The 56815-nt window shown below is 56.1% G+C and carries 55 protein-coding genes (2 of these 55 only partly in view); 38 read left to right on the top strand and 17 right to left on the bottom strand.

All coding sequences use genetic code 11. The annotated features are described in order from the left end of the window. The 3 genes from ACQG03_RS16050 to trxC form a co-directional block, all read right to left on the bottom strand. On the bottom strand, positions 1-2640 hold the 5' portion of the coding sequence (locus ACQG03_RS16050; protein WP_048966850.1) for a bifunctional acetate--CoA ligase family protein/GNAT family N-acetyltransferase. The gene continues 24 nt to the left of window position 1, outside the view; the window shows 2640 of its 2664 coding nt (coding positions 1-2640); its start codon is at positions 2638-2640; its stop codon lies beyond the left edge, outside the window. 35 nt (positions 2641-2675) lie between these two features. Continuing rightward, positions 2676-3374, bottom strand: coding sequence for a tRNA-uridine aminocarboxypropyltransferase (gene tapT / locus ACQG03_RS16045; protein ID WP_023306729.1), 699 nt, complete (start codon positions 3372-3374; stop codon positions 2676-2678). A 70-nt stretch (positions 3375-3444) separates the two neighbouring features. Continuing rightward, positions 3445-3864, bottom strand: coding sequence for a thioredoxin TrxC (trxC, locus tag ACQG03_RS16040; protein ID WP_003860733.1), 420 nt, complete (start codon positions 3862-3864; stop codon positions 3445-3447). A 204-nt stretch (positions 3865-4068) separates the two neighbouring features. Here trxC and ACQG03_RS16035 point away from each other — a divergent pair, with 204 nt between their 5' ends. Then, entirely contained in the window at positions 4069-5154 is a 1086-nt protein-coding gene (locus ACQG03_RS16035; RefSeq protein WP_023300740.1) for a tRNA/rRNA methyltransferase, read from the top strand. Between the two features lie 39 nt (positions 5155-5193). On the opposite strand, the gene ung is transcribed toward ACQG03_RS16035, so the two are convergent. After that, positions 5194-5883, bottom strand: a complete 690-nt coding sequence (ung, locus tag ACQG03_RS16030) for a uracil-DNA glycosylase (RefSeq protein ID WP_063163906.1) — start codon at positions 5881-5883, stop codon at positions 5194-5196. A 314-nt stretch (positions 5884-6197) separates the two neighbouring features. On the opposite strand from ung, the gene grcA reads away from it, so the two are divergent. After that, on the top strand, positions 6198-6581 hold the full coding sequence (gene grcA / locus ACQG03_RS16025; RefSeq protein WP_022649048.1) for an autonomous glycyl radical cofactor GrcA: 384 nt from the start codon (positions 6198-6200) through the stop codon (positions 6579-6581). Between the two features lie 52 nt (positions 6582-6633). Here grcA and srmB read toward each other — a convergent pair whose 3' ends face one another. Continuing rightward, positions 6634-7962, bottom strand: a complete 1329-nt coding sequence (gene srmB / locus ACQG03_RS16020; RefSeq protein ID WP_022649047.1) for an ATP-dependent RNA helicase SrmB — start codon at positions 7960-7962, stop codon at positions 6634-6636. Positions 7963-8094: 132 nt separating this feature from the next. On the opposite strand from srmB, the gene trmN reads away from it, so the two are divergent. Then, a complete protein-coding gene (gene trmN, locus ACQG03_RS16015; RefSeq protein WP_023306727.1) occupies positions 8095-8832 on the top strand; it encodes a tRNA(1)(Val) (adenine(37)-N(6))-methyltransferase TrmN in 738 nt (245 codons plus the stop codon). Here the strand turns inward: trmN and nadB are convergent. Then, entirely contained in the window at positions 8817-10436 is a 1620-nt protein-coding gene (gene nadB, locus ACQG03_RS16010) for an L-aspartate oxidase (protein WP_022649045.1), read from the bottom strand. The two genes, trmN and nadB, sit on opposite strands and share 16 nt — an antisense overlap. A gap of 425 nt (positions 10437-10861) precedes the next feature. On the opposite strand from nadB, the gene rpoE reads away from it, so the two are divergent. The 11 genes from rpoE to acpS all read left to right on the top strand — a co-directional run bounded on the left by rpoE (position 10862) and on the right by acpS (position 20244). Beyond that, positions 10862-11437: an RNA polymerase sigma factor RpoE gene (rpoE, locus tag ACQG03_RS16005; RefSeq protein WP_006176728.1), complete on the top strand. Its 576-nt coding sequence runs from the start codon at positions 10862-10864 to the stop codon at positions 11435-11437. A gap of 31 nt (positions 11438-11468) precedes the next feature. After that, positions 11469-12119 (top strand): anti-sigma-E factor RseA, encoded by a 651-nt coding sequence (gene rseA, locus ACQG03_RS16000; RefSeq protein ID WP_022649044.1) that lies wholly within the window; start codon positions 11469-11471, stop codon positions 12117-12119. After that, complete coding sequence (gene rseB / locus ACQG03_RS15995) at positions 12119-13072, top strand: sigma-E factor regulatory protein RseB (protein WP_022649043.1); 954 nt, start codon at positions 12119-12121, stop codon at positions 13070-13072. Before rseA ends, rseB begins: the two co-directional genes overlap by 1 nt. Further along, positions 13069-13545: a SoxR-reducing system protein RseC gene (gene rseC / locus ACQG03_RS15990; protein WP_022649042.1), complete on the top strand. Its 477-nt coding sequence runs from the start codon at positions 13069-13071 to the stop codon at positions 13543-13545. The genes rseB and rseC overlap by 4 nt, the downstream gene beginning before the upstream one ends. A 185-nt stretch (positions 13546-13730) precedes the next feature. Further along, positions 13731-15536, top strand: a complete 1806-nt coding sequence (gene lepA / locus ACQG03_RS15985) for a translation elongation factor 4 (RefSeq protein ID WP_022649041.1) — start codon at positions 13731-13733, stop codon at positions 15534-15536. Between the two features lie 15 nt (positions 15537-15551). After that, complete coding sequence (gene lepB / locus ACQG03_RS15980) at positions 15552-16526, top strand: signal peptidase I (protein ID WP_022649040.1); 975 nt, start codon at positions 15552-15554, stop codon at positions 16524-16526. Between the two features lie 223 nt (positions 16527-16749). Then, entirely contained in the window at positions 16750-17430 is a 681-nt protein-coding gene (rnc, locus tag ACQG03_RS15975) for a ribonuclease III (protein WP_023300736.1), read from the top strand. Next, on the top strand, positions 17427-18332 hold the full coding sequence (era, locus tag ACQG03_RS15970) for a GTPase Era (protein WP_022649038.1): 906 nt from the start codon (positions 17427-17429) through the stop codon (positions 18330-18332). The genes rnc and era overlap by 4 nt, the downstream gene beginning before the upstream one ends. 17 nt (positions 18333-18349) lie before the next feature. After that, on the top strand, positions 18350-19057 hold the full coding sequence (recO, locus tag ACQG03_RS15965; RefSeq protein ID WP_015572142.1) for a DNA repair protein RecO: 708 nt from the start codon (positions 18350-18352) through the stop codon (positions 19055-19057). 75 nt (positions 19058-19132) lie between these two features. Further along, positions 19133-19864, top strand: a complete 732-nt coding sequence (gene pdxJ, locus ACQG03_RS15960) for a pyridoxine 5'-phosphate synthase (protein ID WP_015572143.1) — start codon at positions 19133-19135, stop codon at positions 19862-19864. Beyond that, positions 19864-20244: a holo-ACP synthase gene (gene acpS, locus ACQG03_RS15955; protein WP_015572144.1), complete on the top strand. Its 381-nt coding sequence runs from the start codon at positions 19864-19866 to the stop codon at positions 20242-20244. The genes pdxJ and acpS overlap by 1 nt, the downstream gene beginning before the upstream one ends. On the opposite strand, the gene ACQG03_RS15950 is transcribed toward acpS, so the two are convergent. Together ACQG03_RS15950 and ACQG03_RS15945 are read right to left on the bottom strand one after the other, a co-directional pair. Beyond that, a complete protein-coding gene (locus ACQG03_RS15950; protein ID WP_023300734.1) occupies positions 20241-20501 on the bottom strand; it encodes a YfhL family 4Fe-4S dicluster ferredoxin in 261 nt (86 codons plus the stop codon). The genes acpS and ACQG03_RS15950 overlap by 4 nt on opposite strands. A gap of 56 nt (positions 20502-20557) precedes the next feature. Continuing rightward, positions 20558-21406: a MurR/RpiR family transcriptional regulator gene (locus tag ACQG03_RS15945; RefSeq protein ID WP_023300733.1), complete on the bottom strand. Its 849-nt coding sequence runs from the start codon at positions 21404-21406 to the stop codon at positions 20558-20560. A gap of 118 nt (positions 21407-21524) precedes the next feature. On the opposite strand from ACQG03_RS15945, the gene murQ reads away from it, so the two are divergent. The 4 genes from murQ to tadA are packed head-to-tail and all read left to right on the top strand — an operon-like array spanning position 21525 to position 24998. Next, a complete protein-coding gene (gene murQ, locus ACQG03_RS15940; protein WP_023306721.1) occupies positions 21525-22421 on the top strand; it encodes an N-acetylmuramic acid 6-phosphate etherase in 897 nt (298 codons plus the stop codon). Positions 22422-22430: 9 nt separating this feature from the next. After that, the gene (locus tag ACQG03_RS15935) at positions 22431-23795 is read left to right on the top strand and encodes a PTS transporter subunit EIIC (protein ID WP_023306720.1); all 1365 of its coding nucleotides are present in this window, start codon (positions 22431-22433) and stop codon (positions 23793-23795) included. Positions 23796-23798: 3 nt separating this feature from the next. After that, positions 23799-24434, top strand: a complete 636-nt coding sequence (yfhb, locus tag ACQG03_RS15930; protein ID WP_022649033.1) for a phosphatidylglycerophosphatase C — start codon at positions 23799-23801, stop codon at positions 24432-24434. Positions 24435-24458: 24 nt separating this feature from the next. Further along, the gene (gene tadA, locus ACQG03_RS15925; RefSeq protein WP_023300729.1) at positions 24459-24998 is read left to right on the top strand and encodes a tRNA adenosine(34) deaminase TadA; all 540 of its coding nucleotides are present in this window, start codon (positions 24459-24461) and stop codon (positions 24996-24998) included. Here the strand turns inward: tadA and mltF are convergent. Beyond that, positions 24886-26436 carry a membrane-bound lytic murein transglycosylase MltF gene (mltF, locus tag ACQG03_RS15920; protein ID WP_032623752.1) on the bottom strand — a complete coding sequence of 517 codons (1551 nt, stop codon included), beginning with the start codon at positions 26434-26436 and terminating at the stop codon, positions 24886-24888. The two genes, tadA and mltF, sit on opposite strands and share 113 nt — an antisense overlap. Before the next feature lie 267 nt (positions 26437-26703). Here mltF and purL point away from each other — a divergent pair, with 267 nt between their 5' ends. From purL to glnB, 5 genes are all read left to right on the top strand, one after another. Further along, complete coding sequence (gene purL, locus ACQG03_RS15915; RefSeq protein WP_426726138.1) at positions 26704-30591, top strand: phosphoribosylformylglycinamidine synthase; 3888 nt, start codon at positions 26704-26706, stop codon at positions 30589-30591. A gap of 532 nt (positions 30592-31123) precedes the next feature. Then, positions 31124-32557: a two component system sensor histidine kinase QseE/GlrK gene (qseE, locus tag ACQG03_RS15910; protein ID WP_113788122.1), complete on the top strand. Its 1434-nt coding sequence runs from the start codon at positions 31124-31126 to the stop codon at positions 32555-32557. After that, positions 32554-33306, top strand: coding sequence for a two-component system QseEF-associated lipoprotein QseG (gene qseG / locus ACQG03_RS15905; RefSeq protein WP_426726137.1), 753 nt, complete (start codon positions 32554-32556; stop codon positions 33304-33306). Before qseE ends, qseG begins: the two co-directional genes overlap by 4 nt. Further along, complete coding sequence (gene glrR, locus ACQG03_RS15900; protein WP_015572150.1) at positions 33303-34640, top strand: two-component system response regulator GlrR; 1338 nt, start codon at positions 33303-33305, stop codon at positions 34638-34640. The genes qseG and glrR overlap by 4 nt, the downstream gene beginning before the upstream one ends. 80 nt (positions 34641-34720) lie before the next feature. Then, positions 34721-35059, top strand: coding sequence for a nitrogen regulatory protein P-II (gene glnB / locus ACQG03_RS15895; protein WP_003860685.1), 339 nt, complete (start codon positions 34721-34723; stop codon positions 35057-35059). 80 nt (positions 35060-35139) lie between these two features. Here glnB and hmpA read toward each other — a convergent pair whose 3' ends face one another. Further along, a complete protein-coding gene (hmpA, locus tag ACQG03_RS15890) occupies positions 35140-36330 on the bottom strand; it encodes an NO-inducible flavohemoprotein (protein ID WP_023300723.1) in 1191 nt (396 codons plus the stop codon). Between the two features lie 304 nt (positions 36331-36634). Here hmpA and glyA point away from each other — a divergent pair, with 304 nt between their 5' ends. Beyond that, positions 36635-37888, top strand: coding sequence for a serine hydroxymethyltransferase (gene glyA, locus ACQG03_RS15885; RefSeq protein ID WP_003860678.1), 1254 nt, complete (start codon positions 36635-36637; stop codon positions 37886-37888). Between the two features lie 53 nt (positions 37889-37941). Here the strand turns inward: glyA and ACQG03_RS15880 are convergent, their stop codons facing one another. After that, a complete protein-coding gene (locus ACQG03_RS15880; protein WP_022649025.1) occupies positions 37942-38364 on the bottom strand; it encodes a DoxX family protein in 423 nt (140 codons plus the stop codon). Positions 38365-38536: 172 nt separating this feature from the next. Here ACQG03_RS15880 and ACQG03_RS15875 point away from each other — a divergent pair, with 172 nt between their 5' ends. Further along, the gene (locus ACQG03_RS15875) at positions 38537-39676 is read left to right on the top strand and encodes a 3-phenylpropionate MFS transporter (protein ID WP_003860673.1); all 1140 of its coding nucleotides are present in this window, start codon (positions 38537-38539) and stop codon (positions 39674-39676) included. On the opposite strand, the gene csiE is transcribed toward ACQG03_RS15875, so the two are convergent. Further along, complete coding sequence (gene csiE / locus ACQG03_RS15870; RefSeq protein ID WP_063163672.1) at positions 39677-40954, bottom strand: stationary phase inducible protein CsiE; 1278 nt, start codon at positions 40952-40954, stop codon at positions 39677-39679. It abuts the gene before it with no gap. 125 nt (positions 40955-41079) lie between these two features. On the opposite strand from csiE, the gene ACQG03_RS15865 reads away from it, so the two are divergent. After that, on the top strand, positions 41080-41718 hold the full coding sequence (locus ACQG03_RS15865; protein ID WP_022649022.1) for a DUF1007 family protein: 639 nt from the start codon (positions 41080-41082) through the stop codon (positions 41716-41718). Continuing rightward, positions 41709-42689, top strand: coding sequence for a nickel/cobalt transporter (locus ACQG03_RS15860; RefSeq protein ID WP_022649021.1), 981 nt, complete (start codon positions 41709-41711; stop codon positions 42687-42689). The genes ACQG03_RS15865 and ACQG03_RS15860 overlap by 10 nt, the downstream gene beginning before the upstream one ends. A gap of 60 nt (positions 42690-42749) precedes the next feature. On the opposite strand, the gene suhB is transcribed toward ACQG03_RS15860, so the two are convergent. Further along, the gene (gene suhB / locus ACQG03_RS15855; protein WP_063163671.1) at positions 42750-43553 is read right to left on the bottom strand and encodes an inositol-1-monophosphatase; all 804 of its coding nucleotides are present in this window, start codon (positions 43551-43553) and stop codon (positions 42750-42752) included. Between the two features lie 132 nt (positions 43554-43685). On the opposite strand from suhB, the gene trmJ reads away from it, so the two are divergent. The 11 genes from trmJ (at position 43686) to sseB (ending at position 52431) form a co-directional block, all read left to right on the top strand. Beyond that, positions 43686-44411: a tRNA (cytosine(32)/uridine(32)-2'-O)-methyltransferase TrmJ gene (gene trmJ / locus ACQG03_RS15850; RefSeq protein ID WP_015572157.1), complete on the top strand. Its 726-nt coding sequence runs from the start codon at positions 43686-43688 to the stop codon at positions 44409-44411. A gap of 236 nt (positions 44412-44647) precedes the next feature. Further along, positions 44648-45139, top strand: coding sequence for a Fe-S cluster assembly transcriptional regulator IscR (iscR, locus tag ACQG03_RS15845; RefSeq protein ID WP_003860665.1), 492 nt, complete (start codon positions 44648-44650; stop codon positions 45137-45139). Between the two features lie 117 nt (positions 45140-45256). Continuing rightward, a complete protein-coding gene (iscS, locus tag ACQG03_RS15840) occupies positions 45257-46471 on the top strand; it encodes a cysteine desulfurase (protein WP_006176692.1) in 1215 nt (404 codons plus the stop codon). Between the two features lie 24 nt (positions 46472-46495). Further along, the gene (gene iscU / locus ACQG03_RS15835) at positions 46496-46882 is read left to right on the top strand and encodes a Fe-S cluster assembly scaffold IscU (RefSeq protein WP_003860661.1); all 387 of its coding nucleotides are present in this window, start codon (positions 46496-46498) and stop codon (positions 46880-46882) included. A gap of 13 nt (positions 46883-46895) precedes the next feature. Beyond that, positions 46896-47219: an iron-sulfur cluster assembly protein IscA gene (iscA, locus tag ACQG03_RS15830; protein WP_003860659.1), complete on the top strand. Its 324-nt coding sequence runs from the start codon at positions 46896-46898 to the stop codon at positions 47217-47219. Between the two features lie 79 nt (positions 47220-47298). Then, positions 47299-47814: a co-chaperone HscB gene (hscB, locus tag ACQG03_RS15825; protein WP_063163670.1), complete on the top strand. Its 516-nt coding sequence runs from the start codon at positions 47299-47301 to the stop codon at positions 47812-47814. A 14-nt stretch (positions 47815-47828) separates the two neighbouring features. Continuing rightward, a complete protein-coding gene (hscA, locus tag ACQG03_RS15820; RefSeq protein WP_063163669.1) occupies positions 47829-49679 on the top strand; it encodes a Fe-S protein assembly chaperone HscA in 1851 nt (616 codons plus the stop codon). Position 49680: 1 nt separating this feature from the next. Beyond that, on the top strand, positions 49681-50016 hold the full coding sequence (fdx, locus tag ACQG03_RS15815; RefSeq protein WP_003860652.1) for an ISC system 2Fe-2S type ferredoxin: 336 nt from the start codon (positions 49681-49683) through the stop codon (positions 50014-50016). A gap of 1 nt (position 50017) precedes the next feature. Further along, positions 50018-50218 (top strand): Fe-S cluster assembly protein IscX, encoded by a 201-nt coding sequence (iscX, locus tag ACQG03_RS15810; RefSeq protein WP_003860650.1) that lies wholly within the window; start codon positions 50018-50020, stop codon positions 50216-50218. Between the two features lie 53 nt (positions 50219-50271). Further along, the gene (gene pepB / locus ACQG03_RS15805; RefSeq protein ID WP_063163668.1) at positions 50272-51558 is read left to right on the top strand and encodes an aminopeptidase PepB; all 1287 of its coding nucleotides are present in this window, start codon (positions 50272-50274) and stop codon (positions 51556-51558) included. Between the two features lie 96 nt (positions 51559-51654). Then, complete coding sequence (gene sseB, locus ACQG03_RS15800; RefSeq protein WP_063148285.1) at positions 51655-52431, top strand: enhanced serine sensitivity protein SseB; 777 nt, start codon at positions 51655-51657, stop codon at positions 52429-52431. 17 nt (positions 52432-52448) lie between these two features. Here sseB and ACQG03_RS15795 read toward each other — a convergent pair whose 3' ends face one another. From ACQG03_RS15795 to ACQG03_RS15780, 4 genes are all read right to left on the bottom strand, one after another. Then, positions 52449-53219: a MurR/RpiR family transcriptional regulator gene (locus ACQG03_RS15795; RefSeq protein WP_023306706.1), complete on the bottom strand. Its 771-nt coding sequence runs from the start codon at positions 53217-53219 to the stop codon at positions 52449-52451. Beyond that, complete coding sequence (sseA, locus tag ACQG03_RS15790) at positions 53219-54064, bottom strand: 3-mercaptopyruvate sulfurtransferase (protein ID WP_023300716.1); 846 nt, start codon at positions 54062-54064, stop codon at positions 53219-53221. The genes ACQG03_RS15795 and sseA overlap by 1 nt, the downstream gene beginning before the upstream one ends. Before the next feature lie 89 nt (positions 54065-54153). After that, the gene (locus tag ACQG03_RS15785; RefSeq protein WP_022649011.1) at positions 54154-55521 is read right to left on the bottom strand and encodes a 6-phospho-alpha-glucosidase; all 1368 of its coding nucleotides are present in this window, start codon (positions 55519-55521) and stop codon (positions 54154-54156) included. 12 nt (positions 55522-55533) lie between these two features. Continuing rightward, a protein-coding gene (locus ACQG03_RS15780) for a PTS transporter subunit EIIC (protein ID WP_038416508.1) crosses the window boundary here: on the bottom strand, positions 55534-56815 show its 3' portion. 263 nt of this gene lie beyond the right edge of the window; 1282 of the gene's 1545 nt are visible here — the last part of the coding sequence; its start codon lies off the right edge, out of view — the gene reads right to left on this strand; it ends in the stop codon at positions 55534-55536.

The raw sequence follows: 56815 nt of genomic DNA, 5'->3' as shown, positions 1-56815 counted from the left end.
CAGGCTGAGGGACAAAGAGACAATGCCTTCATCCAGCTGGATATCAACGTCAAAACCGAGCTTCCGCGCCAGGGTCACCATACCCCGATTATTTGGCATAGTAATGCCATTGAGCCGTGACAATCCGTGATCGCGCGTATAACCAATGAGTTTTTCGAGCAGCCGTCTGCCCAAACCCAAACCTTTAAGATCGGAACGCACCAGTACGGCAAACTCCGCATCCACGTTATCCGGGTCGGAAATGGCACGCGTCACGCCGAGGATCTCTTCTCCCTCTGCGGAACGGCGGACCGCCACAATCGCCATTTCTCGATCGTAGTCGATCTGGGTCATATTGGCTAAATCGTCGTGGGTAAATTCATTAATTTCGCTGAAATAGCGATAGTACAAATCTTCTTTCGTCACCTGCGAGATGAACGCTCGCAGCAGCGGCTCGTCTTCCGGCAGGATAGGGCGAAACAGTGCCCGCTCTCCATTTTTCATCTCCACCCACTCTTCCAGATGGAGAGGATAAGGACGAATGGCGAGACGGCTTTCCCGGTCACCGACAAATGGCGCAATTTCCAGCGTCACGTCGAGGGCAGTGAATTCATTTCCGGAAGCGAGGAGCGGGTGGATGTCCAGGCGCTGGATCTCCGCACAGTCAACAATGAGGTTGGAGACCTTCACCAGAAACTGGCTTAACCCGGCGATATCAAGCGGCCTCAGAGCGCTTCTGCCGCGGATTTTTTTACTTTTGATGGCCTGAATAACCAAATAACGCGCCAGGTTCATGTTTAGAGGTGGAAGCGCGACAGCCGCTTGTTCTTCTGGCCGCCATTCAACGCCGCCTTCACCCAGCATAATGAGTGGACCAAAAACCGGATCGTGTTCGACGACCACGCGCAGCTCCTGCGCACCTGCTCGGTTAGCCATGCTCTGCACCAGCAGGCCGTGGATCCGGGCCTGTGGCCACGTCATTTTAACGCGATCGATAATGGCATCCGCGGCCTGTTGTACTTCTGTCGCGGTGCGCAGATACAGCATGACGCCCTGAACATCCGATTTGTGCGGAATATCGGGGGAGCGCAGCTTCAGCGCGACCGGATAGCCAATCTGCTCAGCGATATGTACCGCCTCAGCGCTGTCACCGGCAATCCAGGTCGGCAGTGTTTGCATCCCATAGCTGCCAAGAATGGGTTGCACTTCATGCGTATCAAGCGAAGTGGCGCCCTCTTCGATGGCCTGTTGCAATAAACTGTGTACGTCCACCGAATTTGCTGTGAGGTTGCCCGGTAGGGCAGGCGTTTCACGCAGCTGCTTCTGGTTGCGGCGGTACTCAACCATATGCATAAACGCGGTTATGGTGCCCTCTGGCGTACGGTAGGTTGGCAACCCGGCTTCACTAAACAGACGTCGCGCTTCCTGCGAGGAGAACTCGCCGCACCAGTTGGTCAGCAGGGTGACGTATTTGCCGCGCGGATGGTTTCGGACAGCCTCAATCAGCGTTCGTGCACTTTCGCTGCCTGGCGCAACCGCGCTGGGCGAATGGATAATCATCAGCGCATCAAAGTCCTGGCTATCCAGCAAAATCGTGATCGCCTTAATGTAACGATCGCTGCTGGCATCATCGCGCAAATCGAGGGGATTATCGGGAACAACGCTTCCCGGTAACGCGTCCCGCAGGCGCTGGAGCGTCTCTTCACCCAGCGTGGCCAGCTTGCCGTTGCGTAGCCAGAGTTCGTCCAGCGCCAGGGCGGCGGGAGCGGCTCCGTTGCTGACAATCATCAGCTTTTCACCGCGCAGGGGACGCATGTGGCTCAACGTTTCGACGGCGGAAAAAAGCTCGTGCGTATCCTGTACCCGCAGTAAACCGGCGCGCTGGATCGCTGCATCCCATGCGGGATCCATCCCGGAATGGGATTGCAGCAGGCGCTGAGCCGCGGGGCTGCGCCCGCTTTTGATGACCAGAATCGGTTTATTACGCGATGCGCTACGCGACGCCGACACAAAACGACGGGCGTCACTCAGGTGTTCAAGGTAGAGCAGGATAGCGCTGGTTTTGCTGTCACGCGCCAGGAAATCCAGCAGCTCATCAACGTCAATGTCCAGGCTGTCGCCGAGGGCGATGAAATAGGAAAAGCCCATCTCACGCTGCTGCGCCCAGTCGAGGATGGTATTGGATACCGCTGCCGACTGTGAAATAAAGGCCAGTTTGCCTTTACGGATCGGAACCGGGGAAAAACTGGCATTCAGCCCTTGCCAGGGCGCAAGCAGACCGAGGCTATTTGGACCAAGAATGCGCATCTGGTAGCGGCTGGCGCAGGCCAGCAGTTCGGGCTGCTGTTCAGGAGGCGAGGAAAGAATAATGCAGGTTTTACAGCCTTTCTGACCGAGCGACTCAAGCAATTCGAGGTTTCGTTTCGCATGCGTACAGAGCACGGCGAGGTCGGGAACAAACGGTAAACTTTGCACGTCCGGCCATGCCAGCACCCCCTGTACCGCTTTATAAGCGGGCGTAACGGGCATGACCGGGCCGTTAAACCCGCCAGCCAGCAGGTTACGCATCATCAGATACCCTGCGCGGTCCGGTTTCATCGAAGCGCCAATAACGGCAATGGATTTCGGACGGAGTAGCGCTTCTAACCCTCTCTGGCTCATGCAGGCCTCCTGTGAATGCAAGCGACCTGATGATTTTAAACGCTTTCTGTCTCTGTTGCTGTGACGCTACCCTTATGAACGGTTTTTCCTGCCAGATAACGTTCGCGGAAGCAGGAGAAGTGGGAGCTTAATGCGCTGGCCGCCTGGGTATCGCCCGCCAGATCCAGTAGCGCAATGGCGACTTCAGCGGTGCAATATTGACCCTCGGCATGCGCTTCTCGTAAGCGATAGGCCGAAACGCGCGACAGATCGACGGAAATCACCGGCAGCGCATCAAGATAAGGGCTTTTGCGAAACATCTTTCTTGCTTCGGTCCAGGTGCCGTCGAGCATAATAAACAGCGGCGGCTTACCGGATGGTGGCGCCGTAAGCACCTGGCGTTGTTCGCCTGCATATGATGCCGGGAAAACGACCATGGGCTGATAGTCCGGGTTTGCCACCAGGTCAAGCAGAGCCTGAGGTGGCTCAGTGCGCGACCACTGAAACGCTGCGGTGTTGGGCAGAATATCGGCGATCAAACGCCCCGTGTTGCTGGGCTTCATCGGTTCGGTATCGAACATGACCAGACAAAAGCGGCTTTTCGCCTCGCTCGGTGTAAGCGTTTCGCACAGACACACTTTCAGCGGTAAAAGGCAGCGCTGGCAGCGGCGAATACGATTGCCTCGGGCCAGAAAAGGGCGGGTTGCGCGCGCAAGGCGCTCGGCGCGTAATTGAAGTACAGCGTTATCAGTCATGGGCGAAAAGGCAGGAAAAAACCCATTTTCGCAGAGGAGAGAACGGGGCACAAGATGTGCCCCGTGAATGTTACAGGGATTCGTTTAACCAGCTGTCGAAAGGTGCCTTCGGTACTGCACCATTGAGCATGTCGATCACTTCCCCATTTTTGAAAATCATAATGGTTGGAATGCTGCGAATGCGAAAACGGGCGCTGAGTTCACGTTCCGCTTCGGTATTCACTTTAACAAAACGCATTTTCCCGCTGCGCTCTTCAGCCACGTCTTCGAAGATGGGCGCAAAGTTACGGCAGGGGCCGCACCACGGTGCCCAGAAATCGACCACAACCGGCAGATCGTCCTTGAGGAGTTTGTCCAGCGTAGCACCCGTCGCGTTAATGACATCGCCATCAAATAATTCGTGGCCACAACGCCCGCATTTCGCACCGTCATCCATCCGATCGTCCGGAATGCGGTTTAAAGCCTGACAGTTGGCACATACGGTATTCATAACTAACCTCTGATAGAGCCGTGGAACAACGGCAGAACGCCGATAATGTTTCTGATATGTTACATATTATCAGTGAGCCTGTATAAATCGACAACGCGTTTTATTCAATGGGAACAATAGTCACAGGCTTTTGTACGAAATTATGGCTATGAGCTTGCACATCGGGTAATCTGCGCGCTTCGCGCAGCGCTGGTGGAGAAAAGCATGAACGACGAAATGAAAAACAAAAGCGGCAAGGTCAAAGTGATGTATGTCCGCAGTGATGATGACTCTGATAAACGCACCCAAAATCCGCGTACCGGAAAAGGTGGCGGGCGTCCGGCGTCTTCTCGTGCAGACGGTGGCCGTCGCCCCGCCCGCGATGACAGAAATAACCGCGGCGATGACCGCAAACGTGATGACCGTAAGCGTGACGATCGCAAACGCGATGATTTTGTCCGCGACGGTGGATCGCCATGGCGTACCGTTTCTCGCGCGCCCGGTGAAGAGGCGACCGAAAAAGCCGATCACGGCGGTATCAGCGGAAAAAGCTTTATCGATCCGGAAGTGCTGCGTCGTCAGCGTGCGGAAGAGACCCGTGTCTACGGTGAGAACGCCTGTCAGGCCCTGTTCCAGAGCCGCCCGGAGTGTATCGTTCGCGCATGGTTTATCCAGAGCGTGACCCCGCGCTTTAAAGAAGCGCTGCGCTGGATGGCGGCGAACCGTAAAGCCTACCACGTGGTTGACGATGCCGAGCTGACAAAAGCGTCCGGGACTGAACACCACGGCGGCGTCTGCTTCCTGATCAAAAAACGTAACGGCACCACCGTGCAGCAGTGGGTCAGCCAGGCGGATGCCGATGACTGTGTGCTGGCGCTGGAAGATGTGGGTAACCCGCATAACCTGGGCGCTATGATGCGTAGCTGCGCGCACTTTGGCGTGAAAGGCGTTCTGTTGCAGGATGCCGCGCTGCTGGAATCCGGTGCGGCAATCCGTACCGCAGAAGGCGGTGCTGAGCATGTTCAGCCGATCACCGGCGACAGCGTGCTGGAGGCCCTTGAGCAATTCCGTAACGCGGGCTACACCATTGTCACCACCTCAAGCCGCGCCGCTACGCCGCTGTTTAAAGCGACGTTGCCGCGCAAAATGGTGCTGGTGTTAGGTCAGGAGCGCGATGGTCTGTCTGATGCGGCACTCTCCAGCGCTGACATGAGCGTTTCTATCGACGGCACTGGCAACGTTGAAAGCCTGAACGTATCCGTTGCGACCGGCGTGCTGCTGGCCGAATGGTGGCGTCAGAACAAGGCATAAGCCTTTTATGTGCCGGGCCTGACCCGGCACATTCAAACCCTACTCACTCTCTGCCGGTAACACAGGCATCCAGTCAATCGGCTTTTCGCCACGCTTTTCCAGCCACTCATTCGTCAGAACAAAATGGTTACTGCCAAAGAAACCGCGATGCGCAGACAGCGGCGACGGGTGCGGTGCTTTCAGTACGTGATGGCGCTGACGATCGATAATCGCCCCTTTCTTTTGGGCATGTGAACCCCAGAGTAAAAACACGACGCCTTCACGATGCTCATTGATCAGGCTGATAACCTTATCGGTAAAGGTTTCCCATCCCAGACTGGCGTGGGAGTGTGCCTGACCCGCCCGGACGGTTAATACGGTATTCAGCAACAGCACGCCCTGGCGCGCCCAGCTTTCCAGATAACCGTGATTAGGGCGGATGAAACCCGGAATCGTTCCTTCCAGCTCTTTATACATATTCAGCAGAGAAGGGGGAATGGCCACGCCCGGACGCACGGAAAATGCCAGTCCGTGAGCCTGCCCGGGACCATGGTACGGATCCTGCCCCAGTATAACCACCTTCACGTCGCTCAGTTCGGTGTAGCGAAAGGCGTTAAATACATCTTTCTGCGGTGGATAAATTGTCTGGCCGGCCTGCCGTTCAGCCGCAACGGTACTGAGGGTATTAATAAAATAGGGCTGCTGCTTCTCTTCTGCCAGCACGTCATGCCAGGTTAAAGGTGTTGTCATCTCGCTCTCCTGCGAATTTCATTCTCTGCCTAGCTTACCTGCTAATGCCTGGTGAGCAAAATTACCCGCGGAAAAGCGGCTAAGTGTCTCAATTTATGTTGAAAACCAGGCAGGGTAAGTTGAATTGGTAAATCATTAAAATTGATCTAAAACAAAAAATTCAGACCACACTCTTTATGTGGTTAGTGATTTTGTTGATTTAAATCAATAAATCACCCGGGTCTGAATGTTATATATACACACAACAAACAATGGTTTTACCAATTGGCCGCAAAAGGCCAGCATCAGTTAATGTAGCCTAAGGGAGGCAACACATGATTACAGGTATCCAGATTACTAAAGCTGCAAATGACGATCTGCTGAACTCTTTCTGGCTGCTGGACAGCGAAAAAAACGAAGCGCGCTGTGTAGTAGCGAAAGCAGGTTTTGCGGAAGACGAAATCGTTCCGGTGAGCAAACTGGGCGAAATTGAATACCGTGAAATTCCAATGCAAGTGCAACCAGAAGTGCGCGTGGAAGGTGGTCAGCACCTGAACGTTAACGTCCTGCGTCGTGAAACGCTGATGGATGCTGTTGAGAACCCAGAAAAATACCCGCAGCTGACCATCCGTGTGTCTGGCTATGCGGTGCGTTTCAACTCTCTGACTCCGGAACAGCAGCGCGACGTTATCGCCCGTACCTTTACTGAAAGCCTGTAAGGTTTCAGCTTCGGGGGTGGAATAAAAAAGCCGGGAATGTCCCGGCTTTTTTTTACTCTTCAGTTTTTGTCTCTGGCGCAGCAGAACTTGGCTTACGGCGCTTACCAATATTTTTGGTATCGCGGTGGCGCTGCTTCACGCGCGGCTTCTCTTTTTCTTTCTCTTTTCTCTCAGCACGTTTCGCGAGCGCTTTCTTAGACGGTTTACCCGTCATTTTTTCACTCGGTGCACGTGTCGTCGGACGAAGTTCGTCAATCACACGAGCTTTTAGCGGCTCATCAACGTAGCGGCCAATTTTTTGGAGCAGCAGATGGTCGTGCGCTTCTACCAGAGAAATAGCAATCCCTTTGCGGCCCGCACGGCCGGTACGACCAATACGGTGCAGGTAAGTATCACCGCTGCGCGGCATATCAAAGTTGATCACATGGCTCACGTCCGGGATGTCGATCCCGCGCGCGGCAACGTCGGTTGCAACCAGCACATTCACGCGACCATCGGTCAGGCGCTTAATCCCTTCGGTACGCTTAACTTGTGCCATTTCACCTTCGAGATAGCAGTTGTTGATGCCAGCGTTGCGCAACATTTCTGCCAGCTCATGCACGCGCTCGCGTTTACGTACGAAGACGATGGTACGGGTTGCTTCTTCCTGCTTCAGCAGATGTTTCAGCAACTCAACCTTATGCTCAAGGTTATCTGCGCGGTAGTACCACTGGTGGATCTTCTTACGCTCACGCGTCGATGGCGTAGCGGACACTTCCACCGGATCTTCCAGCAGACGTTCGGCGAAATCTTTAATGGCATCCCCTTCAAGGGTTGCCGAGAACAGCATTGTCTGGTTACGCCAGCGCGTTTCACCCGCGATGTGTTCGATATCCTGGGCAAAGCCCATGTCCAGCATGCGGTCAGCTTCATCGAGAATCAGCGTTTCCACCGCCCGGCAGTCGAAGTTCTCTTCTTTTATGTATTGCAGCAGACGGCCTGTCGTCGCGACAACGATATCCTGGTTTTCGCTGAACACTTCGGCGTGGTTCATATACGCTACGCCGCCGGTGATGGTCGCGATATCCAGATGGGTGTTCGCCGCCAGCTCACGCGCGTGTTCGGCAACCTGCATCGCCAGTTCACGGGTCGGGGTCAGGATCAAAATGCGCGGCGGCCCTGATTTTTTACGCGGAAAATCGAGCAAATGCTGCAACACAGGCAGCAAGTAGGCTGCTGTCTTCCCCGTGCCGGTTGGCGCAGAACCGAGCACATCGCGGCCCTCAAGCGCAGGCGGAATGGCCGCGGCCTGAATGGCGGTCGGGCGTGTAAAGCCTTTACTCTCAAGAGCATTGAGCAGGCTTTCATCGAGTTCAAGTTCGGAAAAAGTCGTTACAGTCATGTTCTACCTCTGTGTGGGGCGCTGATTATAGACGTTACGGCTGTAATCTTCATCTGTTTGTATGGATATCGCTTTTCGACCACTTCGCTTTCCCCTATGCTACTCCAGTTTCACACAGAAGGTTGCCCTGACATGTCTCAACTCAAAGCGCAGTTGCGCCGCGATGGTTTTACGTTTAAACAATTTTTTGTGGCGCACGATCGTTGCGCAATGAAAGTCGGTACAGACGGTATTTTACTGGGTGCATGGGCCCCTGTCGCAGGTGTAAAACGCATTCTGGATATTGGTACGGGCAGCGGACTTCAGGCGCTGATGCTGGCGCAGCGTACAGAAGAACACGTCACTATCGACGCCGTTGAGCTTGATCCTCAGGCGGCCCAGCAGGCAAGCGAAAACGCTGCCGATTCTCCGTGGGCAGAACGGATCAGGGTGGAATGCGCCGATGTCCTGACCTGGGCACCGGAGCAGACTGCGCGTTACGATTTGATCGTCAGCAATCCGCCGTATTTCACGCCAGGTGTGGAGTGTGGAACGCCGGAACGCGAGCAGGCACGTTACACCGGCTCGCTCGATCACAAGGCGCTACTGACCAGCGCGGCGGAACTCATCTCGGAAGAGGGATTTTTCTGCGTGGTCTTGCCCGAAAGCACGGGTAACACCTTCATTGAGATCGCTCGGGATATCGGCTGGAGTTTGCGTCTTCGTACCGATATTTCGGATACGGAAGGTCGCTTACCGCACCGTGTGTTGCTGGCGCTCTCGCCGAAAGAGGGGGAGTGCTTTACCGACAGGATGGTTATTCGCGGGCCAGACCAGCGTTATTCCGAAGATTACACTGCCCTGACCCAGGCCTTTTATCTGTTTATGTGAACCTGCGGCGTCAACACCGACGGGCCGGACGTTTCCAGCGGGTCGGGATAGTCCAGCGTATAATGCAGGCCACGACTCTCTTTGCGCATCATCGCACAGCGTACAATCAGCTCGGCAACCTGCACAAGGTTGCGCAGCTCCAGCAGATTATTGGAAACGCGGAAGTTGGCGTAATATTCATCAATTTCCTGCTGCAACATCATGATGCGGCGTAACGCGCGTTCCAGACGCTTCGTTGTGCGTACAATCCCGACATAATCCCACATGAGAAGCCGCAGCTCGTGCCAGTTATGCTGGATAACCACCAGTTCGTCCGGGTTCTCTACCCGACTTTCATCCCATGCTGGCAGGTGCGTTGTTGGACGTGCATAGGGCATGCGTTTGGTTATATCTTCCGCAGCCGACCACCCATACACAAGACACTCCAGCAATGAGTTTGATGCCATGCGATTCGCACCATGCAGGCCGGTGTAACTGACCTCGCCGATCGCATACAAACCATCCACGTCGGTACGACCATGATCGTCAACCATCACCCCGCCACAGGTATAGTGGGCGGCAGGCACAATCGGCACCGGATCGCGGGTTAAATCGATACCCAGACTCAGCAGCTTTTCATAAATCATCGGGAAGTGCTGGCGAATAAAGTCTGCCGGTTTATGGCTAATGTCCAGATACATACAGTCCACGCCAAGCCGCTTCATCTCGTGGTCAATGGCGCGGGCCACGATATCCCGCGGGGCAAGTTCACCTCGGGGGTCGAAGTCCGGCATAAACCTGGAACCGTCCGGTCGCTTGAGATACGCGCCTTCGCCGCGCAACGCTTCAGTTAACAGGAAGTTACGTGCCTGCGGGTGGAACAGGGCGGTAGGATGGAACTGATTAAACTCCATATTCGCTACGCGGCAGCCTGCGCGCCAGGCCATGGCGATACCGTCTCCGGAGGCGATATCCGGGTTAGTCGTGTACTGGTAAACCTTGGAGGCGCCGCCGGTCGCCAGCACAACGGCTTTAGCCTGGCAGGTTTCCACCTTCTCTTTATTCCGATTCCACACCCATGCGCCGACAACACGGCGCGTGCCGGGCAGGCCAATTTTATCGGAAATAATCAGGTCGACGGCGTTACTGCGCTCCAGCACCCGAATATTGGGATGGCTGAGGGCTTTGCTGACCAGCGTGGTTTCAACCGCTTTTCCTGTTGCATCAGCAGCGTGCAGAATACGGCGATGGCTGTGCCCGCCTTCACGGGTCAGATGATAGCTCTCTTCACCATTAGGCTGAACCTGCGTATCAAACAGCACGCCCTGGTCGATAAGCCATTGCACGCAGTGGCGGGCATTGCTGGCGACAAACTCTGCGGCATGCTCATCCACGATCCCGGCACCGGCAATCAGAGTGTCTTCTACGTGTGAGGCAATGCTGTCCGTTTCATCAAACACGGCGGCAATACCGCCTTGTGCATAGAAGGTGGAACCTTCGCTCATCGGCCCTTTACTCAGCACGATTACGTTCTGATGTTCCGCCAGGCGCAGCGCGAGGGAGAGGCCAGCAGCACCGCTGCCGATAATCAGTACATCACAATGGAGTTCAGGCGTTGTATTCATGATGTTTGTTTAATTTACTAAACATGGTCTGGGCAGAATAGCATTGTGATGCGAGTTATCGCACGTTTTTTTTGAAGCGTGTTGCAATGACTAAACGGATGGCCGGAAGTTAAATCATCGCTAAATGACTGGAATTATTTTGCGAAGCAGATCGTTAGCTTCAGATTTTGTGGTGAAATAAAGCCTGTGTTGCGTTACTCTTCTGACGATAAAGTTAATGATTCTTGTCAGAAAGCGGGTGCGTATCGTGAACAGACTTATAATGAGAGAAAATGAACGGTCTGCGGCGCGATGAACAAAAACAAAGGCGTTACGGAACTTATTGAAGAACAGACGCTCTAATTCGGTGCTTGCTCAAAGTGCAATGTTGTTAGAGTGGCGTTTCGATAACGCGTGGAATTTGGTTTGGGGAGACATTACCTCGGATGAGCGAGCAGTTAACGGACCAGGTCCTGGTTGAACGGGTCCAGAAGGGAGATCAGAAAGCTTTTAACCTACTGGTGGTGCGCTACCAGCATAAGGTAGCGAGTCTGGTTTCCCGCTATGTACCGTCAGGCGATGTTCCTGATGTGGTACAAGAGTCTTTTATTAAGGCCTATCGCGCGCTGGATTCATTCCGGGGGGATAGTGCTTTTTATACCTGGCTGTATCGTATTGCAGTCAATACGGCTAAGAATTATTTGGTTGCTCAGGGGCGTCGTCCGCCTTCAAGTGATGTTGACGCTATCGATGCAGAAAACTTCGAAAGTGGCGGCGCGCTGAAAGAAATTTCGAACCCTGAGAACTTAATGTTGTCAGAAGAACTGAGACAAATCGTTTTTCGCACGATCGAGTCGCTCCCGGAAGATTTACGCATGGCAATTACGTTACGGGAGCTGGATGGCCTAAGCTATGAAGAGATAGCCGCCATCATGGATTGTCCGGTCGGCACGGTTCGTTCACGAATTTTCCGTGCGCGAGAAGCCATTGATAATAAAGTTCAACCGCTTATCAGGCGTTGACGATAGCGGGATACTGGAAAAGGTATTAGGCATGCAGAAAGAAAAACTTTCCGCTTTAATGGATGGTGAAATGCTGGATAGTGAGCTGCTCGATGAGTTGTCTCATTCTCCCGAAATGCAACAGACCTGGGAGAACTATCATCTTATCCGCGACACTCTGCGGGGTGATACCAGCGATGTTCTCCATTTCGATATCTCAGCACGCGTTATGGCGGCCATTGAGAACGAACCTGTTCATCAGACCACGCCGCTTATTCCTGAAGCGCAGCCTGCACCTCACCAGTGGCAGAAAATGCCGTTCTGGCACAAGGTGCGTCCATGGGCCAGCCAGCTCACCCAGATGGGAGTCGCTGCGTGTGTATCGCTTGCAGTTATCGTTGGGGTCCAGCACTATAATACCCAGTCTGAAGCCAGTCAGCAGCCTGAAGCGCCAGTGTTCAATACGCTGCCGATGATGGGTAAAGCCAGTCCGGTTAGCCTGGGCGTACCGGCAGATGCCTCCGCAAGCGGCGGACAGCAACAGCAGGTACAGGAGCAGCGTCGTCGCATTAATGCGATGTTGCAGGATTACGAGTTGCAGCGTCGTCTGCACTCCGAGCAGCTTCAGTTTGAGCAGGCCCAAACCCAGCAGGCTGCTGTGCAGGTGCCAGGAAACCAAACTTTAGGAACGCAATCGCAGTAATGAAGCAACTTTGGTTCGCCATGTCTTTGATGGCGGGTAGCCTGTTCTTCTCTGCTAACGCCTCGGCTGATGTTTCATCCGGGGCGTTGTTGCAGCAAATGAATCTGGCCAGCCAGTCACTCAATTACGAGTTGGCATTTATTAGCATCAATAAGCAGGGTGTCGAATCGTTACGCTATCGCCACGCCCGCCTTGATAATCAGCCGCTCGCCCAGCTTTTACAGATGGATGGCCCGCGTCGGGAAGTGGTCCAGCGTGGGAACGAAATCAGCTATTTCGAGCCAGGCCTTGAGCCGTTTACGCTCAATGGTGACTACATCGTTGATTCCCTGCCATCGCTCATTTACACCGATTTTAAACGTCTCGCCCCCTACTATGATTTTATCTCGGTGGGGCGAACGCGTATTGCCGACAGGTTGTGCGAAGTGATCCGCGTAGTCGCGCGGGATGGGACACGTTACAGCTATATCGTCTGGATTGACGCAGAGACGAAGCTGCCGATGCGCGTTGATCTGCTCGATCGCGACGGTGAAACGCTGGAGCAGTTCCGCGTGATCTCCTTCGACGTGAACGGTCAGGTTGGCAACAGTATGCAGAATCTGGCCAAAGCCAGCCTGCCGCCTTTGCTTTCCGTACCTGCCGGCGATTCTGTCAATTTCAACTGGGTACCTTCCTGGATCCCGCAAGGATTCAGCGAAGTATCCAGCAGCCGTCGCCAGCTGCCGACTATCGAAACACCGGTTGAGTCACGCCTCTATTCCGATGGGCTATTTAGCTTCTCGGTGAATATCAATCGCGCTACGGCGAACAGTTCCGAACAGATGCTCCGTACCGGTCGCCGGACGGTTAGCACGACGGTACGCGATAATGCGGAAATTACCATTGTTGGTGAATTACCGCCGCCAACAGCAAAACGTATTTCAGACAGCATCAAATTCAGGGCTGCGCAATGATTAAAGAGTGGGCGACGGTCGTATCCTGGCAGGATGGCGTAGCGCTTGTCAGCTGTGACGTTAAAGCATCATGCAGCAGCTGCGCTTCGCGAGCCGGTTGCGGCAGCCGCGTATTGAATAAGCTGGGGCCGCAAACGTCGCACACTATTGCTGTGTCGAGCGATCAGCCGCTGGTGGCAGGGCAAAAAGTGGAGCTCGGCATCGCTGAAGGCAGCCTGCTCACTTCCGCCATACTGGTTTACCTTTCTCCGCTCGCCGGACTTTTCGTGATGGGCGGGGTTTTCCAGATGCTGTTCGGCACAGATTTGGCCGCCATGTGCGGTGCCGCCTTGGGCGGTGTGGGCGGGTTCTGGCTTGCTAAAGGCGTTTCCCCAAGGCTTACCGCCCGGGAAGCCTGGCAGCCCGTCATTCTCAGCGTTGCACTGGCACCCGACCAACTTCGTGTTGAGACGCTCTCTTCTGAGGCCCGGTGATCTGCCGGGCTTTATTATTATTTACATCGCAATAAAGTAAACGCCGTCTCTTCGCGCTATACCTGACTCTAAGTGCATTTCCAGCAGACGAGGTTGTAGTGTAGAATGCTGCGTTTTCGCACTGAAAAACGTCAGGCTAAGAACAGCGGCCTCCAGGAATTCGTAAGGCATAATTATTTAACTATATGAAGAACATACGTAACTTTTCGATCATTGCTCACATTGACCACGGTAAGTCGACGCTGTCTGACCGTATTATCCAGATTTGCGGTGGCCTGTCTGATCGTGAAATGGCAGCCCAGGTTCTGGACTCCATGGACCTGGAACGCGAACGCGGTATTACCATTAAAGCCCAGAGCGTGACGCTCGACTATAAGGCTTCCGATGGTGAAACCTACCAGCTGAACTTTATCGACACCCCAGGGCACGTTGACTTCTCTTATGAAGTGTCACGCTCGCTGGCGGCCTGCGAAGGCGCGCTGCTGGTGGTGGATGCCGGGCAGGGCGTAGAGGCCCAGACGCTGGCAAACTGCTATACCGCCATGGAAATGGATCTCGAAGTGGTGCCGGTTCTGAATAAAATCGACCTGCCAGCCGCCGATCCTGAGCGCGTAGCGGAAGAAATTGAAGACATCGTCGGTATCGATGCGACCGATGCAGTGCGCTGCTCGGCAAAAACCGGCGTAGGTGTTCCGGATGTACTGGAACGTCTGGTGCGTGACATTCCGCCGCCGGAAGGTGACCCGGATGCGCCGCTCCAGGCGCTGATCATCGACTCCTGGTTTGATAACTACCTGGGCGTTGTCTCGCTGGTGCGTATTAAAAACGGCACCATGCGTAAAGGCGACAAAATCAAGGTCATGAGCACCGGGCAGGTCTACAACGCTGACCGCCTCGGCATCTTCACGCCAAAACAGGTTGACCGTACCGAACTGAAATGCGGCGAAGTGGGTTGGCTGGTCTGTGCAATTAAAGACATCCTCGGCGCGCCAGTGGGCGATACCCTGACCGGCGCACGTAACCCGGCAGATAAAGCGCTGCCAGGCTTCAAAAAGGTGAAACCGCAGGTTTATGCGGGTCTGTTCCCGGTCAGCTCCGACGATTACGAAAACTTCCGCGATGCGCTCGGAAAGCTGAGCCTCAACGATGCTTCCCTGTTCTATGAGCCAGAAAGCTCAACGGCGCTGGGCTTCGGCTTCCGCTGTGGCTTCCTCGGTCTGCTGCACATGGAGATCATTCAGGAACGTCTGGAGCGTGAATACGATCTGGATCTGATCACCACCGCCCCGACGGTTGTCTACGAAGTAGAAACCACGTCGAAAGAGGTGATCTACGTCGACAGCCCTTCCAAGCTCCCGCCGCTGAATAATATTCAGGAACTGCGCGAGCCTATCGCAGAGTGTCACATGCTGCTGCCGCAGGAGTTCCTCGGCAACGTGATCACCCTGTGTATTGAGAAGCGTGGCGTGCAGACCAACATGGTGTACCACGGTAACCAGGTGGCGCTGACCTATGAAATTCCGATGGCGGAAGTGGTGCTCGACTTCTTCGACCGTCTGAAGTCTACCTCCCGTGGCTATGCGTCACTGGACTACAACTTCAAACGCTTCCAGGCCTCCAACATGGTTCGCGTGGACGTGCTGATCAACGGCGAGCGAGTTGATGCCCTGGCGCTGATCACCCACAACGATAACGCACCGTACCGCGGTCGTGAGCTGGTTGAGAAGATGAAAGAGCTGATCCCGCGTCAGCAGTTTGACATTGCGATTCAGGCGGCCATTGGTAACCACATCATTGCCCGTTCAACCGTGAAGCAGCTGCGTAAAAACGTTCTGGCTAAGTGCTACGGCGGCGACGTCAGCCGTAAGAAAAAGCTGTTGCAGAAGCAGAAAGAAGGTAAGAAGCGTATGAAGCAGGTCGGTAACGTTGAGCTGCCGCAGGAAGCATTCCTTGCCATCCTTCATGTTGGTAAAGACGGAAACGGTAAATAACCTTAAGGAGTTGGCATGGCGAACATGTTTGCCCTGATCCTGGTCATCGCTACCCTGGTAACAGGTCTGTTATGGTGCCTGGATAAGTTTATCTTCGCCCCAAAACGCCGTGAACGTCAGGCTGCCGCGCAGGCAGCCACGGGCGATACGCTGGACGCGAAAACCCTGAAAAAAGTCGGCCCAAAACCGGGCTGGCTGGAAACAGGGGCATCGGTCTTCCCGGTGCTGGCGATTGTGCTGGTGGTGCGTTCATTTATCTATGAACCGTTCCAGATCCCGTCAGGATCGATGATGCCAACGCTGTTGATCGGTGATTTCATTCTGGTTGAGAAGTTTGCCTATGGCATCAAAGATCCGATCTACCAGAAAACGCTGATCGAAACGGGTCATCCGAAACGTGGCGACATCGTGGTGTTTAAATATCCGGAAGATCCACGGCTGGATTATATTAAACGCGCGGTAGGTCTGCCGGGCGATAAAGTAACCTACGATCCGATAGCGAAGGAAGTGAGGATTCAGCCAGGCTGTAGCTCTGGAACTGCATGTGAAAATGCGCTGCCAGTCACTTACTCCAACGTTGAGCCAGGTGATTTTGTGCAGACCTTCGCCCGCCGTAATGGCGGTGAAGCGACCAGCGGATTCTTCCAGGTGCCAAAAGGTGAAACCAAAGAGAACGGTATTCGTCTGGTTGAACGCAAAGAGACGCTGGGCGATGTCACTCACCGCATTCTGACCGTGCCAATCGCACAGGACCAGCTAGCAATGTACTACCAGCAGCCAGGCCAGCAGCTGGCGACCTGGATTGTGCCGCCGGGACACTACTTCATGATGGGTGACAACCGCGATAACTCTGCGGACAGCCGTTACTGGGGCTTTGTGCCGGAAGCGAATCTGGTCGGTAAAGCAACCGCTATCTGGATGAGTTTCGAGAAGCAGGAAGGCGAGTGGCCGACCGGCGTTCGCCTGAATCGTATTGGCGGAATTCATTAATTTTCGTCAAAAATAACACGTAGCGGCTTTTATTCGCCGCTACGTGAATTATTTCAGCGATAAATCTCTTTGAACTAACGACATCCCCTGTCGTTGCGTATAGAATATTCCCCCGAAGTTTAAGGTTGGCCCTGCAAGGGTGCCACGGCACACGAAACCGCGTTGGTTTTCTCAGGTCGGTTTCGTGTGCTGCATTTTTGACGCATTCATTTATTGGTATCGCATGAACCCCATCGTAATTAATCGGCTTCAACGGAAGCTGGGCTACACTTTTCATCATCAGGAGTTGTTGCAACAGGCATTAACCCATCGCAGTGCCAGCAGCAAACATAATGAGCGTCTCGAGTTTTTAGGCGACTCTATTTTAAGTTTCGTGATTGCAAATGCGCTTTATCATCGTTTTCCGCGTGTGGACGAAGGTGATATGAGCCGCATGCGCGCCACGCTGGTGCGCGGCAACACCCTCGCTGAAATCGCACGCGAGTTTGAGCTGGGTGAGTGTCTGCGTCTGGGGCCGGGTGAGCTGAAAAGTGGTGGGTTCCGTCGTGAATCCATTCTTGCCGATACGGTCGAGGCATTAATCGGTGGCGTGTTCCTGGACAGCGATATCCAGACCGTAGAAAAGATGATCCTGAACTGGTATCAGACCCGTCTGGACGAAATCAGCCCGGGCGATAAACAAAAAGATCCGAAAACGCGTCTGCAAGAATATTTGCAGGGTCGTCACCTCCCGCTGCCATCCTATCTGGTGGTGCAGGTACGTGGCGAAGCGCACGATCAGGAATTTACCATCCATTGCCAGGTCAGTGGCCTGAGTGAACCGGTGGTCGGCACGGGTTCAAGCCGTCGTAAGGCTGAACAGGCTGCCGCCGAACAGGCGTTAAAAATGCTGGAGCTGGAATGAGCGAAGAAAAAACGTATTGCGGATTTATTGCCATCGTCGGACGTCCGAACGTTGGCAAATCCACCCTGTTGAATAATCTGCTTGGACAGAAGATTTCCATTACCTCGCGTAAGGCGCAGACCACGCGTCACCGCATCGTTGGTATCCATACTGAAGGCGCTTATCAGGCGATCTACGTCGATACCCCGGGCCTGCACATGGAAGAGAAGCGTGCCATCAACCGTCTGATGAACAAGGCGGCGAGCAGCTCCATTGGCGACGTAGAGCTGGTGATTTTCGTTGTGGAAGGCACCCGCTGGACGCCGGACGACGAAATGGTCCTGAACAAGCTGCGTGACGGCAAAACGCCGGTGATCCTCGCGGTCAATAAAGTGGACAACGTGCAGGAAAAAGCCGATCTGCTGCCGCATCTGCAATGGCTGGGCAGCCAGATGAACTTCCTGGACATCGTCCCGCTGTCTGCGGAAACGGGTCTGAACGTCGATACCATCGCGGGCATCGTGCGTAAACATCTGCCGGAAGCGACTCATCACTTCCCGGAAGACTACATCACCGATCGCTCTCAGCGTTTTATGGCGTCTGAAATCATCCGTGAGAAGCTGATGCGTTTCCTGGGCGCTGAACTGCCGTACTCTGTGACGGTGGAGATCGAGCGTTTCCAGAGCAACGAGCGTGGCGGCTACGATATTAACGGTCTGATCCTCGTTGAGCGAGAAGGGCAGAAGAAGATGGTGATCGGCAATAAAGGTGCCAAGATCAAAACTATCGGAATCGAAGCCCGTAAAGACATGATGGACATGTTTGAAGCACCGGTTCACCTGGAACTGTGGGTGAAAGTGAAATCTGGCTGGGCCGATGATGAGCGTGCGCTGCGCAGCCTCGGTTACGGCGAAGATCAGTAACCTAAGACGACGAGCATATGGATGGATGGCAGCGCGCCTTTGTCCTGCATAGTCGTCCCTGGAGCGAAACCAGCCTGATGCTGGACGTCTTCACGGAAGAGTCCGGTCGCGTGCGCCTTGTTGCCAAAGGCGCACGTTCCAGACGTTCTAATCTGAAAGGTGCCTTGCAGCCTTTCACCCCGCTGCTGGTCCGCTTTGGCGGGCGAGGGGAAGTCAAAACCCTGCGCAGTGCTGAAGCCGTCTCCCTGGCGCTTCCTCTTTCTGGTATCACGCTCTACAGCGGTTTGTATGTCAACGAACTCATTTCACGGGTTCTTGAACATGAGACCCGCTTCTCTGAACTTTTCTTTGATTACCTGCACTGTATTCAGGCACTTGCTGGCGCAACCGGCACCCCTGAGCCTGTGCTGCGTCGTTTCGAACTGGCGCTGCTCGGGCACCTTGGTTACGGCGTTGATTTTCTGCACTGTGCGGGGAGCGGGGACGAGGTAGAAGACACCATGACCTATCGCTATCGTGAGGAAAAGGGCTTTATTGCCAGTGTCGTCGTCGATAACAGCACTTTTACCGGGCGCCAGCTCAGAGCACTGTATGAACGCGAGTTCCCGGACGCCGACACCCTGCGTGCGGCAAAACGCTTTACCCGAATCGCGCTCAAGCCGTACCTTGGGGGCAAACCTTTAAAGAGCCGCGAATTATTCAGGCAGTTTATGCCGAAACGCTAATGTTTTACCCCTCACCCCAGCCCTCTCCCGGAGGGAGAGGGAGAAGGTAAATGACCAAAAATACCGAGGATTGTCATGGCTGAATTACTGTTAGGCGTCAATATCGATCACATCGCCACGTTACGTAATGCACGCGGTACCGCGTATCCCGATCCGGTTCAGGCGGCATTTATCGCTGAGCAGGCTGGCGCCGACGGCATTACCGTCCACTTGCGTGAAGATCGTCGCCACATCACTGACCGCGACGTGCGCATCCTGCGTCAGACGCTGGATACCCGCATGAACCTGGAGATGGCGGTGACAGAAGAGATGCTGGCGATTGCCTGCGAGACCAAACCGCATTTCTGCTGCCTGGTGCCGGAAAAGCGTCAGGAAGTGACCACCGAAGGCGGTCTCGATGTGGCCGGGCAGCTCGACAAAATGCGCGATGCCTGCAAACGCCTGGCGGATGCCGGTATCCTGGTATCTTTATTTATCGACGCCGATTTCACCCAGATTAAAGCCGCTGCCGACGTGGGCGCGCCGTATATTGAAATTCACACCGGCTGCTATGCCGATGCCGAAAACGACGCAGCGCAGGCGAAAGAGCTGGAGCGAATCGCCAAAGCGGCAACCTACGCCGCGAGCCTGGGACTGAAGGTGAACGCCGGTCACGGCCTGACTTATCACAACGTAAAAGCCATTGCTGCCCTGCCGGAAATGCATGAGCTGAACATTGGCCACGCCATTATTGGTCGTGCGGTGATGAGCGGCCTGAAAGAGGCGGTGTCCGAGATGAAGCGCCTGATGCTGGAAGCGCGTCAGTAATGGCTATTCTGGGCTTAGGCACCGACATCGTCGAAATAGCCCGCATTGAAGCGGTGATCGCCCGCAGCGGCGATCGCCTCGCAAGACGCGTGCTGAGCGATAACGAATGGGCTATCTGGGAGGCGCATCAACAGCCGGTGCGCTTTCTGGCAAAGCGCTTCGCGGTAAAAGAGGCGGCGGCGAAAGCGTTCGGCACGGGCATTCGTAACGGCCTGGCGTTTAACCAGTTTGAAGTGTTTAACGATGAGCTGGGTAAGCCACGTCTGCGTTTATGGGGCGAGGCGCTTAAGCTGGCGGAAAAGCTGGGCGTGGCGCACATGCACGTAACGCTTGCAGATGAACGCCACTATGCCTGTGCGACGGTGATTATTGAGAGTTAAATTTTGTCCGCATGGTGCATCAGGACAAACTTATCCCACAACTGTTCTTCGTTCTCGACGTGTGCCGGATCTTTTAAGATCGTATTGGGAATTGGGCACACCTTCTGGCAGGTCGGCGTTTCATAGTGGCCGATGCATTCGGTGCAGCGGTCGCTGTTAATCTCATAAATGCTGTCGCCCATCGAAATCGCCTGGTTCGGGCATTCGGGTTCGCACATATCGCAGTTGATGCATTTTTTGGTGATTAACAGCGCCATCAGGAAATTCTCAGAAACATCACAAACAGGGCGGGCATTATACGCTCATTCGTTGTTCAAACCAGTTTTTTTACCAGCTCTTCGCTGTGCCGAATACGTTCTGGCGCACGCTCCAGATCCTGCTGAACCAGCGCCATAAACAGCAGGTCCGTCAGCATCATCTGCGCACTCGTCGACGAAATCGCCGCGCTGCGAGTGGCCTGTTCCTCGGCAATGGTATACAGGCAGCGGGTTGCCCGTTGCTGGAGCGCATTCGGGCTAAATCCGGTAATCGCCAGAATTTTTCCCCCTACGCGCAGGGCTTCGTCAGTGGCCATATTAATTTCACGTCGCTCGCCGGAATAGGAGATGGCCAGCAGTAAATCGTCAGGATCCATGGCCTGCACGGTCGCCAGCAGCGCGTGCATATCCTGTTCAACGATGGCGTTATAGCCGATTTTTGTCAGCTTCCAGCCAAAGTTACGCGCAACCAGTCCGGAGGCGCCGATCCCGGTCAACACAATACGCCGCGCGTCGCGAAGCATGGCTACGCTTTCCAGCAGCTTCTCTTCCGTGTTTACATCCAGCGTGGCATGCATTGCCGCCACGTTCTCCTTGATCAGCTTTTCGCCCACCAGACGCATCGGATCGTCGCCACGGATCTGGTTATGCACCGGCATTGACTGCGGATTCGGGTTGCTCACCAGTGCTTCACTGATCGCCAGCTTTAGCGCCGGAAAGCCCTTATAGCCTATTTTCTGGGCGAATTTCACCACGCTCGACTGGCTCACCCCGGCTTCGCCTGCCAGCTGCTGGGAGCTGAGGTGTCGCGCGCGATCGGGCTGAGAAAGTAAAAAATCCGCCAGCTTTTTATCACTCTGGGCAAACCCTGCGTAGCGCTGACGAATACGAATTAAACAGTTCATACGGTCTCCTGGCGAAAATGTGATTACCCGCGCAAATACGAATTTTGCTCGCCTGAATGAATTTTATATTCCATTATAGTGCGTTTATTATGAATTAAAAATTCCAGAGGTAAATAACATGAATCTTGGCTCTCTTGTTTCTGAAACGCGTAACCCGCAAACCATGGATCTTGATGCACTGTCCACGCTGGAGCTGGTAAACCGCTTTAATCAACAGGATACCCTCGTCGCGCTGGCAGTCAAAGAGACATTGCCTGAGGTAGCAAAAGCCGTAGACGCCGCTGCCGACGCTCTGAAAGCAGGAGGACGCATTATTTATATGGGAGCGGGAACCAGTGGGCGCCTCGGTGTGCTGGATGCCTCAGAATGTCCGCCGACTTTTGGCGTTCCGCACGGGCTGGTCGTTGGCCTGATTGCCGGTGGCCCCGGCGCGCTGCTGAAAGCGGTAGAAGGGGCAGAAGACAATAAACAGCTTGGGGAAGATGATCTCAGGGCGCTAAACCTGACCGCGCAGGATCTGGTGGTCGGGCTGGCGGCTTCTGGTCGTACGCCGTACGTCATTGGTGGACTGGAATATGCCAGACAGACCGGGTGCACCACAGTGGCCATCTCCTGTAACCCGGGCTCGCCGATTGCGCAGGTGGCCGCCATTGCCATCTCTCCGGTCGTCGGGCCGGAAGCGCTCACCGGCTCCACACGGCTGAAGTCGGGTACCGCGCAGAAGCTGGTGCTCAATATGATCTCCACCGGCGCGATGGTGAAATTTGGCAAGGTCTACCAAAACCTGATGGTGGATATGCAGGCCACTAACATCAAGCTGGTGGACAGAGCGTGTCGCATGGTGATGGAAGCGACAGGCGCCAGTCGTGAAGAGGCGGAAAAGGTGCTTCAGCAGACCGATCACGATGTAAAACCCGCCATTCTGATGATATTAACCGGGCTGGATGCAGCCGCGGCCAGAGCCAGACTCGAAGCCCATCACGGGTTTTTACGGGCGGCATTAGAACACCAATAAGAGGCGTGTATGGACAAAACAGCAGCGCTCGCCAGCGACATCCTGCTCGGGATCGGTGGGGAAAAAAATATTCAGCGTCTTGAGAACTGTATGACGCGTGTTCGCGTCGAGGTGCATAACGACGAACAGCTTGATTTGACGCGCCTTAAGCAGCTTCCCGGCGTGAGCGGGTACGTTAAGCAGGGGCAACAGCACCAGTTGATTGTCGGTCCGGGCAAAGCGGCGCAGGTGGTAGATGCCATGCGCGCCCTGATGACGGGCGGTGAAACGGCTCCCGCCTTTGACGATGCGGAACGCACCAAAGCGCAGGCGAAAGCCAAATACAAAGCCCCTATGAGCGATGCGCTGCGCCAGCTGGCTAACGTCTTTATTCCGCTGATCCCGGCGTTTATCGCGTCGGGGCTGATCACCGGGATTATCAATATTCTTAAGCGTCCGGATATTGTCGGGGATTTTGCCACGCAGTATCCGAACCTGCTGGGTATTCTGGCGATTTTCGGCAGCGCGGTGTTTGCCATCATGAACATTCTGGTGGGGGTGAACACGGCCAAAGTGTTTGGCGGCTCGCTGGCGATGGGCGGCGTTATGGCGGGTATCCTCTCCAGCCCGCAGCTGGCGCAGATTACGCTGTTTGGCGAGGCGCTTCAGCCTGGCCGCGGCGGGGTGATTGCCGTGCTGCTGGTGGTCATTCTGATGTGCTGGATCGAGAAAAAGCTGCGCGCGGTGCTGCCAGGCTCGATTGAGCTGATCCTCAACCCGCTGCTGACCACATTGATTACCGGGAGCGTGGCGATTGTGGCGCTGCAACCGTTAGGTGGCGCCATCTCTGAAGCCATCGCCCACGGCGCGTCTCTGGCTATCGATCGCGGTGGGTTATTGGTGGGGGCTGTGCTGTCCGGAACCTTCCTGCCGTTAGTGCTGACCGGTCTGCATCAGGGGCTAGTGCCGATTCACGTCGAACTGGTACAGGCGCACGGCTATAACGCCCTGCTGCCGATCCTGTCGATGGCGGGCGTTGGGCAGGTCGGCGCGGCCATCGCGGTGCTGATGAAAACCCGCAACGCGCGTCTGAAAAAGGTCATTAAAGGAGCGTTGCCGGTCGGGTTGCTCGGTATCGGCGAGCCGCTGATTTTCGGCGTTACGCTGCCGCTGGGCAAGCCGTTCCTGGCCGCCTGTCTCGGTGGCGCGGTGGGCGGGGCGTTGATTAGCTACTGGAAAGTGGCGACCGTTATCACCTTCGGGATTTCCGGTTTACCGCTGGCATTAACCATCGTGACCGGAAAAGTGATGCTCTATCTGTTAGGCTATCTGGTAGCGGTGATCGCCGGGTTCCTGTTTACCTGGCTATTAGGATTCAACGACCCAGAGGAGTAAGGTTTGGCAAATCACGAGCGTCGCGTTGTCTTTTTTGATCTGGATGGAACGCTGCATCAGCAGGATATGTTCGGCACCTTTATGCGCTATCTGCTGCGGCGCCAGCCCCTTAACGCGTTGCTGGTATTGCCCCTTTTACCCGTTATTGGCATCGCGCTACTGGTGAAAGGCCGTTCAGCGCGCTGGCCGATGAGCCTGCTGCTCTGGGGATGCACGTTTGGTCATAGCGAAGCGCGTCTTAAGCAGCTTGAACAGGATTTTGCCCACTGGTTTCGCGGGCACGTCGCCGCGTTTCCCGTGGTCCAGGCGCGCCTGACCAGCTATCTCGACGCCAACGATGCCGATATCTGGCTGATTACCGGCTCCCCGCAGACGCTGGTAGAGCAGGTCTATTATGATACGCCCTGGCTGCCGCGCGTAAACCTTATCGCCACGCAGATCGCGCGCGGCTACGGCGGCTGGGTGCTTACCCTGCGCTGCCTCGGACATGAAAAAGTGGTGCAGCTGGAGAAACGCATCGGTACGCCGCTGCGTCTGTACAGCGGCTACAGCGACAGCAAGCAGGACAACCCGCTGCTCTATTTTTGCCAGCACCGCTGGCGCGTCACGCCTCTGGGCGAACTTCAGCAACTCGAATAGTCTTATCTGTACCGGCTGTGTATAATGCCGCCCGCTTTTCGACTGGAGTATCAGCCCTTGTCCAACCCTGAACACAATCATGAATACTGGATGCGCCACGCGCTGGCGCTGGCTCAGCGCGCCTGGGAAGAGGGTGAAGTTCCCGTGGGCGCGGTGCTGGTCCATAACAATCAGGTAATTGGTGAAGGGTGGAACCGTCCGATTGGCCGTCACGATCCTACCGCGCATGCTGAAATTATGGCGCTGCGTCAGGGCGGACTGGTGCTGCAAAACTATCGTCTGCTTGATACCACTCTGTACGTCACCCTTGAACCGTGCGTGATGTGCTCCGGGGCGATGGTGCACAGCCGAATCGGTACGCTGGTGTTTGGCGCGCGGGATGAAAAAACGGGCGCTGCTGGTTCACTGATGGACGTGCTTGGGCATCCGGGGATGAACCACCAGGTGAAAACTATCGGCGGGGTACTTGCACCAGAATGTTCGGGTCTGTTAAGTGACTTTTTTCGAATGCGTCGGCTGCAGAAAAAGCAACAAAAGGCAGAATTGAAACCGCAGGGTGATTAAGCTCGTCCGGTGCGACCACCGGATAGCTTTCAGCCAGCTGTTGCGCCTCGGCCGCCTCTTTTTCTTTCTCCAGCAGATATCCCACCAGGCTTATCTGATACTTACGAATATTTTCTACGTAGGCATACGCTTCATGCCCGCGCGCATAGCCGTACGTCAGCTTCTGGTACCACTGTTTCTGGCTAAGCAGCGGCAGGCGCTGTTTTACATCAGACCAGCTGTCCGGGTTACCTTTGGTTTTTGCCGTCAGCGTCCGCGCGTCGAGCATATGGGCATAACCCATGTTATAGGCGGCCAGCGCAAACCAGATCCGCTCCCCTTCAGGAACCGTCTCCGGCACTTTCGCCATCATATCCTGTAAATATTGCGCGCCGCCGCTGATGCTCTGTTCCGCATCGGTTCGATCGCTAATGCCGAGGCTCTGCGCGGTATTTTTGGTCAGCATCATCAACCCGCGCACGCCCGTGGGGGAGGTGGCCTGAGCATCCCAGTGCGATTCCTGGTAGGAAATTGCCGCCAGTAACTTCCAGTCAATCTCCTGAGCGTACTTCTCGAACAGCGGTTGCAGGTCCGGCAGCACGCTATCCACCGCGCGCAGGAAGGAGCGGGTGTCAACGTAATCAAAATCGTCACCGTGACCGAGATATTTCTCTTCCAGACGCGCCAGGGTGCCGTCTTCATTGATGGAATTAAAGAAATCGAGCATAGCCGCAGAGACGGTTTGATCGTCGTCTAACTGGGTAAACCAGGTTACCGGCTGTTCATCGGTCACATCCAGCGCCACGGCGATTTCAGGATGAACGCGCTGGAAAAGGCTGATCGCCACCGAATCAGCAATGGTATAGGCCAGCTTTTTATCTTTTACCTGCTCCAGCAATTCGGTAGTGCCGAGTTTAGGATCGACCGTCCAGCTGAGGTTCGGGTATTTTTTCTCTTTCAACGCCCGCAGATCGTCAATCACCACATGGCCCGGCGCAATGGTCAATTGCTGGTCGGTAATGTCGGCCAGTGAGCGCGGGCGCAAGCTACCCACACGATAAACCACCTGCTGCGACACAGAGTAATAGGTCGGGCCCGGCTGATAATTTTTGCTGCGTTCGCTGTTGTACACCAGACCTGCGGCGAGAATATCGGCACGGTCATGGTCTAAATCATCAAACAGCTGGTTGATGTTCTGCCGCACGGTGACTTTCAGCTTCACGCCCAGATAGTCCGCAAACAGCTGTGCCAGTTCGTAATCAAGACCAATGGTTTTACCGTTGATATCGTCGTATATAAGCGGAGAGGAGAGGGTACTGACGCGCAACTCCCCCCGCTCCTGAATGGCGGCGATACGGTTTTCGGCTTTGCCGAACCAGGGGATAGACGGCCAGAGGGCCACTGCCAGCAGCAACGTAACAATGCCGATGAGCAGATAATTAATCTTTAATTTTTTCAATTAGTTAATTCTCTGCGACGCCGGTTGCCTCAGTGTGCTGTAGTCATGTTAAGAGTAGAGTTTGCCATTGATTGAGCGGCATTTTGCGCAAAGTAGCGCCAGTTGGCAACCAATTAGAGAGACAGGTCACATCTATTGTTAAACAAAAAGGATGATTTTATTTCGACGCAAACGGTTTCGTCGGCGCTCAGGATTCTCTATAATGACGCCCGTTTTCCCCCCTTGCGCACACTGTAAGCGCCCCGGCGCTTCGAAGACGAGAGACTTATGATGGAAATTCTGCGTGGTTCGCCTGCACTGTCTGCCTTCCGTATTAATAAACTGCTGGCACGTTTTCAGGCGGCCGACCTTCCGGTAAGCAATATTTACGCTGAGTATGTCCATTTTGCTGACCTGAATGCCCCCCTGAATGCAGAGGAGCGCGTACAGCTGGAACGTCTGCTTAAATATGGCCCAAGCCTGAGCAGCCATACGCCGACCGGCAAATTAATCCTCGCCACGCCACGTCCTGGCACCATCTCCCCCTGGTCTTCCAAAGCCACCGACATCGCTCACAACTGCGGCCTGAGCCAGATTAACCGTCTGGAGCGCGGCGTGGCGTACTATGTGGAAGCGTCAACCCTGAGCGACGTGCAGTGGCAGGCCGTCACAGCGGAGCTGCACGACCGCATGATGGAGAGCGTGTTTGACTCTCTGGATGATGCGCAGAAACTGTTCTCCCACCATCAGCCTGCGCCGGTACAGAGCGTGGATCTGCTGGGGCAGGGGCGTCAGGCGCTGATCGACGCAAACCTGCGTCTTGGTCTGGCGCTCGCAGAAGATGAAATCGACTACCTTCAGGATGCATTCGTTAAGCTGAATCGCAACCCGAACGACATCGAACTGTATATGTTCGCGCAGGCCAACTCCGAGCACTGCCGCCACAAAATTTTCAACGCCGACTGGATTATCGACGGCGAACAGCAGCCGAAGTCGCTGTTCAAAATGATCAAAAACACCATGGAGCAAACCCCTGACCACGTGCTGTCTGCCTATAAAGACAACGCCGCGGTGATGGAAGGTTCCGAGGTGGGCCGCTTCTTCGCCGACCGCGAAGCAGGGCGCTATGACTTCCACCAGGAGCCTGCGCATATCCTGATGAAAGTGGAAACCCACAACCACCCGACGGCCATCTCTCCGTGGCCGGGTGCGGCGACCGGCTCCGGCGGTGAAATCCGTGACGAAGGTGCGACCGGTCGCGGCGCGAAACCAAAAGCGGGTCTGGTCGGTTTCTCCGTTTCCAACCTGCGTATCCCGGGCTTTGAACAGCCGTGGGAAGAAGATTTCGGCAAGCCAGAGCGCATTGTGACCGCGCTGGATATCATGACCGAAGGCCCGCTGGGCGGCGCGGCGTTCAACAATGAATTTGGTCGTCCGGCGCTGAACGGTTACTTCCGTACCTACGAAGAGAAAGTGGACAGCCACAACGGCGAAGAGCTGCGCGGCTACCACAAACCAATTATGCTGGCGGGCGGGATCGGCAACATTCGCGCCGATCACGTGCAAAAAGGTAAGATCGTCGTGGGCGCGAAGCTGATCGTGCTCGGCGGCCCGGCAATGAACATTGGTCTGGGCGGTGGTGCAGCCTCGTCTATGGCTTCCGGCCAGTCTGATGCGGATCTCGACTTCGCGTCCGTGCAGCGCGACAACCCGGAAATGGAGCGCCGCTGTCAGGAAGTGATCGACCGCTGCTGGCAGCTCGGCGATGCCAACCCGATTCTGTTCATCCACGACGTGGGCGCGGGTGGACTCTCTAACGCCATGCCGGAACTGGTGAGCGACGGCGGTCGCGGCGGGCGCTTCAACCTGCGCGATATCCTGAGCGATGAGCCAGGCATGAGCCCGCTGGAAATCTGGTGTAACGAATCCCAGGAGCGCTACGTGCTGGCGGTTGCTGCCGATCAGCTGCCGCTGTTTGACGAGCTGTGCCGCCGCGAGCGCGCGCCGTATGCCGTCATCGGTGAAGCGACCGAAGAGCAGCACCTGACTCTCAGTGATACCCATTTCGACAACCAGCCGATCGATCTGCCGCTCGACGTGCTTCTCGGCAAAACGCCGAAGATGACCCGCGACGTTACAACCCGCAAAGCGGCGGGTAAAGCGCTGGATCGTCAGGGCATTATTGTGGCGGAAGCGGTTAACCGCGTGCTGCACCTGCCTGCGGTGGCGGAGAAAACCTTCCTGGTCACCATCGGCGACCGTACCGTGACCGGTATGGTGTCACGCGATCAGATGGTCGGCCCGTGGCAGATCCCGGTCGCTAACTGCGCCGTGACCACCGCGAGCCTCGACAGCTACTACGGCGAAGCGATGGCGCTGGGTGAACGCACCCCGGTGGCTCTGCTGGACTTCGCCGCTTCTGCCCGTCTGGCGGTCGGTGAAGCGCTGACCAATATCGCCGCGACGCAGATTGGCGACATCAAACGCATCAAACTTTCCGCGAACTGGATGGCCGCTGCCGGTCACCCTGGCGAAGACGCGGGCCTGTACGAAGCGGTAAAAGCGGTGGGTGAAGAGCTGTGTCCTGCGCTCGGCCTGACCATTCCGGTGGGTAAAGACTCCATGTCGATGAAAACCCGCTGGCAGGAAGGCAGCGAGCAGCGCGAGATGACTTCGCCTCTGTCGCTGGTGATCACCGCGTTTGCGCGCGTGGAAGACGTGCGTCATACCGTTACGCCGCAGCTTTCCACTGAAGATAACGCCCTGCTGCTGATTGACCTCGGTAAAGGCCATAACGCGCTGGGTGCCACCGCGCTGGCACAGGTTTACCGCCAGCTCGGCGAAAAGCCAGCCGACGTGCGCGACGTCGCTCAGCTGAAAGGCTTCTACGACGCAATTCAGGCGCTGGTGGCGCAGCGTAAGCTGCTGGCCTACCACGACCGTTCCGATGGCGGCCTGCTGGTGACGCTGGCAGAGATGGCCTTCACCGGCCACTGCGGCGTTGAAGCAAACATTGCAACGCTTGGCGAAGACCGCCTGGCGGCGCTGTTTAACGAAGAGCTTGGCGCGGTCATTCAGGTACGCGCCGCAGATCGCGACGCGGTGGAAGCGATTCTGGCGCAGCACGGTCTTGCAGACTGCGTGCGCTATCTCGGTAAAGCGGTGCAGGGCGACCGCTTCGTGATTGAAGCCGACGGCCACCCGGTGTTCAGCGAAAGCCGCACCACGTTGCGTATGTGGTGGGCGGAAACCACCTGGCAGATGCAGCGCCTGCGTGACAACCCGGAATGTGCCGATCAGGAGCATAACGCGAAGGCGAACGACAACGATCCTGGCCTGAACGTGAAGCTCACCTTCGACATCAACGAAGACATTGCCGCGCCGTACATTGCGACCGGTGCGCGTCCGAAAGTGGCCGTGCTGCGCGAACAGGGCGTTAACTCCCACGTTGAGATGGCGGCCGCCTTCCACCGCGCGGGCTTTGACGCCATCGACGTCCACATGAGCGACCTGCTGGCCGGGCGTACCGGGCTGGATGATTTCCAGGCGCTGGTTGCCTGCGGGGGGTTCTCCTACGGTGACGTGCTGGGTGCGGGCGAGGGCTGGGCGAAGTCCATCCTGTTCAACAGCCGCGTGCGTGACGAGTTCGAAACCTTCTTCCATCGTCCGCAGACGCTGGCGCTGGGCGTGTGTAACGGCTGTCAGATGATGTCTAACCTGCGCGAGCTGATCCCGGGCAGCGAAGCCTGGCCGCGCTTTGTGCGTAACCAGTCTGACCGCTTTGAAGCGCGCTTCAGCCTGGTAGAAGTAACCCAAAGCCCGTCTCTGCTGTTGCAGGGGATGGTCGGTTCGCAGATGCCAATCGCGGTTTCGCACGGTGAAGGTCAGGTTGAAGTCCGTGATGCGGCGCACCTGGCTCAGCTTGAAAGCAAAGGACTGGTGGCGCTGCGCTTTGTTGATAACTTTGGCAAGGTCACCGAAACCTATCCGGCTAACCCGAACGGTTCGGCAAATGGCATTACCGCGGTCACCAGCGAAAGCGGTCGGGTGACGATTATGATGCCGCACCCGGAGCGTGTCTTCCGTACCGTGAGCAACTCCTGGCACCCGGAAAACTGGGGCGAGGACAGCCCGTGGATGCGCATTTTCCGCAACGCACGTAAACAACTAGGTTAAGTTTCTACGCCCTGACTGTAGGCCCGGTAAGCGCGAGCGCCACCGGGCTTTTTTGTCTCTGTCGCAAAAACGCGACAACTCTCTGGTCTGAGTGTCTCCAAAAGGAGACATTTAACCTGTTGATTTATATGCGGCAGGACAGGTTCCCGTTAAGGTGTTGCTTAATAGCGACACTTAGCCTGAAAATCATTCACGTAACAATCAATACGTTTTGATAATAAAAATATTACTAATCATAAGGATAGCGTTAATTTTTGCAATCTGGCACGCGTGTTGCATAATAGTAACCAGTGGCTCATTCACCTTCTTATGTCAGCCCCTTCGGGACGTGCTACATAAACTTCGAATGACGCACAAAAAGGTGCCTGCCGTCCAACTACTGATTATTGCAATGCTTTATCAGGCCAGGGCGAAACGTCGAGTTAGGCACCGCCTTATTCCATGACAAAGCCGGGTTTTTACCCGGCTTTGTTGTATCTGAAGGGCAGACTCAGTTACGCTCTCCTCAAACCCGGATGAAGAGAGTAATGTGTTGAAACGCTGGCCCGCTTTCCCTCGCTCCCTGCGACAGCTCGTTATGATGGCCTTCCTGCTGATCCTGCTACCTTTGCTGGTTCTGGCCTGGCAGGCCTGGCAAAGCCTGAACGCGTTAAGTGCACAGGCGGCCCTGACTAACCGCACCACGCTTATTGATGCTCGCCGTAGCGAGGCGATGACCAACGCCGCGCTTGAGATGGAGCGTAGCTATCGCCAGTACTGCGTGCTTGATGATCGCACGCTGGAGAGGGTCTATCAGAACCAGCGTAAACGCTACAGCGAAATGCTGGACGCCCACGCCGGGGTGCTGCCAGATGACAAACTCTATCAGGCGCTGCGTCAGGATCTGAACGATCTGGCGCAGCTCCAGTGCAAAAACAGCGGTCCTGATGCCGCCGCCGCCGCCCGACTTGAAGCCTTCGCGAACGCCAATACGGAGATGGTTCAGTCCACCCGTACGGTTATCTTTTCCCGTGGTCAGCAGCTCCAGCAGGAGATTGCCGAGCGCGGCCAGTTCTTCGGCTGGCAGGCGCTGGTGCTGTTCCTCGTCAGCCTGGGGCTGGTGCTGCTCTTTACCCGCATGATCATCGGCCCCGTGAAGGGGATCCAGCGGATGATTAACCGCCTGGGGGAGGGTAAATCTCTCGGGGATACGGTCGTTTTTAAAGGCCCGCGCGAGCTGCGCTCGGTCGGTCAACGCATCATCTGGCTTTCAGAGCGCCTGGCGTGGCTGGAATCGCAGCGCCACCAGTTCCTGCGCCATATCTCACACGAACTCAAAACGCCGCTGGCCAGCATGCGTGAAGGTACGGAACTGCTGGCCGACGAAGTGGCGGGGCCGTTAACCCTTGAGCAAAAAGAGATCGTGGCGATTCTGGATGCCAGCAGCCGCAATTTACAAAAGCTTATTGAACAACTGCTGGACTATAACCGCAAGCTGGCGGATGGTGCTGTGGTGCTTGAAAGCGTTGAGATTGAACCGCTGGTGGACATGGTGATCTCCGCCCATAGCCTGCCAGCAAGAGCTAAAATGATGCATACCCAGGTGGAACTCAACGCGCCAGCCTGTCTTGCAGAACCGATGCTGTTAATGAGCGTACTGGATAATCTTTATTCCAATGCGGTGCACTATGGTACTGAATCCGGTACCATTTATATCAGAAGCAATAACAACGGTTCGCGGGTATTTATTGACGTAGCGAATACCGGAAGCCCGATTCCGGATGATGAAAAAACGATGATCTTTGAACCCTTCTTCCAGGGGAGTCATCAGCGAAAAGGTGCGGTAAAAGGAAGTGGTCTGGGGCTGAGTATTGCCCGCGACTGCATACGACGCATGCAGGGTGAGCTTAATATCGTGAGTGATGAACGCGCCGATGTCTGTTTTCGTATCGAACTGCCTCTTGAGCCGGAAAAATCAATGAAATGAATAACAACCTGGTGAGTATGTCACATGTCTTTTACCGCGCATTGCGCGCGGTGTTTTCCAGCAAAAATGTGCGCCTCAGCCTGCCCTGCTTACTGCTGGCAGGCTGTGTAACCCATGCACCGAAAAGTGCAATTAGCCACAAACAGGAAGATAAATGGCCGCAAAAACAGCTGGCTGATTTCCTTTCGACACGTTGCGATGATATCTGGAGCCTGTCGGGGCGTGATGTTGAATCCAATCCGCTGTTCTGGCTGCGCGGAATAGACTGCGCCCAGCGGCTGGCGCCCGCCGAGGCCCGTGCCCAGGCGGCGATGCTGGTGGACGATACCTGGCAGGACGCATTTAAACGCGGGATCGTGATGGCGGATGCCAGAATCACGCCTGTCGAACGCCGCGCCAACGTGACGCGGCTGGATACTTACGTGATCAATATTCCCCCGCAGGTGCGCCCGGTCTATCAGCTCTGGCGGGACGGACAAACCCTGCAATTACAGCTGTCTGAAGAGCGTTTCCGCTACAGCAAATTGCAGCAGTCAAGCGACAGCGAGCTTGATGTGCTTCGCCAGCAGCAGGAGTCGCTGCGCGAGCAGCTGGAAACCACCACCCGCAAGCTCGAAAATCTGACCGATATCGAAAGACAGCTCTCGACGCGTAAGCCGGCAGGCAGCTATCTGCCTGATGGGTCGAAAGGCAACTCTGCCACGACGCCAGACAGTGAGACGCCGAAACAAGAGGATGTGAAGCCATGACAAGCCGTAAACCTGCCCATCTGTTACTGGTGGATGACGATCCCGGGCTGTTAAAGCTGCTGGGGATGCGTCTGGTCAGCGAAGGCTACAGCGTGGTCACCGCTGAAAGCGGGCAGGAGGGGCTGAAAGTGCTCAGCCGTGAGAAAATCGATCTGGTGATCAGCGATTTGCGCATGGATGAAATGGATGGCCTGCAACTGTTCACGGAGATCCAGAAGCAGCAGCCCGGGATGCCGGTGATTATCCTCACCGCTCACGGATCTATTCCTGATGCGGTGGCAGCGACGCAGCAGGGGGTATTCAGCTTCCTCACCAAACCGGTGGATAAAGACGCCCTCTATAAAGCGATCGACAGCGCCCTTGAGCACGCGGCGCCATCCGGCGACGACGCCTGGCGTGAATCCATCGTGACGCGTAGCCCTGTAATGCTGCGCCTGCTGGAACAGGCGCGGATGGTGGCGCAATCCGACGTTAGCGTGCTGATCAACGGCCAGAGCGGGACCGGGAAAGAGATCCTGGCCCAGGCGATCCACAACGCCAGCCCGCGCAGTAAAAATGCCTTTATTGCCATCAACTGTGGCGCGTTGCCGGAGCAGCTGCTCGAATCAGAGCTCTTCGGCCATGCCCGCGGCGCCTTTACCGGCGCGGTGAGCAGCCGTGAAGGGCTGTTCCAGGCGGCTGAGGGGGGCACGCTGTTTCTTGATGAAATTGGCGATATGCCCGCGCCGCTGCAGGTCAAATTGCTGCGCGTGTTGCAGGAGCGGAAAGTACGTCCGCTCGGCAGCAACCGCGATATCGATATCAACGTGCGTATTATTTCCGCCACCCACCGTGATTTACCCAAGGTGATGGCGCGCAACGAGTTCCGCGAAGATCTCTACTATCGACTGAATGTCGTCAACCTGAAAATCCCGGCGCTGGCCGAGCGTGCGGAAGATATCCCGCTGCTGGCAAATCACCTTTTGCGCCAGGCCGCTGACCGCCACAAACCGTTTGTGCGCGCGTTCTCCACCGATGCGATGAAACGCCTGATGACCGCAAGCTGGCCGGGTAACGTACGCCAGCTGGTGAACGTGATTGAGCAGTGCGTGGCGCTGACGTCATCGCCGGTGATCAGCGATGCGCTGGTGGAGCAGGCGCTCGAGGGGGAAAACACGGCCTTACCGACGTTTGCGGAAGCGCGAAATCAGTTCGAGCTGAACTATCTGCGCAAGCTGCTGCAAATCACCAAAGGCAACGTGACCCACGCGGCGCGCATGGCCGGGCGTAACCGTACCGAGTTCTATAAATTGCTCTCACGCCACGAGCTGGAAGCGAACGATTTTAAAGAGTAATACCGCAAAATTCGCCTGAATATGATACTGTGAGCAACCGATTACGAGGCTGCTTACTGGCAAGAGTTTAAGGACCCACCATGAAAAAAATTGATGCGATTATTAAACCTTTCAAACTGGATGATGTACGTGAAGCGCTGGCAGAAGTAGGCATCACCGGGATGACCGTAACTGAAGTGAAAGGTTTTGGTCGTCAGAAGGGCCACACCGAGCTATACCGTGGCGCAGAGTACATGGTGGACTTTCTGCCGAAAGTGAAAATCGAGATCGTGGTGAGCGATGATATCGTCGATACCTGTGTGGATACCATCATCCGCACGGCGCAGACCGGTAAAATTGGCGACGGGAAAATCTTCGTCTTTGACGTGGCGCGCGTGATCCGTATCCGTACCGGCGAAGAAGACGACGCGGCGATTTAACATTCTTGCCGGGTGGCGCTGCGCTTACCCGGCCTACAGAACCCTTCGCAGGTCCGTGCAAGCGCAGCGCCGCCGGGCGATTACAGCACTTTATGCGGGCCGAAACATTCGTAATGAATGTTGTCTTTGTTCACGCCCAGGTCTACCAGCTGCTTCGCGGCATACTGCATAAACGCTACCGGCCCACACACGTAGAACTGCATCCCCGGTGCGCTAAACGCCCCTTCGTGCTGCCCTAAATTCATCAGGCCTTCGCTGTCAAAACGTGCCGCTGCGCGGTCAGCTTCCGTGGGTAAACGATACCAGGTATGCGCGGTAAAGTGTGGCAGACCCGCTCCGAGCGCTTTCACTTCATCTGCAAAGGCGTGCACATCACCGTTTTCGGCCGCGTGGAACCAGTTAACCTGCGCGCTGTGGTTTGATTTTGCCAGCGTATCCAGCATCGCCAGCATTGGCGTTTGACCAACACCTGCGGAAATCAGCGTCACCGGGGTATTCGTTTCAACGGCCATAAAGAAATCGCCCGCCGGTGCCGCCAGATGGACCACGTCGCCCACGCTGGCTTCGTTATGCAGCCAGCTGGATACCTGACCGCCTTCCTCACGTTTAACCGCAATGCGATAGCCTTTGCCGTCTGGCTTGCGGGTCAGGGAGTACTGGCGAATCTCCTGATGCGGGAAGCCTTCAGGCTTCAGCCAGACGCCCAGATACTGCCCCGGCTGGTAATCGGCAACTGGCTGGCCGTCTACCGGCTCAAACTCAAAGCTGGTGATCAGTGCGCTGCGCGGGGTTTTCTCAACGATGCGGAAAGCACGCGTGCCTTCCCAGCCGCCATTCTTGCTGGCGTTTTCGCTGTAGATCTGCGCTTCACGGTTGATGAACACGTTTGCCAGCACGCCGTATGCCTTACCCCAGGCATCCAGCACTTCCTGGCCCGGGCTGAACATTTCGTCCAGGGTTGCCAGCAGGTGACTGCCCACGATGTTGTACTGCTCAGGTTTGATCTGGAAGCTGGTGTGCTTCTGCGCGATTTTTTCCACCGCAGGCAGCAGAGCCGGCAGGTTTTCGATGTTGCTGGCATAGGCGGCAATAGCGTTAAACAGCGCTTCGCGCTGATCGCCGTTACGCTGGTTGCTCATGTTGAAAATCTCTTTGAGCTCCGGGTTATGCGCGAACATGCGATCGTAGAAATGAGCGGTCAGTTTAGGACCCGTTTCAACCAGCAGGGGGATTGTGGCCTTCACGGTAGCGATGGTTTGGGCGTCGAGCATAGCAGCTTCCTTCTGATGTTACTTTAATGATGTATTTTATATGCATCTTATAAAAATACCCCTGCAATGTAAATGGTTCTTTGCATCGTGAAAAATATGCATCACAAAGCTGAAAAGAAATCCGTTGAAAATGGCGAGAGCTTTATTGCTCAAACCCTTGCGTGGCGTGGAGGTAAACGTTTGCGTAAAATCGTTTGTCAAGACCTGTTATCGCAGAACTATTCAGTTATACTGTTGCCCGTCGTCCAACAGGACTGCCTTTTCAGGCCAAAAATTTACTTGTTAGCTGAGTCAGGAGATGCGGATGTTAAAGCGTGAAATGAACATTGCCGATTATGATGCCGAACTGTGGCAGGCTATGGAGCAGGAAAAAGTACGTCAGGAAGAGCACATCGAACTGATCGCCTCCGAAAACTACACCAGCCCGCGCGTGATGCAGGCGCAGGGTTCTCAGCTGACCAACAAATATGCTGAAGGTTATCCGGGCAAGCGCTACTACGGCGGTTGCGAATACGTTGATATCGTTGAGCAACTGGCGATTGACCGTGCGAAAGAACTCTTTGGCGCTGACTACGCGAACGTCCAGCCGCACTCTGGCTCTCAGGCTAACTTCGCTGTTTACACCGCGCTGTTGCAGCCGGGCGATACCGTTCTGGGTATGAACCTGGCGCAGGGCGGCCACCTGACTCACGGCTCTCCGGTTAACTTCTCTGGCAAACTGTACAACATCATCCCTTACGGTATTGATGAGTCCGGTAAAATTGACTACGAAGACATGGCGAAGCAGGCTAAAGAGCACAAGCCGAAGATGATCATCGGTGGCTTCTCTGCTTACTCCGGCATCGTTGACTGGGCAAAAATGCGTGAAATCGCTGACAGCATCGGCGCGTACCTGTTCGTCGACATGGCGCACGTTGCCGGTCTGATTGCCGCTGGCGTTTACCCGAACCCGGTTCCACATGCGCACGTTGTGACCACCACCACCCACAAAACCCTGGCGGGTCCACGCGGTGGCCTGATCCTGGCGAAAGGCGGTGACGAAGAGCTGTACAAAAAGCTGAACTCCGCCGTGTTCCCAAGCGCCCAGGGCGGCCCGCTGATGCACGTTATCGCCGCGAAAGCCGTCGCGCTGAAAGAAGCGATGGAGCCAGAGTTCAAGGTTTACCAGCAGCAGGTTGCTAAAAACGCCAAAGCGATGGTGGAAGTGTTCCTGAATCGTGGTTACAAAGTGGTGTCCGGTGGGACTGAAAACCACCTGTTCCTGCTGGATTTGGTCGACAAGAACCTGACCGGTAAAGAAGCTGACGCAGCCCTCGGCCGCGCCAACATCACCGTGAACAAAAACAGCGTGCCAAACGATCCGAAGAGCCCGTTCGTGACTTCCGGTATCCGTATCGGTTCTCCGGCCGTAACTCGCCGTGGCTTTAAAGAAGCGGAAGTGAAAGAGCTGGCGGGCTGGATGTGTGACGTTCTGGACAACATCAATGACGACGCGGTTATCGAGCGAGTTAAAGGTAAAGTTCTGGACATCTGCGCACGCTTCCCGGTGTACGCATAATTCTCTGCGTTTCAGAACTGAAAAAGGCCGCTCATGCGGCCTTTTTTTATGGGCTAACGTCGGTCGAGGGAGATGGCCCCCGGCCCGGTTATCGCCAGCAAAATAAAGGCGCCAGCGATACTCACATTTTTATAGAAGTTAATCATATTTGGCAGGACCGCATCGCCCGTCATTTCCCAGTAGTGGTGTCCAATCACCGCCGTTCCCAGCGTATAGAAGACAAAGATCACCGCGAGGGGGCGGGTAAAAAAGCCCAGAACGATCAGAATCGCGGCGGGGATTTCCATTACCACCGCAATAATCGCGGCCAGCATGGGCATGGGGGCGCCGAGCGACGTCATGTACTGAACGGTGCCGCTAAACCCCGTCAGCTTGGGATAACCGAAAATAATAAACAGGACTACGATAGCAATGCGGGCAATTAAAAGCAGGAGAGAACGAGAGGATCCGAAATCGAAATAACGTAAGCTGTTCATGGCAAACGACCTCTTCAGGCGATGTCTTATAAACGTAATACAGTTTTACCGCTCTCGCCATACGCTGTACGGCTGGTGATGATGTTAATTTTTAGTTAATTTATAGCGCGCTAACGACTTGCTAAAGTCAGGGATTAACGCCAGACTATCGCCTCCATTTCGGGAGGGATTCATGGTCTTGCATTCCACGCGCTGGCTGGCGCTCAGCTATTTCACCTATTTCTTTAGTTACGGTATTTTTTTGCCTTTCTGGAGCGTCTGGCTCAAGGGAATTGGTCTGACGCCTGAGACCATCGGCATCCTGCTGGGCGCGGGGCTGGTGGCACGTTTCCTGGGTAGCCTGCTGATAGCGCCTCGCGTCAGCGATCCCTCCTTACTGATTAAAGCGGTGCGAATTCTGGCCCTGCTGACGCTGGTCTTTGCGGCCTGCTTCTGGGTCAGCCACCAGTTTGCCTGGCTGATGGTGGTGATGGTTGGCTTTAATCTGTTCTTCTCCCCGCTGGTGCCGCTGACGGATGCCCTGGCGAACACCTGGCAAAAGCAGATCACCATGGACTATGGCCGCGTGCGCCTGTGGGGATCGATTGCCTTCGTGATCGGCTCTGCGCTAGTCGGGAAACTGGTCAGCCTCTATGACTATCGCGCTATTCTGGCCCTGTTAACGCTCGGCATCGCCTCGATGCTGCTCGGTATGTTGCTGCGTCCGTCGGTGATGCCGCAGGGCGAAAGCCGCCATCAGGAGAGCGCTGGCTGGCCCGCCTGGCGCTCGCTGGTGGCGCAAAGCTGGCGTTTCCTGGCCTGCGTCTGTCTGCTTCAGGGGGCGCATGCGGCCTATTACGGCTTCAGCGCCATCTACTGGCAGGGGGCGGGCTACTCGGCTTCTGCGGTAGGCTACCTGTGGTCGCTCGGCGTGGTTGCGGAGGTCATTATCTTCGCGCTGAGCCAAAAACTGTTCCGTCGTTTCGGGGCGCGTGACCTGCTGCTGCTTTCCGCCGTTTGCGGCGTAGCGCGCTGGGGCATCATGGGCTGGACGACGGAGCTGCCGTGGCTGATTGTGGCGCAAATTCTGCACTGCGGAACCTTCACCGTCTGCCATCTGGCGGCGATGCGCTATATCGCGGCGCGAGAGGGTGGGGACGTTATTCGTCTTCAGGCAGTCTATTCAGCGGTGGCGATGGGCGGCAGTATTGCGGTGATGACCGTATTTGCCGGTTTCCTCTATCAGCACCTGGGCCACGGTGTGTTCTGGGTGATGGCGCTGGTCGCTTTACCGGCCATTGTCATCCGCCCTAAAGTCGCTGCTCGCACGTAACTAGGATTCGAGCATAACGCGAATATGTTCCTGCTGCAGCGTGTTCAGGGTCTCAACGGCATGAATGAGCGGCGGCGAGAACAGCGGCAGGGCGGTTGGATAAGGCGTAATAACCAGCGCCGCCTCGCGGGGGGCGCCCTCCTTCTTAAACGCTTCCAGGCTAAGATAACGAATATTGAGCGGCAGCAGCGTCAGCTCGCGAAGCTGCTGCTCAATTAACTCCTCGCAGGCTTTATCTTCCCCCGTTAACAGGACCACCTGTTTTTCATGAAGATCGGTTTCCTGCATCAGCCAGGCACCAAAAATCACTGCCACCAGAGCCATCTCTTCACCGGAGAATCGCAGGCCAAATTCGGCTTCCAGCTCAAACAGCGCCTCTTTAGTGGTGCGCAGCAGCCGGGGGTATAGACGGTGGATCTCTTCCGGCAGACTGTTGTCGATGCCGATGTCAAATAAGGAGCGGTCCAGCGCCTGAGCCAGATGAATATACAGCTGATCGGTCAGCCCTTGCTCATCGCTGAAGTTCATCCCGGTTTGCGCCCGGAAACGGGCAATCATACGCACGATGGCCCGACGCAGGCGCTGATCCTGCTGGTGTTTATCCAGTACCGGGTCGGGTGTGCGGAGCATCATAAACAGCAGCGCCAGGAACAGCTGTTCATCACTGTGCGTTCCCTGCGGGACGCGCCGTTTCCAGTGACGGACAATTTCCTGCGCCGTAAAGTATTCCCCTCTCGATTGCGTCCAGCTGCGCTGAACGGGTGAAAACTCCGGCGTATTGCCCAGATGATGCTGAATCAGACAATATTGCAGATAAAGCTGTAAAAACTGTACGTCGCGGGACTCAAACTGGCGCTGAAGCTTGCGCGCGCAAAAGTTGATAAGCGCCCGAAGGTTCGCATCGTCATAAAGCGGGCGGGCAATGCCGTGCTGTTTGAGCGCGGTTTTTAAGGCAGGGGTAAACTGTTGGGCGACAAAATGTGGACACAGCCGAAGCGCCCTGCGCAGCCAGTGCAGCAGGCACAAACGCTGATTCAGGGCGGAGCCCTCAATTCGGTAACAACCGTCATGGTGCGTGACGATATCAAGCCGATGATAGCGCTGGATTTCATCGCGCGTCTCGGCTATATCTTGCCGTGCCAGGACGTCGTCCACGCCGTTGGCAGCGATTATGCTCTGTGCGGTGACGGCAGCATCGGGCAGGTAAAGCATCAAAAGCACCTGGCAACGGCGCTGCGAACTGGAAAGCACAGATGGAATTTCAAGCGTCGTCATCATCTGTCGGGTATCCAGTGTGAATGTTTGATAAGAATAGCTAAAGGATGGGCGCTGAAAAGCGCGCCGGCAGGCCTTTCATTCAGGATTGCTGGCGAACATCACAGAATTTTTGACGTGAGGAATTGATGCAAACAGTTAAACAAAGCGTGACAGCGTTATTTTTGGCGGTTATCACCTCCGCCGCCAGCGCACATCCTCACAGCTTTATCAGCCTGAAAACCGAACTGGTGACGGACGGCACACAGCTCAGCGGCCTGAAGATGCGCTGGACGATGGATGAAATCACCTCCGCCGACCTGCTGTACGATGCCGGAAACGCAAAGCCCGGCGACGAGATCTGGAAAAAGCTGGCGGCGGAAGTCATGGCCAACGTGCTGGGTCAGCACTACTTCACAGAGTTCTGGCACAACGGACAAAAAGTGAAATTTCTTAACCGTCCCACGGAGTACGGTATGACCCGCGACGGCCATCAGGCGGTGCTGACGTTTATCCTTCCGCTGGCGCACCCTCAGCCGCTGGCCGGGCAGAAGTACAGGTTTTCCACGTTTGACCCAACCTACTATGTCGATATGCATTACGCCCAGGACAGCGACGTACAGTTGCCAGAAATATTGCAAAAAAGCTGCAAAATTGCCGTGCACACGCCGACGCCCAGTGAAGAGACGCTGAACTTTGCCGTTTCCCTTGATAAAGAAGATGCGCCTCCAGAAGACATGGAATTAGGAAAACAGTTTGCGCAGGAGGTGACGTTACAATGTCAGTGATCTCCTCCCCCGTCAGTAAGCCGCGTCGCTGGTTGCACCTCTGGCCTCTGGCGCTCTTTTTGCTGTTAGCGTCTGGCGGCGCGCTCTGGCTGTGGCAGGCATGGCCGCAGGTGATGATGAAAAGTATCCTCTGGCAGCGGGAAGTTAATCAGCAGATGAGCGGGCTGCTGAAAGCCGTGGCGGAAAATCCGTCCAAAGCGGGCGGCTCTCTTCTGGCGTTCAGCTTTATCTATGGCGTGCTACATGCCCTGGGGCCGGGGCACGGCAAAATCGTCATCACGACCTGGCTTGCCACCCATCCGTCGAAGCTGAAATCGAGTATCGGCCTGACGCTGGCTTCCTCTTTACTTCAGGGCGGTGTGGCAATTGCGCTGGTCGTGGTCGTCCTTTCGCTGCTACAGCTCCCGGCCCGCCAGCTGCATATGAGCAGCTTCTGGCTGGAGAAGGGAAGTTACGCGCTGGTAGGCTTACTGGGGCTGATTCTCTGCTGGCGGGCGCTGAAAAAATTGCGCGCGTTGCTGCAAAAACCAAAATTCAAAATCTTTACGCCGCATCACGTTCACCATAAAAACTGCGGGTGCGGGCATCAGCATCTGCCGACGCAGGAACAATTACAGAATGGTGACGACTGGCGTGCGCGCCTGATGATTGTTCTCTCAATGGGGATGCGTCCATGCTCGGGCGCAATCATGGTGCTGTTGTTCAGCAAAGTGATAGGTGTATTTGGCTGGGGCATGATCTCGGCGCTGGCGATGGCGGCGGGAACATCTCTGACTATCTCTTCGTTAGCCTTGCTGGTGCACAGCTTCCGTCAGCTGGCGGTAAAACTCAGCGGCAATAAAACGCCGGTATTGTGGCGACAGGTTGGCTGGACGACGCTTGCGCTGGCGGGCGGGGTGATTCTGCTGGTGGCTGCGGTCACGATGTGGATGAGCGCGGTGCCGGTGGGAAGGGGGTTGCGGCCTTTTTAGCCATACCTGAGGGGTTTGTAGGCCCGGTAAGCGTAGCGCCACCGGGCTTAACAGACTGGATTAACGCTTCAGCGCATCGCTCAGTTCTTCACGCATGTTTGCCAGCATGGCTTTAACAACGCGCGGGTTACCTGCAACGATGTTGCCGGTAGACATATAGTTATGGCCGCCGGTGAAGTCACAAACAATCGCGCCAGCTTCACGTGCGATCAGCTCGCCCGCCGCGAAGTCCCACGGCTTCAGTGACAGCTCAAAGTAACCGTCAACGCGGCCGGTCGCCACGTAGGCCAGATCCAGTGCAGCAGAGCCGGTGCGACGGAAGTCCGCGCATTTGGTGAACAGTTTGCCGAGGATATTCATATAAGTGGTTGCGTGCTGCTTCGCCTTGAACGGGAAGCCGGTCGCCAGAATCGTGCCGTCCAGATCGCGTGCATTGCTGCAGCGCAGACGGTAGCCGTTCAGCTGCGCGCCCTGACCGCGGGTCGCGGTGAACAGTTCGTTACGCATTGGATCGTAAACAACGGCGACTTCAGTACGGCCTTTGATGCGTACTGCGATAGACACAGAGAAGTGTGGCAGGCGCTTAACGAAGTTGGTGGTGCCATCCAGTGGATCGATAACCCATTGAACATCCTGATCGGTACCTTCATGTTCACCGCTTTCTTCGGTGATGATGGTGTGCTGCGGGTAAGATTTGCGGATCGTTTCGATAATAATCGCTTCGGCGGCTTTATCGACGTTAGTCACGAAATCATTGCTGCCTTTCTGGCTGGTTTCTACGGAGTCTGGGGTTTCGTAGTGTTTGGCAATTACATTACCCGCCTTGCGCGCTGCGCGCACGGCGATGGTCAGCATCGGATGCATCGGTCTCTCTCACTGGATGTTAAAGAACAGGAAAATCGGCGCAGAGTATAGCAGCGGGATCGGATTATGTCTCTCGTTTATGATAATATGCCCGAATATTCTTCAGACACTGAATCCAGACATCTAAAAATTATGCTGCAAAACATTCGAATCGTGCTGGTCGAAACATCGCACACCGGCAACATGGGCTCTGTGGCCCGCGCTATGAAAACCATGGGCTTAACGAACCTGTGGCTGGTTAATCCGCTGGTGAAACCAGACTCTCAGGCTATTGCGCTGGCGGCCGGCGCCAGCGACGTGATCGGGAATGCACAGATTGTGGACACCCTGGACGAAGCCCTGGCCGGTTGCAGTCTGGTGGTGGGGACCAGCGCGCGCTCCCGTACGCTGCCCTGGCCGATGCTGGACCCGCGCGAATGCGGCCTGAAAAGTATCTCAGAAGCGGAACAGGCGCCGGTTGCGCTGGTGTTTGGTCGTGAACGCGTTGGCCTGACCAACGAGGAACTACAGAAGTGTCACTACCACGTGGCGATTGCCGCAAACCCGGAATACAGCTCGCTGAACCTGGCGATGGCGGTGCAGGTGATTGCCTACGAAGTGCGCATGGCATGGCTGGCGACGCAGGAAAAACCGGTCGAACCTAAAGAAGAGACGGCCTACCCGCTGGTGGACGATCTTGAGCGCTTCTACGGCCACCTGGAGCAGACGCTGCTCTCGACCGGCTTTATCCGTGAAGGCCATCCAGGGCAGGTGATGAACAAGCTGCGCCGTATGTTCACCCGCGCGCGCCCGGAAAGCCAGGAGCTGAACATCCTGCGCGGGATCCTGGCGTCGATTGAGCAGAAGAATAAAGAGTAGTGCCGTGTGTTCGCCGGGTGGCGCTTCGCTTACCCGGCCTACAAAGCCCGTAGGCCCGTGCAAGCGCAGCGCCGCCGGGCAAAAAATACGGCACAGAAGGTTAAATACCTGACTAAAACAGTCAAGTAAATAGTTGACCAATTTAGTCAGGAATGTCAGACTTGGCCCTGCTATGCAATACCCCCATTTTACAATAAAAAACCCCGGGCAGGGGCGAGTTTGAGGTTAAGTAAGACATGAGACTGACATCTAAAGGGCGTTATGCCGTGACCGCGATGCTGGACGTTGCGCTCAACTCCGAAGCGGGCCCGGTTCCGTTGGCTGATATTTCTGAACGACAGGGGATCTCCCTCTCTTATCTGGAACAGCTGTTCTCCAGACTGCGTAAAAATGGACTGGTGTCCAGCGTTCGTGGCCCGGGCGGCGGTTATCTGCTGGGTAAAGACGCGGGCAGTATTGCGGTTGGCGAAGTGATTAGCGCAGTTGACGAATCCGTTGACGCGACCCGTTGCCAGGGCAAAGGCGGCTGTCAGGGCGGCGATAAATGCCTGACCCACGCGCTGTGGCGCGATCTGAGCGACCGTCTGACCGGCTTCCTGAATAACATCACCCTGGGTGAGCTGGTTAATAACCAGGAAGTTCTGGATGTTTCTGGTCGTCAGCACAGTCAGGATTCACAACGCAGCACCCGCACGCAGGACGCCATCGACGTTAAACTGCGCGCGTAATTAAAAAGATAAGTATTCAGAATCAGGCCGGGGTGGTCACACCCCGCGTACTCGGTCGTACATCCAGCCGGTTGCCTGATTCCTTGCATTGAAGCGATGTACGGAGTTTATAGAGCAATGAAATTACCGATTTATCTCGACTACTCCGCAACCACGCCGGTGGACCCGCGTGTTGCCGAGAAAATGATGCAGTGTCTGACCCTGGACGGAAACTTTGGTAACCCAGCTTCCCGTTCACACCGTTTTGGCTGGCATGCTGAAGAGGCGGTTGATATCGCCCGTAATCAGATTGCTGACCTGGTCGGTGCCGACCCGCGTGAAATTGTTTTCACCTCCGGTGCGACCGAATCCGACAACCTGGCGATCAAAGGTGCAGCCAACTTTTATCAGAAAAAAGGCAAGCACATCATCACCAGCAAAACCGAACACAAAGCCGTGCTGGACACCTGCCGTCAGCTGGAGCGTGAAGGGTTCGAAGTGACTTACCTGGCGCCGCAGAGCAACGGGATCATCGACCTGAAAGAGCTCGAAGCGGCGATGCGTGATGACACCATTCTGGTTTCCATCATGCACGTTAACAACGAAATCGGTGTTGTGCAGGACATCGCCACCATCGGCGAAATGTGCCGTGCGCGCGGCATCATCTACCACGTGGATGCGACCCAGAGCGTGGGCAAACTGCCTATTGACCTGAGCCAGCTGAAAGTGGACCTGATGTCCTTCTCCGGTCACAAAATCTATGGCCCGAAAGGCATCGGCGCGCTGTACGTTCGTCGTAAGCCACGTATCCGCATCGAAGCACAGATGCACGGCGGCGGTCACGAGCGCGGCATGCGTTCCGGTACTTTGCCTGTTCACCAGATCGTGGGGATGGGCGAAGCGTATCGCATCGCGAAAGAAGAGATGGAAAGCGAGATGGCACGCCTGCGTACGCTGCGTAACCGTCTTTGGGACGGCGTGAAGGATATGGAAGAAGTCTATCTGAACGGCGATCTCGAGCAGGGCGCGCCCAACATCCTCAACGTCAGCTTCAACTATGTTGAAGGCGAGTCGCTGATCATGGCGCTGAAAGACCTGGCCGTTTCTTCCGGTTCTGCCTGTACGTCTGCAAGCCTGGAGCCATCCTACGTGCTGCGTGCGCTGGGCATGACTGACGAGCTGGCGCACAGCTCTATCCGTTTCTCTTTAGGTCGTTTCACTACCGAAGAAGAGATTGACTACACCATCAAACTGGTTCGTAACTCCATCGGCCGTCTGCGCGACCTTTCTCCACTGTGGGAAATGTTCAAGCAGGGCGTGGATCTGAACAGCATTGAATGGTCACATCACTAATCGGTACATAAGGAGAATTCAATCATGGCATACAGCGAAAAAGTTATCGATCATTACGAGAACCCGCGCAACGTTGGCTCTTTTGACAACAGCGACGAATCTGTCGGTAGCGGTATGGTTGGCGCGCCAGCGTGTGGCGACGTGATGAAGTTGCAGATTAAAGTCAACAATGAAGGTATCATTGAAGACGCGCGCTTCAAGACCTACGGCTGCGGTTCTGCTATCGCCTCCAGCTCCCTGGTCACCGAGTGGGTGAAGGGCAAGTCTCTGGACGAAGCACAGGCAATCAAAAACACGGACATTGCTGAAGAACTCGAACTGCCGCCGGTGAAAATTCACTGTTCAATTCTGGCAGAAGACGCGATCAAAGCCGCCATTGCGGATTACAAAAGCAAACGTGAAGCAAAATAATTGAGGTTTGAGTATGTCGATTACCCTTAGCGACAGCGCTGCCGCGCGAGTAAGCTCTTTTCTGGCGAACCGTGGTAAAGGCTTTGGCCTGCGACTGGGCGTACGTACCTCCGGCTGTTCTGGTATGGCTTACGTACTGGAGTTTGTTGACGAACCGGCGTCTGATGACACCGTGTTTGAAGACAAGGGCGTGAAGGTGGTGGTCGATGGCAAAAGCCTGCAATTTCTCAACGGCACTCAGCTGGACTTTGTAAAAGAAGGCCTGAACGAAGGGTTCAAATTTACGAACCCGAACGTCAAAGACGAGTGTGGTTGCGGCGAAAGCTTCCACGTTTAACTGCGCGTCATCCGAAACCCCACCGTGGCCTACCTGCTACGCGTGGGGTTTGTTCTAACAGGCTACCCCTGAGATTGTTATGGATTACTTCACTCTCTTCGGACTACCCGCTCAATACCCGATCGATCTCCAGGCGCTGACGGTCCGTTTTCAGGATCTCCAGCGTCAGTACCATCCGGATAAATTCGCCAGCGGGACGCAGGCAGAGCAGCTGGCTGCGGTATCACACTCCGCAACCATCAACCAGGCCTGGCAAACGCTGCGTCATCCGCTGGCGCGTGCAGAATATCTGCTCTCGCTCCACGGTTTTGATCTGGCGAGCGAACAGCATACCGTGCGCGACACCGCGTTTCTGATGGAGCAGCTGGAGCTTCGCGAAGAGCTGGATGAAATTGAACAGGCTAAAGACGAAGCGCGTCTGGAACGTTTTCTCCAGCGCGTAAAGGGCATGTTCGATACCCGCCATCAGCAGATGGTTGAGCAACTGAACAACGAGACCTGGGACGTGGCGGCAGACACTGTGCGCAAACTCCGTTTTCTCGATAAACTGCGAAGCAGTGCTGAACAACTCGAAGAAAAGCTGCTCGATTTTTAATTTCGGAAGCAATTATGGCCTTATTACAAATTAGTGAGCCAGGCTTAAGCGCCGCACCGCACCAGCGTCGTCTGGCGGTCGGTATTGACCTGGGCACCACCAATTCTCTCGTGGCGACCGTGCGTAGCGGCCAGGCGGAAACGCTGGCTGACGAGCAGGGCCGCCATCTGCTGCCTTCCGTGGTCCACTACCAGCAGCAGGGTCACGCTGTCGGCTTTGATGCCCGCGCCAATGCCGCGCGCGATCCGGCTAACACCATCAGCTCGGTTAAGCGCATGATGGGCCGCTCGCTGGCGGATATCCAGACCCGTTATCCGCATCTGCCGTACCAGTTACAGGCCAGCGAAAACGGCCTGCCGATGATTGCGACATCTGCCGGTCTGCTGAACCCGATTCGTGTTTCTGCTGACATCCTCAAAGCGCTGGCGGCGCGCGCGACGGCGACGCTCGGTGGCGATCTGGACGGCGTGGTAATCACCGTTCCGGCCTACTTCGACGATGCACAGCGTCAGGGCACCAAAGACGCCGCGCGTCTGGCGGGCCTGCACGTGCTGCGTCTGCTGAACGAACCGACAGCGGCAGCCATTGCCTACGGCCTCGATTCCGGTCAGGAAGGGGTGATTGCGGTTTACGATCTCGGCGGCGGGACGTTTGATATCTCTATCCTGCGCTTAAGCCGCGGTGTGTTCGAAGTGCTGGCCACCGGCGGGGATTCCGCGCTCGGCGGCGATGACTTCGACCATCTGCTGGCGGACTACATCCGCGAGCAGGCGGGCATCAGCGATCGCAGCGATGCGCGCGTCCAGCGTGAACTGCTGGATGCGGCCATCGACGCCAAAATCGCCCTGAGCGATGCGCAGTCCGTCAGCGTGAACGTCGCAGGCTGGCAGGGTGAGATCACCCGCGACCAGTTCAGCGAACTGATTGCGCCTCTGGTTAAGCGTACCCTACTGGCCTGCCGTCGCGCATTGAAAGATGCGGGCGTTGAGGCTAACGAGGTGCTGGAAGTGGTCATGGTTGGCGGCTCAACCCGCGTGCCGCTGGTACGTGAGCGCGTAGGGGAATTCTTTGGCCGCACGCCGCTAACCTCTATCGACCCGGACAAAGTGGTTGCCGTGGGTGCCGCTATCCAGGCCGATATCCTGGTCGGCAACAAGCCGGACAGCGAAATGCTGCTGCTGGACGTCATCCCGCTGTCTCTGGGTTTAGAAACCATGGGCGGCCTGGTGGAGAAAGTCATTCCGCGTAACACCACCATTCCGGTGGCGCGCGCGCAGGAGTTTACGACCTTCAAAGACGGCCAGACCGCGATGTCCATCCACGTGATGCAGGGCGAGCGCGAGCTGGTGCAGGACTGCCGCTCTCTGGCGCGCTTTGCGCTGCGAGGAATTCCGGCGCTGCCGGCGGGCGGGGCGCATATTCGCGTCACCTTCCAGGTAGATGCGGACGGTCTGCTGAGCGTGACGGCGATGGAAAAATCCACCGGCGTCGAATCGTCCATTCAGGTGAAGCCGTCCTACGGCCTGACCGATGGCGAAATCGCCTCCATGATTCAGGACTCAATGAGCTACGCCGAGCAGGATGTGAAGGCGCGTATGCTGGCGGAACAAAAAGTGGAAGCCGCACGCGTGCTGGAAAGCCTGAACGGCGCGCTTGCTGCCGATGCCGCGCTGTTAAGCGCCGCTGAGCGCCAGGTGATTGACGAGGCTGCTGCGCGCTTAAGCGCCGTGGCCGAAGGCAATGACGCTGACGCAATAGAAGAAGCCATTAAAAACGTTGATAAACAAACCCAGGACTTCGCTGCTCGCCGCATGGACAAATCTGTCCGCGTCGCGCTGAAAGGCCAGTCCGTGGACGAGGTTTAATATGCCAAAGATTGTTATTTTGCCTCATGCGGACCTCTGTCCGGATGGCGCTGTTCTGGAAGCGAAGACCGGTGAAACCATTCTCGATGTAGCCCTGCGTGCAGGTATCGAAGTGGAACACGCCTGTGAAAAATCCTGTGCCTGTACCACCTGCCACTGCATCGTGCGTGAAGGTTTTGATTCTCTCGCCGAGAGCACCGAAGACGAAGACGACATGCTGGACAAAGCATGGGGTCTGGAGCCAGACAGCCGCTTAAGCTGCCAGGCCGCGGTGACCGATGAAGATCTGGTCGTGGAATTCCCACGCTACACCATCAACCACGCACGCGAGCATTAATATGGGACTGAAGTGGACAGACAGCCGTGAAATCGGCGAAGCGCTCTACGACGCGAACCCGGATCTCGATCCGAAGACCGTACGATTCACCGACATGCATCAGTGGATCTGCGATTTAGAGGATTTTGACGACGATCCAAACGCATCCAATGAAAAAATTCTGGAGGCGATTCTGTTAGTCTGGTTAGATGAAGCAGAGTAAATCACTTAACGGGCTGCCTTCAGGCGGCCCGTTTGCTAATAAGGACAAATAAAATGACCGAAGCGATGAAGATTACGCTCTCCACGCAGCCAGCCGACGCACGCTGGGGCGAGAAAGCCACCTGGAGCATCAATAACGACGGTATTACCCTGCACCTGACGGGTAACGATGATTTGGGCCTGATCCAGCGCGCCGCGCGTAAAATTGACGGCCTGGGCATTAAGCATGTCACTCTGGCTGGCGAAGGCTGGAACACAGACCGCAGCTGGGCTTTCTGGGCGGGTTACAAAGGCCCGAAAGGCACCCGTAAAATTGAGTGGGCGAACCTCGATGAAGCCGGTCAGAAAGAGCTGGAAAGCCGCCTGAAAATTATCGACTGGGTGCGCGACACCATCAACGCCCCGGCGGAAGAGTTGGGGCCTGAGCAGCTGGCGCAGCGCGCGGTTGACCTGCTGTGCGGCGTGGCGGACGACAAGATGTCCTACCGCATCACCAAAGGTGAAGACCTGCGCGAACAAAATTACATGGGTATCCACACCGTGGGTCGTGGCTCCGAGCGTCCTCCGGTCCTGCTGGCGCTGGATTACAACCCAACCGGCGATAAAGAAGCGCCGGTCTTTGCCTGTCTGGTCGGGAAAGGTATCACCTTCGATACCGGCGGTTACAGCCTGAAGCAGAGCGCGTTCATGGACTCCATGAAGTCCGACATGGGCGGCGCGGCGACCATTACCGGCGCGCTGGCGTTCGCCATCACCCGTGGTCTGAACAAACGCGTGAAGCTCTACCTGTGCTGCGCGGATAACATGGTGAGTGGCAATGCCTTCAAGCTGGGCGACATCATTCGCTACCGCAACGGTAAAAATGTTGAGGTGATGAACACCGATGCCGAAGGCCGTCTGGTGCTGGCCGATGGCCTGATCGACGCCTCTGCGCAGAAGCCGGAGCTGATTATCGACATGGCGACCCTGACCGGCGCGGCGAAAACTGCCCTTGGCAACGATTACCATGCGCTGTTCAGCTTCGACGACAAGCTGGCCGCTCGCCTGCTGGCCAGCGCGGCGGCGGAAAACGAGCCGTTCTGGCGTCTGCCGCTGGCCGAGTTCCACCGCAGCCAGCTGCCGTCTAACTTCGCCGAGCTGAACAACACCGCGAGCGCGGCGTACCCGGCGGGAGCCAGCACAGCAGCAGGCTTCCTGTCTCACTTCGTTGAGAACTACCATGAAGGCTGGCTGCACATTGACTGCTCCGCAACCTACCGTAAAGCGGCGGTTGAGCAGTGGTCAGCAGGCGCAACCGGTCTGGGTGTGCGTACCGTGGCGAACCTGCTGACGGCTGAGTGATCTTTTTTGCCGGGTGGCGCTACGCTTACCCGGCCTACAAAACCCGTAGGCCCGTGCAAGCGTAGCGCCGCCGGGCAATTGTGAAGTAGCCAAACTATGTCAGAAACCAAAAACGAATTAGAAACCCTGCTGGAGCAGGCGGCGACCGAGCCCGCCCACCGTCCGGCCTTTTTCCGCACGCTGCTGGAATCCACCGTCTGGGTGCCGGGCACCGCCGCGGAAGGGGAGCAGGTTGTCGAAGACAGCGCCCTGGATCTGCTGCACTGGGAGAAAGACGACGGCACGTCGGTGATCCCGTTCTTTACCTCGCTCGAGGCCTTGCAGGAAGCGGTAGAAGACGAACAGGCGTTCGTGGTGATGCCGGTGCGCACGCTGTTCGAAATGACCCTGGGGCAGACGCTGTTCCTCAACGCCAAACTGCCGACCGGGAAAGAGTTCACTCCGCGTGAAATCAGCCATCTGATTGGTGACGAGGGCAACCCGCTCAGCACCCAGGAGGTGCTGGAAGGGGGCGAAACGCTGCTACTGTCTGAAGTGGCCGAGCCGCCCGCGCAGATGATTGACTCCCTGACCACGCTGTTTAAAACCATCAAGCCGGTAAAACGCGCGTTCCTCTGCTCCATCAAAGAGAGCGCTGACGAAAAGCCTGTTCTGCTGATAGGGATCGAGGCCGACGGCGATGTTGAGGAGATCATCCAGGCGGCGGGAAGCGTAGCGACCGACACGCTCCCGGGCGATGAGCCGATTGATATCTGTCAGGTGAAGAAAGGTGAGCAGGGCATCAGCCACTTTATTACCGAGCACATCACCCCGTTCTACGAGCGTCGCTGGGGCGGCTTCCTGCGCGATCTCAAGACCAACCGCATTATCTGATTACGGCGGGGTGACCTTCACCCCGTTGCTTCCAGCAACAGTAAATCCATCAGCAGCACCAGATTCGACTCAAACGACGTCACCCCTGCGGCTTCGGCGGCGAAATGTACCGCTTCGTCATAGAGGGCAAAATGCACGTCGGCCATACCTGCCAGCGTATTGGCCGACGCGCGGGTAAACGCGACGATCGTCATGCCGACGTTTTTGGCGATCCGCGCTTTATCCAGCACCTGCTCCGTTTCGCCGCTGCGCGAAACGGCAATAAATACCTGATAGCGTGCGGCGTTGCTGAGAAAAATATTCCGGCTGTCCCCCGGTCCGGAGATGAACGCGGTTTTTCCCAGCACCTGCAACTTCTTGGTCAGGTACTCGGCAAAAAGATATGAAAACCCGGCGCCGTAGAGAAAGAAGCTCTCTTTCTGGCGCAGCAGGCTGGCAAACTGCTGGCGTTTGTCCTGGGTAACCCACTGGAAGGTCTGCTGATAGTTGGCAATAAACCGGGCAAAAAGCGCGGGCATTTCTGCATGTTGCGCAGACTGTACGGTGATATGCGGCGTGTCAGAAAGCAGCTGCTTGCAGTGCCAGATAAACTCGCTAAATCCGCTGAAGCCCAGCTTCTGGCACAGCCGCATAATCGTCGCGGTGGAAACAAATGTCGCCAGCGCCAGCTCGCGCACCGTGATATTGCCCACCAGCAGCGGATGCTCAGTGAGGTGGGCGAGGACGCGATACTCCGCGCGGGTCAGTGACGACCCGCGTGTTAACAGCGTTGCCAGGCGGTTATCCATTATTTCGCCGGTTCTACCGGCAGATCGTCCCGTGCACCCCATTCACTCCAGGCGCCGTCATACAGCGTCACGTCATTCGCGCCAAGGGTTGCCAGCGCCAGGATCACCACGCAGGCCGTCACGCCGGAGCCGCAGCTGGCAATAACCGGACGATGCAAATCCACGCCCTGACGTTCAAAAATGGCACGCAATTCATCGGTGGTTTTCAGCTCGCCTTCAAACACCAGATCGCCCCACGGCACGTTCAGCGCCCCCGGGATATGTCCGCGCTTCAGCCCCGGACGCGGCTCATCCGCTTCAGCGTTGAAGCGTGGAGCGGGACGGGCATCGACGATTTGCGCCGTGTTTTCATGGCTCACGACCAGCACGTCGGTCAGGCGTTTCACCACGTGTGCGTCGAACGTGGCATCGAATTCGCCTTCCGGCAGCGTCACGTCGCCCTGCTGAAGCGGCAGCTCGTCGCGCTTCCAGCCCGCAAGCCCGCCCGCCAGAATCGACACTTTTTCCACGCCGAAGTTTTTCAGCATCCACCACGCCCGCGGGGCGGAGAAGAGGTTACCCTCATCGTAAACAACGAGGTGTTTGTCTTTGCTGATGCCGAGCTCGCGCATCGCCACGGAAAACGCTTCCGGACGAGGCAGCATGTGCGGCAGGGGAGAGGTGTGATCGGAGAGGGCTTCGATATCGAAAAAAACCGCGCCAGGCAGGTGCCCTGCGCGATATTCAGCGGGAACGTCACGATGCTCCTGGCCCGGAGGGGCCATGCGCGCGTCGATAATCTGAACTTCCGGGTCGTCGCCGTGCTCAATCAGCCAGTCGGCGGCGACAAAATATGAGGTGGACATGGTTGCCTCCATTCTTTTCCGTAAAAAAGGATTGTCGGTGTTTTTTCTGACACCGACAAGTTAACCACGTTCAACTCGCGAGCAAGCCCCTATTTTTTCACCGCTTCACCGTCCTGCCATGCCTTTTGCAGCGCAGGCCAGTAGTCGCGGTTGGCTTCGATCATCTCATCCAGAATCGCTTTCGCGTGCTCCATGGTCGGCACGGTGCGGTTCAGGGTGAACGCCTGAAGTGCTTTCTCATAGCTGCCTTCGATGGTCGCCTCAACCAGCAGCTGTTCAGAAGCGAGCTGCTGTTGCAGGAGCGTCTGGTGGAACAACGGCACCTGACCCACGCGGACAGGCTCCGGCCCTTCGGAGGTGATATAGGCAGGTACTTCCACCACCGCATCGTACGGCAGATTGGTAATCGCCCCGCGGTTTTCCACCATCACCAGATGACGTTGGCGCAGGTTGAATGCCAGCGAGCAGGCGACATCGACGATAAATTCGCCGTGAACACCTACGTGGAAGGCGTCCGGTAAGATCCCGCTGCGCTGGTACTCTTCGGCGGCGGCAAACAGCTTTTTCTCACGTCCGTTCATCACTTCGTTGGCACGGGTATAGTCCGGGTTCTGATGCTCCACAATCTGGTTCGGCATCAGGTAGTACTGTAGATACGGGTTCGGCAGGTACTCCGGAAAGTTATCCATAATCGGCTTGATGTTGCGCCAGGTTTTCACCCATGACGGATCCGAGTGCTGCGGGTCGGTTTTGGCCGCGTCTTCCGTCAGCAGGCCAAACTTCGCGATATGTTTACGCAGCTCCGGCAGCTTGTCCTCGCCGTCCACCAGCACGCGGGTAAACCAGCCGAAGTGGTTGAGGCCAAAATAGTCCACCTCCAGTTTATGACGGTCCACGCCCAGAATGGCGCCCATATTGCGCATCGCGGCGACAGGCATATCGCAGATGTTCAGCACGCGTGCGTTGGGGCGCAGGCGACGCACGCCCTCAGCGACGATCGCCGCCGGGTTGGAGTAGTTCACGATCCACGCCTTTTCGTGCGCGTAGCGTTCCACCCTATCGATCAGCTCTACCATCGGCAGGATCGTACGCAGGCCATATGCCAGCCCGCCGGGTCCGCAGGTTTCCTGGCCGACCACCCCGTGGCGCAGCGGAATTTTTTCATCCTGCTCGCGCATTTTGTACTGTCCGACGCGCATCTGAGCAAAAACAAAATGCGCGCCGCTGAAGGCCACCTCCGGATCGCTGGTGACGGTGAATTTGATGCTCTGGCTGTGGTCGCGAATGACCTTTTCCACCACGGGCGCAATGGTGTTCTGGCGCGCCTCGTCGATGTCATACAGGCGAATCTCTGCCAGGGGGAAATCGTGCAGGCGTACCATCAGGCTTTTCACTATACCTGGCGTGTAGGTGCTGCCGCCGCCGGCAATCGACAGAATGAATGGGGGTGTTAACATCTTTAGCTCCTTTCAGAGAAACGTCTCAACGGCTTCTCGCATTTTTTTGACATGCAGCCCGTAGACCACCTGAACGTTGTTACCTTGTTTGATAATCCCTTTCGCGCCGGTCGCTTTCAGGCGCGGTTCGTCGATGATGGCGACGTCCTTCACCGTGACGCGTAAGCGGGTGTAGCAGTTATCAACCACCTGAATGTTTTCCCGACCGCCCAGACCGACGACGATCGATTCGCCCAGCCCGTCGTTATTTCCCTTCGCCTGGTATTCCTGTTTGCTGTAGAGGCGCGTCTCCCGATCGTCATCTTCACGACCGGGCGTTTTCATGTTGAAACGCAGGATCAGGAAGCGGAACACCACGAAATAAAGGGCGAACATGATCAGCCCGACCACGATGTACATGGGCCAGTTGGACTTTTCCGTGCCGAGCGGCAGGTTGTAGAGGATAAAATCGATAATTCCGTTGGCGCCGATGGCGTGAACGCCAAACAGGGTGAACAGCATCATGCCAATGCCGGTCAGCACCGCATGCACCACGAACAACAGCGGGGCGACAAACAGGAAAGAGAACTCGATCGGCTCGGTTACGCCGACCAGCAGCGAGGTCAGCGCCGCCGGGATCAGAATGGCTTTCGCAATCGCTTTACGCTCTGGCTTCGCGGTCATGTACATCGCCAGCGCGGCGGCGGGAAGGCCGAACATCTTGCTGATGCCGCGAGCATCCCACACCACGGTGCTGCTGAGCTGCTTCACGTCCGGGCAGGCCATCTCGGCGAAGTAGATATTGCGCGCGCCCTGGTAAGCCGTACCGCACACCTCCTGCGTACCGCCCAGTTCGGTATACAGGAACGGCGTATAGACCAGATGATGCAGGCCCGTCGGCACCAGAATGCGTTCAAGGAAACCGTAGATCGCCACCCCAAACGGACCGGACCCTTTGATCGCCAGCGCCAGGGCGCTTATTCCATGCTGTGCGTACGGCCAGAGTTCGCTCATGACCACGCCGAGCAGCATAGAGACTGGCAACATCACAATCGCGACAAAGCAGTGGCCGGAGTATATCGCCATCGCGCCGTTAAACTGGACACCGGAATATTTGTTGTACAGATAACCGGAGAGCGCCCCGGTCAGGATCCCGGCGAAAACGCCCATCTCCAGCACCTGGACGCCCAGAACCATGCTTTGTCCGGCGGCTTTCATCTGCTCTGCAGGGGCCAGTTCTCCCTGAAGCTGTAACGTCACGTTCATGGCATTGATAAACACGATAAAAGTCACCAGCCCAATCAGCGCCGCGTAG

Source organism: Enterobacter cloacae complex sp. 342H5 (assembly GCF_050030905.1).
GTDB lineage: Bacteria > Pseudomonadota > Gammaproteobacteria > Enterobacterales > Enterobacteriaceae > Enterobacter > Enterobacter intestinihominis.
The sequence above is the reverse complement of the archived record's forward strand: the minus strand, read 5'-3'. Positions and strand labels throughout refer to the sequence as shown.

Bases quoted from the DNA above. Each gene is read 5' to 3' on its own strand.
- tapT (WP_023306729.1), bottom strand. From the start codon at position 3,374: ATGACTGATAACGCTGTACTTCAATTACGCGCCGAGCGCCTTGCGCGC.
- trxC (WP_003860733.1), bottom strand. From the start codon at position 3,864: ATGAATACCGTATGTGCCAACTGTCAGGCTTTAAACCGCATTCCGGAC.
- ACQG03_RS16035 (WP_023300740.1), top strand. From the start codon at position 4,069: ATGAACGACGAAATGAAAAACAAAAGCGGCAAGGTCAAAGTGATGTAT.
- ung (WP_063163906.1), bottom strand. From the start codon at position 5,883: ATGACAACACCTTTAACCTGGCATGACGTGCTGGCAGAAGAGAAGCAG.
- grcA (WP_022649048.1), top strand. From the start codon at position 6,198: ATGATTACAGGTATCCAGATTACTAAAGCTGCAAATGACGATCTGCTG.
- srmB (WP_022649047.1), bottom strand. From the start codon at position 7,962: ATGACTGTAACGACTTTTTCCGAACTTGAACTCGATGAAAGCCTGCTC.
- trmN (WP_023306727.1), top strand. From the start codon at position 8,095: ATGTCTCAACTCAAAGCGCAGTTGCGCCGCGATGGTTTTACGTTTAAA.
- nadB (WP_022649045.1), bottom strand. From the start codon at position 10,436: ATGAATACAACGCCTGAACTCCATTGTGATGTACTGATTATCGGCAGC.
- rpoE (WP_006176728.1), top strand. From the start codon at position 10,862: ATGAGCGAGCAGTTAACGGACCAGGTCCTGGTTGAACGGGTCCAGAAG.
- rseA (WP_022649044.1), top strand. From the start codon at position 11,469: ATGCAGAAAGAAAAACTTTCCGCTTTAATGGATGGTGAAATGCTGGAT.
- rseB (WP_022649043.1), top strand. From the start codon at position 12,119: ATGAAGCAACTTTGGTTCGCCATGTCTTTGATGGCGGGTAGCCTGTTC.
- rseC (WP_022649042.1), top strand. From the start codon at position 13,069: ATGATTAAAGAGTGGGCGACGGTCGTATCCTGGCAGGATGGCGTAGCG.
- lepA (WP_022649041.1), top strand. From the start codon at position 13,731: ATGAAGAACATACGTAACTTTTCGATCATTGCTCACATTGACCACGGT.
- lepB (WP_022649040.1), top strand. From the start codon at position 15,552: ATGGCGAACATGTTTGCCCTGATCCTGGTCATCGCTACCCTGGTAACA.
- rnc (WP_023300736.1), top strand. From the start codon at position 16,750: ATGAACCCCATCGTAATTAATCGGCTTCAACGGAAGCTGGGCTACACT.
- era (WP_022649038.1), top strand. From the start codon at position 17,427: ATGAGCGAAGAAAAAACGTATTGCGGATTTATTGCCATCGTCGGACGT.
- recO (WP_015572142.1), top strand. From the start codon at position 18,350: ATGGATGGATGGCAGCGCGCCTTTGTCCTGCATAGTCGTCCCTGGAGC.
- pdxJ (WP_015572143.1), top strand. From the start codon at position 19,133: ATGGCTGAATTACTGTTAGGCGTCAATATCGATCACATCGCCACGTTA.
- acpS (WP_015572144.1), top strand. From the start codon at position 19,864: ATGGCTATTCTGGGCTTAGGCACCGACATCGTCGAAATAGCCCGCATT.
- ACQG03_RS15950 (WP_023300734.1), bottom strand. From the start codon at position 20,501: ATGGCGCTGTTAATCACCAAAAAATGCATCAACTGCGATATGTGCGAA.
- ACQG03_RS15945 (WP_023300733.1), bottom strand. From the start codon at position 21,406: ATGAACTGTTTAATTCGTATTCGTCAGCGCTACGCAGGGTTTGCCCAG.
- murQ (WP_023306721.1), top strand. From the start codon at position 21,525: ATGAATCTTGGCTCTCTTGTTTCTGAAACGCGTAACCCGCAAACCATG.
- ACQG03_RS15935 (WP_023306720.1), top strand. From the start codon at position 22,431: ATGGACAAAACAGCAGCGCTCGCCAGCGACATCCTGCTCGGGATCGGT.
- tadA (WP_023300729.1), top strand. From the start codon at position 24,459: ATGCCGCCCGCTTTTCGACTGGAGTATCAGCCCTTGTCCAACCCTGAA.
- purL (WP_426726138.1), top strand. From the start codon at position 26,704: ATGATGGAAATTCTGCGTGGTTCGCCTGCACTGTCTGCCTTCCGTATT.
- qseG (WP_426726137.1), top strand. From the start codon at position 32,554: ATGAATAACAACCTGGTGAGTATGTCACATGTCTTTTACCGCGCATTG.
- glrR (WP_015572150.1), top strand. From the start codon at position 33,303: ATGACAAGCCGTAAACCTGCCCATCTGTTACTGGTGGATGACGATCCC.
- glnB (WP_003860685.1), top strand. From the start codon at position 34,721: ATGAAAAAAATTGATGCGATTATTAAACCTTTCAAACTGGATGATGTA.
- hmpA (WP_023300723.1), bottom strand. From the start codon at position 36,330: ATGCTCGACGCCCAAACCATCGCTACCGTGAAGGCCACAATCCCCCTG.
- glyA (WP_003860678.1), top strand. From the start codon at position 36,635: ATGTTAAAGCGTGAAATGAACATTGCCGATTATGATGCCGAACTGTGG.
- ACQG03_RS15880 (WP_022649025.1), bottom strand. From the start codon at position 38,364: ATGAACAGCTTACGTTATTTCGATTTCGGATCCTCTCGTTCTCTCCTG.
- ACQG03_RS15875 (WP_003860673.1), top strand. From the start codon at position 38,537: ATGGTCTTGCATTCCACGCGCTGGCTGGCGCTCAGCTATTTCACCTAT.
- csiE (WP_063163672.1), bottom strand. From the start codon at position 40,954: ATGATGACGACGCTTGAAATTCCATCTGTGCTTTCCAGTTCGCAGCGC.
- ACQG03_RS15865 (WP_022649022.1), top strand. From the start codon at position 41,080: ATGCAAACAGTTAAACAAAGCGTGACAGCGTTATTTTTGGCGGTTATC.
- ACQG03_RS15860 (WP_022649021.1), top strand. From the start codon at position 41,709: ATGTCAGTGATCTCCTCCCCCGTCAGTAAGCCGCGTCGCTGGTTGCAC.
- suhB (WP_063163671.1), bottom strand. From the start codon at position 43,553: ATGCATCCGATGCTGACCATCGCCGTGCGCGCAGCGCGCAAGGCGGGT.
- trmJ (WP_015572157.1), top strand. From the start codon at position 43,686: ATGCTGCAAAACATTCGAATCGTGCTGGTCGAAACATCGCACACCGGC.
- iscR (WP_003860665.1), top strand. From the start codon at position 44,648: ATGAGACTGACATCTAAAGGGCGTTATGCCGTGACCGCGATGCTGGAC.
- iscS (WP_006176692.1), top strand. From the start codon at position 45,257: ATGAAATTACCGATTTATCTCGACTACTCCGCAACCACGCCGGTGGAC.
- iscU (WP_003860661.1), top strand. From the start codon at position 46,496: ATGGCATACAGCGAAAAAGTTATCGATCATTACGAGAACCCGCGCAAC.
- iscA (WP_003860659.1), top strand. From the start codon at position 46,896: ATGTCGATTACCCTTAGCGACAGCGCTGCCGCGCGAGTAAGCTCTTTT.
- hscB (WP_063163670.1), top strand. From the start codon at position 47,299: ATGGATTACTTCACTCTCTTCGGACTACCCGCTCAATACCCGATCGAT.
- hscA (WP_063163669.1), top strand. From the start codon at position 47,829: ATGGCCTTATTACAAATTAGTGAGCCAGGCTTAAGCGCCGCACCGCAC.
- fdx (WP_003860652.1), top strand. From the start codon at position 49,681: ATGCCAAAGATTGTTATTTTGCCTCATGCGGACCTCTGTCCGGATGGC.
- iscX (WP_003860650.1), top strand. From the start codon at position 50,018: ATGGGACTGAAGTGGACAGACAGCCGTGAAATCGGCGAAGCGCTCTAC.
- pepB (WP_063163668.1), top strand. From the start codon at position 50,272: ATGACCGAAGCGATGAAGATTACGCTCTCCACGCAGCCAGCCGACGCA.
- sseB (WP_063148285.1), top strand. From the start codon at position 51,655: ATGTCAGAAACCAAAAACGAATTAGAAACCCTGCTGGAGCAGGCGGCG.
- ACQG03_RS15795 (WP_023306706.1), bottom strand. From the start codon at position 53,219: ATGGATAACCGCCTGGCAACGCTGTTAACACGCGGGTCGTCACTGACC.
- sseA (WP_023300716.1), bottom strand. From the start codon at position 54,064: ATGTCCACCTCATATTTTGTCGCCGCCGACTGGCTGATTGAGCACGGC.
- ACQG03_RS15785 (WP_022649011.1), bottom strand. From the start codon at position 55,521: ATGTTAACACCCCCATTCATTCTGTCGATTGCCGGCGGCGGCAGCACC.